This is a genomic window from Paractinoplanes globisporus DSM 43857 (assembly GCF_000379645.1).
Lineage (GTDB): Bacteria > Actinomycetota > Actinomycetes > Mycobacteriales > Micromonosporaceae > Actinoplanes > Actinoplanes globisporus.
Genome location: NZ_KB903316.1, coordinates 56,374 through 112,151 on the forward strand (window position 1 = coordinate 56,374; position 55,778 = coordinate 112,151).

A 55,778-nucleotide genomic window follows, 5' to 3' on the forward strand; every position below is an offset into this window, starting at 1 on the left:
TGCGCTCGTGCGGTGGAGCACCGAACCAGCTCGTGTTGGCTCGTTCGGCGTCCCGGTCGTGCGGCGCGAGTACCAGGGTCTCGCCCGCGATCGCGCGGATCTCCTTCAACAGCACGCGCCCAGTCTGCCCGCCCAACCCCACCACGGGCCAACCGGGCGGGCGCCCCTGTTCGGACGACCTAATCCGAACAGGGGCCCCGATGTCAGGCCGCGACCGGCTCCCGCTTGGTGCGGCGGGTGCGCCGCGCCGGCGGTTGCTGCTCGGCGACCAGGCGTTCCACCTCGAGAGCGAGGTCCTCGTCCTCCTCCGGCCCGGGCTCGTCCGGCTTGGGGGCGGGCTCGGGCTCGGTGAACGTCGGCTCCGGCTCGTTCGGCACGCCGTCGCCGTACGCGATCGGCACCTCCTCGGCGGTCAGCGCCACCGTCGCCTCGCCGGCCACCACGGCGTCGGACTCGGCGTCCTCGAGCTGGCCGTCGCCCTGGCCGCCCTTGGCCCGGTAGAAGCGCGCCACACCCCGGGTGAGGTCATGGCCGATCGCGTACGCCTCGAGCTCGTACATGAGCCGGTGGTTGCCGTTGTCGTCCTTCCAGTCCCGGCTGTAGACGCGCCCGGAGACGATCACCGGGTCGCCGACGGTGATCGACGAGGCGACGTTCTCGGCCAGCCGCCGCCAGGCGACCACCCGCAGTCGCAGGCTGCGACCGTCGATCCACTGGCCGCCCTCCTTGTCGTATCGCCGGGCGGTCGAGGCGACCCGGAAGTTGGCGACCATCGCTCCCGTGCTCGGGATCTTGCGCCATTCGGGAGCCGTCAGGACGTTGCCCACGATGGTCATGTGCGTTTCGAACAAGGTGACCTCCTCAAAACGGAACGTGCGAGGCGGCGAGCATGCTCCGATCCCGTACGGGATGAAGGTCTTGATCTTGGGTTTTGGGGACGAAAGCCGACATGTGGATTTCGCCAAGACAGCCCGTGGATCTGATATGGCGGACGCGTACCGATGGGTAGCCTGGCCTGGTGGAGATCGACGTCCTGGGACCGCCCTACGAGCGGCACACCATCGACCTGGGCAGCGACGACGAGGGACCGGTGGTGGCGACGCTGGTGCGCCGGCGCGCCGACCGGCCCTCACGCCGAGCTGTCCTCTACGTGCACGGCTTCGTGGATTACTTCTTCCAGACCCATCTGGCCGACTTCTTCGTCGAGCACGGCTGGGACTTCTACGCCCTCGACCTGCGCAAATACGGCCGCAGCCTGCTACCGCACCAGACGCCGAACTTCGCGCGCAGCCTCACCGACTACTACCCCGAGCTCGACGAGGCCGCCCGGATCATCCGCGAGGTCGACGGGCACACCCAGATGCTGGTCAGCGGCCATTCCACCGGCGGCTTGATCACCTCGCTGTGGTCGCATTCCCGGCAGGGCAGCGGCCTGGTCGACGGCCTGTTCCTGAACAGCCCGTTCTTCGACTTCAACGTGCCCTGGCTGGTGAAACGCCCACTGATGACCGCGATCGTCGGCATCAGCGGCCGCACCCCGTACCGCAAGATCCCGACGGCGTCGCTAGGCCTCTACGGCGAGAGCCTGCACACCGACCACCGTGGCGAGTGGACATACGACCTGGCCTGGAAGCCGATCGCAGGCTTCCCGGTGACCGCCGGCTGGCTGAACGCCATCCGCCGGGGCCAGCGCCGCTTGCGCGCCGGCCTGTCCATCGACGCGCCGATCCTGGTCGCTTGTTCCACGCGTACGTGGCGGGGCCGCTCTTGGTCGGAAGACATCCGCCTGGCCGACGTGGTCCTGGACGTCGACCACATCGCCCGCTGGGCGCCCGGCCTGGGCCACCGCGTGACGATCGCCCGCTTCGACGGCGGTGTCCACGACCTCACCCTCTCCGGCAAGGACGTACGAGCCGAGGTCTTCCGCGAGCTCGGCCGCTGGCTCGACGCCTTCGTCCCCCCACCCGGAACCCCCGAGATCAACGTGCCGCCCGCCCCCGAGGACAAGACGGACGACAAGTCCCAGGCGACCGCCTAGTATGTGGCTGGCCAGCGCTCGTAGCTCAGCGGATAGAGCAACGGACTTCTAATCCGTCGGTCGCAGGTTCGAATCCTGCCGGGCGCGCCCAGGTCAACGATCCTTTTGGATCTTGCCGCGATCGCGGCGTGGAGCTACGTGCGGAGCGAAGCGCCACCGTGGCTCCATGCCGACTCGTTCGAAGGCGCGCTGCCGCTCGCGCGGCGAGATCGAGACGCTACCCAGCGGGTCTCTTCGGGTGCGGGTCTATGCGGGCATCGATTCCGTGTCGAAGAAGCGCAACTACCTCGTCGAGACCGAGCCGACAGGGCCAGCCGCTGCGCAGCAGGCGGAGCAGGTGCGCACACGGTTCCTCAACGAGGTGGACGAGAAGCGCAACCCGAAGACGAAAGCAACCGTCGACGGCTTTTGGACCGGTACTTCGACCTTGTCGACATCGATGAAACGACGCGCGTCAGCTACGAGGGATAAGCCCGGAGTCACATTCGGCCGCTTCTCGGTCTGAGTTTCCCCCGCTTTGACGGAGCGGTGGTTACCTGCCTCCGGTCGGGGCACGGGTGAGGTTATCTGGCGCGGTCTGGGCGTGCCAAGTGGTCTCGTATTCGTCGGGGCTGAGGTAGCCGAGTTCGCGTTGAATACGCCGGGCGTTATACCAGGTGTCGATGTATTCGAAGATCGCGTTCTCGGCCTCGTCGCGGGTCCGCCAGCTCGTGCGGTACCCGAGTTCGATCTTCAGCGTCGACCAGAAGTTCTCCGTCAGCGCGTTGTCGAACGAGTGTTCTCGACGCCGATGCGCTGTTCCTGGTCGCCGCAGAGCAGGCGATGAGCCCTCACCGGCGTCGATCCGTTCGTCGCCGAGCAGCGTCTGCACGTGCTCTGGGAACTGCTCGACCGTCAAGGCACGGCGAGACGCCGCGCAACGCCGCCGCGGTCACCTGGTCGGTGCCCGGCGCCCGGCCGATGCCCAGGTCGATCCGCCCCGGGTACGGCGCGAACTGCTCGGCCACCACGAACGGCATGTGGTTGGGCAGCGTCACGCCGCCCGATCCGACGTGAATGCGCCGGGTGTGCGCCGCCACCGCTGCCCGCGGATCCACCGTCGGCGATCTCCGTGCTGACCCTGCCGGACCTACGCGCGGCGGGCGACATCTGGTCGCTGAAACTGATCGAGGCGACCGGGCTCGCGGCGCGGTCAGTGCCGCTGGAGGAGAGCGGACACGTCGACTACTTCGTCGGGCCGCAGCCCACCTGACCATCAGCCTGATCAGCCCCGTCGGAGCGAAGGGGCACGACCAACTCGCCGCCGCATTGGCCGCCAACGGACACCGGGTGCTGGCCCTGCGAATCCCCGCCATCGACTGGGCCGCCGAGTTGAGCGTGGCCGCGCTGGGAGCCTACGTGGCGGAGGAGGCCGCACGCGCCTGGCAGCGACCGCCATTCCGTAACCGCGAGGTGCCGATGGACGCCTGGCACATCAAAATCGCCGACTGGGTACGCGGCCCCCGAGGTCTCCGGTGCTCAGACGGAGCCGCATTCAACCTCAAACCGGTGTTCCTCCGCATTTCTGCCCGCATAGCCCGGCTACCGCAGGTTACTGGTCGACGGCAGTCGATCCGGGGCCTGTTCCCGACCGCACGACGTCGGTGATGTCGATCAAACCGGTCCGGGGCGGCGGGCGGCGTCGTTGTCGTACGACGGTCGCCCGCGCGGCGAGGATGGCGCCGAGCGCCGCAGAGACGCTCATCTGCACCGTTTCGGTGGCCCAGTCGCGGGTGGGAACCGGCACGTCGACCAGCCGCACCTCGACCCTCGTCACGGCGGGGTCGATGGTTTCCTGTGGCGGATCATGTTGCAGCGGCGCCGATCCGCCCAGCACACCGCCCGCGACGGCGGCCGCCGCCCAGCCGGCGAGGCCCGCGAAACGGATCATGACCCTTGGTCCACGTAGAAGTATGGGTCGAGGACGCGTACCTGGGTGATCGCGTCCACCGGGAGCCCGTTGCGCTCGGCCACCTGACGGATGGCCTCGGGGGAGGGACCGTCGTAGACGCAGAACGTCTTTTGCCGGTCGTCGGAAACGTAGGAGTGCACCCAGGTCACGCCGTGTTCGGCGTTGGTGGTGACCACGCCGGCGACGACCTTGGCGCCGGCGTCGTCCATCGGAATGTGGAGCCCATCGGCGAACGTACGTTCCACGAGATAGCGGGGCATCGGTTCGGCCTTTCTCTCGGCGCCGGTGAAATCCGGCCTGTCCGAAACGGTACGAATCGAGCCGCGCGCTCACATCGCGAGCAATTCCCATCTTGGCGGCGCGGGCCGCCCGGGCGGCGGGCCCGGGGATGGGCAGAACTGCCCACGTTGGGCCGGGCCCGGTCAGTTTCGATACAGCGCTATGGACGTGGCTCCGGTGCGCTGCGAGGGTGAATCGGTGACTGTTCCGGTGGGCGACCTGCTCGAACGCGCACACCACCTCGCCACGCTGGGTGCGGCGCTGGCCGCCACCCGGGAGGGCCGGGGCACACTCGTCCTGCTCGCGGGTGATGCCGGCGCCGGCAAGACGGCGATGCTGCGGCATTTCTGCGCCACCTGCGAGCCGGTTGACGAGATCCTGTGGGGCTCGTGCGACCCGCTGTACACGCCCCGTCCGCTGGGCCCCTTCCTCGACATCGCCGAGGAGACCGGCGGCGAGCTGCGGGACCTCGTGGCGGCCGGCGCCAAGCCGTACCACGTCGCCGCGGCGGTGGCCCGTGCGGCCCAGGCTGACCGGGGCACGATCATCGTCCTGGACGACCTGCACTGGGCGGACGAGGCGACCCTCGACGTGCTGAGCCTGCTCGGCCGGCGGATCGCGGCGATCCCGGCGCTGGTGATCGCGAGCTACCGCCACGACGAGTTGGGCCGGCGCCATCCGCTGCGGCAGTTGCTCGGTGAGCTGCGGAGCAGCACCTCGATCCGCAGGCTCACGGCGCCGCCGTTGTCGCGGGAAGGGGTCGCCGCCCTCGCGGCGCCGCACGGCATCGACGCGGACGCGTTGTTCCGGGCGACCGGCGGGAACCCGTTCTTCGTGACCGAGGTGATCGCGGCGCCGGGCTGCGACATCCCGTCGACGGTTCGCGACGCGGTGCTGGCTCGTGCCGCGCGGCTGACCGGCGCCGCGACGGCGGTCCTCGAAGCGGTTTCGATCACGCTCCCGCAGGCCGAGCTCGGGCTCCTCGACGCGCTCGTCACCGGCGCCGACACCGGCGCGGGCGCCGCGCTGGACGAGTGCCTGAGCTCCGGCATCCTGGAGGTCGTTCCGGGCGGCGTCGCGTTCCGGCACGACCTGGCCCGGATGGCGATCGAGGAGTCATTGTCGCCGCACCGCCGGACTGCGTTGCACCGCCGCGCGCTCCTGGCGCTCGCGGAACCGCCCGCCGGCGGTGCGGACCTCGCGAGGCTGGCCTACCACGCCGAGGCGGCCGGCGATCCCGAGGCGGTGCTCCGGTTCGCGCCGGCCGCGGCCCGGCACGCGAGCGCCACCGGGGCCCATCGCGAGTCGGCCGCCCAGTACGCCCGGGCCCTCCGGTTCGGCACGGGACTGCCGGCGGACGCGCGCGCGGCGCTACTCGAGGCACGTTCGTACGAGTGCTACCTGACCGACCAGATGGATGCCGCCATCGACGCCCTGGAACAGGCCGTCACGCACTGGCGGATGGCCGGTGACCAGGCGCGCCAGGCGGCGGCTTTGTCCCAGCTCTGCCGCCGGCTGTGGTGCGGTGGGCGGAGCGCCGAGGCCACGAAGTCGGTGCAGGAGGCGCTGTGCCTGCTCGAAGGGCGGCCGCCGGGCAGGGAACTGGCGCAGGTGTACGCGATTCTGGCCGCCGTGTACATGGACGAAGAGCGGCTCGACGAGACCCTCTCGTGGGGAACCCGGGCACTCGAGATCGCCGCGTCCTGCGGCGATCAGGCCGAGATCGTGTACAGCCTCAACACCGTCGGCACCGCACAACTGCTGGCGGGGCAGCCGGAGGGAAGGGAGAAGCTGGAACGAAGCCTCGCGCTGGCCGAATCGGCCGGACTGGACGAGCACGTGGGCCGGGCCTTCCTGCATTTCGGCTGGGCGATGACCCGCATCCGCGCGTACGAGCTCGAACCCCGGCTGAACCGTGGCGTGACGGTGTGCGCGGAGCTCGGCCTCGAAGCGTGGGAGCTCTACTGCGTGGCATACCGGGCTCGGCTGAACCTCGACCTCGGCCGGTGGAACGACGCGGCGGCCGACGCCGGTCTGGTGCTCCGGTCGGCGCGTTCCGTGCCGCTGCTGCGGCTGCTCGCCCTCACGGTCCTGGGGCTCCTCCGCGCGCGCCGGGGCGACCCGCAGCCCGATCGCCCGCTGGACGAGGCACTCGGGCTGCTGGTGGGGCACGAGGAGCTTCAGTACCGTGCGCCGGTGATCGCTGCCAGGGCGGAAGCCGCCTGGCTGGGCGGCCGCGGCGCGGAGGTCGTCGACGCCATCACCAGGGATGTCCTCGCGACCGCAGTGGACCGGCGCGCGTCCTGGGTCATCGGCGAGTTGGCCTGGTTGCGCCGGTTGTCGGGAATCCGCGAAACCGTGCCCGGGGTGATCGAGCCGTACTCGGCACAGCTGGCCGGCGCCGCGACTGCCGCCGCCGCACGGTGGACCCACCTCGGCTGTCGGTACGACGCCGGCCTCGCGCTGGTCGAGTCCGGCGACGAGCCCGGCCTCCGCCGGGCGCTGGGGGAGTTTCAGCGGCTGGGCGCGCGTCCGGCCGCCGAGATCGTGGCCCGCCGCCTCCGGCAGCACGGTGTGCAGGGACTGCCGCGCGGACCCCGGCCGGCGACCGAGCACCATCCGGCCCGCCTGACCCGCCGCGAGGCCGAAGTGCTGGCGCACGTCCAGCAGGGCGCGTCGAACGCCGAGATCGCCGCCCGGCTCCACCTGTCCGAGAAGACCGTGCACCATCACGTCTCGGCGATCCTCCGCAAGCTCGGCGTCGCACGCCGTGGCCAGGCCATCTTCGAGGCGACCCAGCGTGGGCTCGTGCCGCCCACATAGACGCTCCGCATTCGTGCCACGAGAAACGGCAGCACCTCGGCAACGGACAGGCCAAGCCCAGGAACAGCCGCGACCCGGACTGGTCCGAGCGCCGAGGCGTGAGTGATCTTCGGCGGTGTTCGGGGTGGGGGCCACACGAGCTGTTGCTGCCGTTGGCGATCGTGGCTGTGGCAGTTCTGTGCCAGCGGGGTGACGAGATGGGTGTCGTACCGCCGGGCGGCTAGAAGCGCCGCTGGCTCAACAGGGCCACCGCCCTAGCCGCGAGCGTTTCGACCAGGGCCCGCGCGGGCGCTGTACCTGCCGAAAATGTCGTCCGGGCTGGTCAGGCGGCTTGCTCGTACTCGTGAAGGATGCCGCCGAGGCGGCCATGCCGGTGGATGTTCAGGCGGGCGAGCCGGCCCGGGTCGGTGATCGGTTCGGGTAGCGGGGCCTGCGGTCGGGCGTTGGCGATGCCTTGATGCGGTCGGTGCTCGTTGTAGAAGACCTCGTACTCGCGTAGCGCGTGCAGCAGGTGTCGTTGGCTGAAGATCAAAGTACGAGGCTTGCCTTCAGGTGGCCGGCGTCGCGGTCATCGGAGCGTTCGTTGCGGTCATCACATTCAATTATCAGGAACGCCAGAAGCGGCTCGCCAAGGACCAGGAGATCGTGCTCGACAAGTTTACGAGGAGATTGAGCGGCAGTCCGATGGGCGGCGTCATAATGACGAGTTCCTGCGATCCATGCTCATGGACAAAATTGCGAGCTACAACGCGGTAAAGCGCAATCGACGGCGCCTCGCGGCTAGGGCGGAGGGGGCTTATTCTATTCATATTTCCATGGAAATATACAGCACCTTTATCGCGGAACTCAACGACCAACAGCTGGAATTCGAGCGGCTGAAGGTGCTGGCGGGCGTGGCCACCGACTCGCGCCTACCACAGGCGTGTGAGTTCAAGGGAGTCACGTACGGCGACGCGAAATCAGCCGCCATCGTCTCCGCCTTGGCGGCAATCGAGAAGAACCTCAATCATGTGATCAAGGAGCAACGTGACCAGCTCGCCGGCTTGCCGGAGAAGGAGACGCCGTTTCACATCCCAAGGATTTCCTGGTCGAACTGTTGCAGCGCGCGTTGCTCGAACCACTGCGGCGTCCGACGTTGGAGGAGTTCCGGGCAAGTCAAGCGGATCGCAACGATATCGAACCACCTGACGCACTGATCTCGGCAGATCCGGATGTTCGGTTGACCAGCATCAGGTCGTGTCCGATCAACCACCCGACCGGGATCACGTGCGCGCCGGCCCCGCTACGTCGCTTGGGTCGATCTCACCAAGTCGGGGGGCTCAATGACCAGTTGCCACCCGACTCAGTGACTGAGGTCGGTGAGGCGTCGGCCCAGCTCGGCCGCTCGTGCGACGAAAGCTGACCACCGCGGCGGAATGCGCTCCAGCAAGGGCTGGGCGGCGGGCCGGTCACAGCTTCTCTGCTCCCAGAGGCACAGGCGGCCCTTGCGGATGCGGAAGGTGACCCGTAGGCCGTCGTCCCAGCCGTACGCCTCGGCGTCGGCGGCCGGGACCAACGGGGTGACCTTCTGCTCGGCGACTATCCACGCGATGGCCTCGAGCTCCGCCTGCAGGCGCGCGGCCAGCTCGAACGCCAGATTCTCCGACGCCCGGTCACGCAGCTGCACAAGGTGCGCGTGGACGGTCTCGACATCGCTCTGGCGGCGTTGCAGCACACCGGTGACGGTGTTCAACAGGCGTTGCTGATCAGAGGTACCGATGCCGCGTACCCGGGCGAGGTCTTTCAAACCCCCGGCGAGGTGGTCGCCGGTGTAGCGCAACGGCAGCACCCGGTCGAGAGCCGACACGGCCAGACGGGCCGGCTGCCACCGAGGTAGGGCCCGAAGAGTGGGGATATGCGTGCCGGGTGGACGGTTACCGGTGCAGAGCGGCAAGGTCAACGCTGAGCGGATCCGCGTCTTCGCAGGTCACCGCTCGCGGTGGAGTCGGCCCAGTTCGTTGCCCGCGCCGTCGAGGAGTACCAGCACGGTCCCGTCGAGGCCGATGCGCCGCGCGCGGTCCATCCAGTCCCCCACGGGCACGTTGTCGCAACCGATAGCCGTGCTGGGGCCGAACGTAGCGACGAACGAGCCGGCCGGCCCGGCAGCCCATCGGCCGCCCACACCATTGCAGCCGTCGCTGCCCGTCCATTGCGCGCCGTCGCGGAACTCGACGTACGCGTACCACTGGGAGGCCGGTACGGACTCCGGTCGCCACCGTCCGAGCAGCGCCGCCGGGGTGACCGGTGTCAGACTCGCCGGCACGGGCCGGGCTGGTGCGTACGCCAGGCGCACCTCGTCGGTGACCGCCGGTACCCCGGTCCGCTCGGGCGGCAGTCCCGGCCGGTCGACCGGGCCCGTCCTGGGTTGCAGACGAACGACGACCCGGCCCTGCCCGTCCAGCAGCAGGCGATCGGGCCCCTCCGCCCGGAACGTGGTGACCCGCGCCAGCCACTCCGGCGACAAGTCGTCAGCGGTGCGCAGGGGTGCCTCGGACGCGCATCCTCGTCGGTCCGGGACCAGCACGTAACCATACGGAGCACCGACGAACAGGCCCGCCTCGTTCGCGTCCCAGGTTCCTTCGGCAATCTGGCACCGGCGGAACAGCTCGAACGAATCCGCGCCGATCCGCATCACCGCCTCGGGTTCCTCATCGGCTCCGATCGGCGTCCACAGCCCGATCAGACCGATCGGGTCCGCCCGTTGCGCCGCGGTGGACGGTGCCGCCGGTGAGCCTGCCGGGCTGGGCGATTCGGGATTCGGCTGCCCCCCACAACCGGTCAGCAGCGTCCCGGCCAGGATTACGCTGGTCACGCGTATTCGTCGCATTTGGTGCTCCGTTCGCCGACGCCTGGTCCCTTCGGGATGGTGCGGTCATAGGACGACGTTCGGTGCGTCGGCGTTCCGTACCTCTCGTCCGGCCAGGAGCGGGCGACGCGCCGTCGGCTGCGCCGGCCGTTCCCACACTCGACACCCGAACAGCCGTGGGGGTCTACACCACCGTCGTGTACCGCCCATCCCGCTGAAGCCGGTACCCTCAACGGCATGACGCGAGTAGTACGAAAGGGGGCCTGGCACCCCACGCTCGGATGAGCGGCGCCTGGGTACGGACCCGATCAGAACTGCGAGCCCAACGCCGCAGCCGTCCACATCGATGCTGGGACCACCTGCTGGCAGCGGCCCTGTGGCCCAAGTACGACGTCAATCTCGGCACCCTGCTACGCACCTGCGACGCCGTCGGCGCGTGTCTAGTGGTACCCCGCCGCCCATGGATCGACCAAGCGCTCGCGCGTGGCAACACGCTGCGCCGGCCGTCCTGCGTCCACCGCATCCACGACCCGATGCACTGGCTGGCGACGCAACGCGACCGGGGCACCGCCGTACTCGGCGTGGAACTGGCCGACAACGCGGTCCGCCTGGGGGATCTGCCAGCCGCACGGCAGCGCACCGTCATGGTGCTGGGCAACGAAGGCGAGGGCATCCCCGACGACGCGCTGCCGCTGCTGGACACCATCGTGGAGATACCCATGATGGGGACCGGACTCTCGCTCAACGTCGCCGTCGCCGGCTCACTGGTGCTCTACCGACTCAGTGGCCTGATCTGACCCAACCACCCGGACCACACCAGGCACACCGCCAGGGATCCGGCCCGCCTGCGACGCGAGCCGCCCGCGCCCAGCAGCAGACGACGCCGTGACCGACCGGCGTGCCGCATCAGGCGAGCAACTCCACCACGCGGCCACACGTACCGCCGCAGCGCAGATACCAGCCCACCGCGACACGCCGCTCGGCCAGCCCGCCCGGCGGATCCGGCCCGCATGATCCTCACGTCCTGCCTGGCCGGCCGGGCGTCACCCGTCATGACAGCCATCGCCACCGCGACCCCTTGGGACCGCGGTGCCAGGCGTCGCCGAGCCGAGAACGGTCAGCCACGGCTCAGACCAGCGACAGCAACAGAAAGGTTCCGTGACCGGCGCCAAGCCCGATCCCAGCGGGAGCAGGCAACGCGTCCACCACACCCCTCCAAACCAGGTGAACCACCCCGCTACATCATGGTCAATCCAACTGAATCGGCAGGTCAGCGACTATCGCGACGCGTCCCCGGAGGGAGCAGGTTTGGGATGTATCCGGCCGGGCGCGCCAATCGACTGCATACAAACCTCAAGCATCGGCTCCTGGCCGGGCTGCGGGATCGACGTGCTGCTGGTGACCGGCACTCGCACCTCCGATGTGAGAGACGAGTCGATCCGACGTGGCGGCGGCGCCGCAGGAGGCGGTCAGTGCCGCGGCCACCTGGGTGGCGTCAGCCTCGTCGGCGGCCCAGGCGATATAGGCGTCGGGCCGGACGAGCATGGTCGGCGTGGACGAGTCGGACGGGGTCACGACCGTTACGCGGTCGGCCCAGGGAGCGGCGGCTTCGTGGAGCGACTGCCCGGGCGCGACCAGGACGAATCCCCCGCTGCGCAGCGCCTCGTAAAGTCGGGCGGGGTCGCCGGCCAGTGCCACGTCCGGTGCCCGCTGGCCGGTCAGCTTGTGGGTGCCGGGCTGGGCCGGGTAGTCGATCCCGATGCCCGAGATGACGCCGGTGGCCTTGCGGGCGGCCGGGCGGAACTTGAGCAACGTCCCGGCGATCAGGTTTCGGGCGATCCGCGCGGGACGCCGTTCGACCATCGCCATCCGGATGATCGCGCCGCTGCTGCGCAGGACGAGGCGGCCGACCGGGTGGCGTTCGGCCTGGTAGCTGTCGAGCAGAGCGGGCGCTGCGGTGCCGCGGACCGCGGCGGCAAGCTTCCAGCTGAGGTTGGCGGCGTCCTGCAGACCGGTGTTCATGCCTTGACCGCCCGCCGGCGAATGAACGTGCGCGGCGTCGCCGGCCAGGAACACCCGGCCGACCCGGTACTGCGGCACCTGGCGCTCGTCGCTGTGGAAGCGTGACATCCAGCGCGGGTCGTGCATGCCGTAGTCGGTGCCGAGCGCCCGCTTGGCCACGGCCCGGACCTCCTCGAACTCCAGCGGTGCGCTCTCGGGCTGCTGGTTGAGCCGGTCCCACGCGAAGATGCGGAACCAGCCGTCGCCGAACGGCGCCACGAACGCGAAGCAGTCGCCGACCGCGTTGACGGCCAGCACGCCCTCGGGAGCGTGGTCGAGGCGCACGTCGGCGAGCATGATCGATTTGATGACCGAGCGGCCGGGGAACGGCTGGCCGATCGCGTCACGCACGGTGCTGTGCACACCGTCGGCTCCCACGACATAGGACGCCCGCAAGGTACTTCCGTCGGCCAGTTCGATCTGTGCGTGGTCGGCGTCCTGCCGGACACCGACCACGGCCTGGCCGGTCCGGAACGTGACCCCGGCCCGTTCGGCCCGGACCCGCAGGAGCCGCTCGACGTTGGACTGCGGCGTGATGAGCAGGTACGGGAATCGACTGGGCAGGCGGCCGAGGTCGAGGTGCACGCTGTCGAAGAGCTGCAACTGCCGCACCGGCGATCCCGTCGCGACCAGCTCGTCGGCCAGCCCGCGAGCATCGAGCTGCTCGAGTGTGCGGGCGTGGACGCCGAAAGCGCGGGTCAGGTTCGAGCCCTCGGCCCGGCGTTCCACGATCGTCGTCGCGACACCGGCCGTAGCGAGGTCGCCGGCCAGCATCAGCCCGGTAGGCCCGGCCCCGACCACGATCACGTCGGCGTCGGGGGTCTCTGCAGTGGACATGGTTCCTCCTTGGTGAGAGTTCATCGGGTCACCTGCGCAGCGGAACGCCGCGGGCTCGCGCCGACCCGCCGGACGGCGTATCCGACCCGGAAGGTCAGCAGCGGTTGGGCGCCCGACGGCAACAGCTCGGCGAAGCGAGGGGCGAAGGTCGGCGCGGACCCCGTCGTGCGCTCGCGATCGATACGTTCGGTGATCTGATTCATGTGGTGCAGGGCGACGCCCTGGCTGGTCGCGGTCAGATGGATGCGCTGCAGCAGCCGCCCGGCGTTCAGCTGGGTCGTGCGGTCGTCCGGTGTCCGCGTGGTGATCACCCCGTACGCGGCGGCCGTTGCCGTGTGCACGGTCGCCGTCTGCTTCAGCCAGAACCGATCGCCCTGCTCCCGGGACGAGGCCGGCAGCAGCTTGGACATCGCCAGGACGAACGGGCTGAACCCCTGTCCACCCAGCGTGAGCCCGTCCCGATGACGCTGGATCTCGTCGTTGTCGCTGCGGAACCAGGCGAAGTTGTCCCGCGACTGCTGCTCGTCGTCGCACAGTGCCTTCGCGGCGTCGACCAGGAGCCGGCCCAGCGCCGCCCGAGGCGTCGGGTCGGCGATCCAGTGCACGGCGAGTCCGGGTAGGCCGGCGGTGTCGACCAGGCCGGTCAGCGTCTCGGCGGGGACGGTCCGATCCTCGTACGGGCCTCGATTGGTGTGCCTTTCGCCGAGCACGTCGTAAAGCCGGCTTGGGACCGGCTGATCGGCCGTGACGACGATCTCGGCCAGGCGCTCGCCGGGCAGCAGGGTGACCGTCGGCCGCAACCCGCGCGCCCGGCAGGCCAGCACAAGGTTCTCGATCGCGCACCCGATGCCCATGTGCTGCTCGCGGGCGAGTGGATCCACCGTCCCGGTGTTACGGGTGCCGTCGAGGAACACGTCGACGGCCTGGTCGCGGATACCGAAGACCCACGGCTGGGTGTTGTGCGGGCTCGCCGCCAGTACGGCCGAGGCAACCGCCCCGAGGAGCCCCGGCGTGTCGCGCCAATGCCTCCACGGGTCGTAGGCATCACCGCGGCCCGGGCTGAGGGCCGCCGTGTCGTACACCCGGTAGCCCAGGGCTCCGGTCCCCGCGACGACGACGGTGGCGCCACCCAGCCCGAGGGCACGCAGCATGCGACGGCGCGTCCATCCGGGTTCCGGGTCGGCCGGCTGCGGCTCGGTCGCGTTCCTGGTCTCGGTCGGAATGGTGGTCATGGTCAGCTCCGTTCGCGGGCACTCGCCGACGGCGGCGTCGGCCTGATCCGCGATCAGCGTCGAGCGGAGCCGGGTGCCCGCACACCACCCGCCGGCCGATTGCACCCGGGGTGTCCGGGACCCCCCGGGTCGTACCGGCTTCGCGGCGAGGTGTACCCGATGTGCCGCGACTGGCAGAATCGCGATCGGGTTGCGGCGACGGGCCGCAGGTCGGGAGCGTCGTGACGTCGGACAGGCCCGCGCGGCCGCTGCTCACCGTGAAACAGGTGATTCCTCCGGTCCGGGCCGGCGCGGTTGCGCGCGATCACCTGCACCGCCAGTTGCGTCTCGCGCAGACGCGGCTGACCGTGGTGGTGGCACCGGCGGGTTGGGGCAAGACGAGCCTGTTGAGCGGCTGGGCGGCGGACCCGGGCGAGCACCGGCGCATCGCTTGGGTGTCTCTCGACGAGAGCGACGACGAGCCAAAGCAGTTCTGGACGTACGCGCTCAGCGCGCTGCACGGCGTCGACAGCGAGATCGGCGCGGGGCCTTTGCAGGCGCTCGACGCGGACCCGGTCGACCTGGCACTGCCGATGCTGCTGAACGAACTGGCCGCGTCGCCGGTGGAGCACGTGCTGGTGCTCGACGACTATCACCTGCTCACCTCTCCGCGCATCCACGAGGGCGTCGAATATCTGCTGAACTACCTGCCCGCCTCGCTGCGGCTGGTGATCGCCGGACGCGCCGATCCGCCGCTGCCGATCGCGCGGCTGCGCGCGCGGGGCGACCTGACCGAGCTACGGGCGGCGCAACTGCGGTTCTCCCCGGACGATGCGGCGGCCCTCGTGTCGGCGGTGGCGGGGCACAAGCTCGACGGCACGGCGGCGGCCGCCCTGTGGGAACGCACCGAAGGGTGGGCGGCGGGCCTTCAGCTGGGCGCCCTCGCGCTGCGCGCCGACCCGGCGCGGAAAAACGCCGACGACCGGCACCTGCTGGACTACTTCACGGCCGAGGTCCTCCCCGGCCTGGCCCCGCGGCAACGTGACCTGCTGGTACGCGCCGCGCCGCTCGAACGGCTCTGCGGTCCGCTGTGTGACGCCGCGCTCGAGGTGACGGGCTCGGCCGAGGTGCTGGCCGACCTGGTCAGAGCCGACCTGTTCGTGGCCGCCCTGGACGACGAACAGCAGTGGTTCCGATGCCACCGCCTGCTCCGCGACGCCCTGTCCCACCACGCCGCGACCGACCCGGGCGAGGTCCTCGGCCGCGCCGCGGCCTGGTTCGCCCAGCAGGACCGGATCGACGACGCGGTGAGCCACCTCCTGCGCGCCGGCCGCCACGAGGAGGCGGCCGCCATGCTCGAGCGCCATGCCGAGAACTGGTTCTTCCCGCGAGGGGCGGCCGCCACCTACCTCCAGCTCGGCGAGCAGGTGCCCCTTTCCGCGGTGGGCCCGGCGCTGGCCCTGTCCTTGGCCATGGCGGCGTCACTCTCCGGCGACCAGGCGCGTGTGACCCGCTGGCTGAACGCCGCCGAGGCGGCCGGCACCCCCGACACCGTCGTCCCCGGCTGGCACAGCTTCCGCGCGGCCGTGCTGTGCTGGCGCGCGGCGTTCGGCGTGTCGGACGCCGAGTCGGCGCGATCCATCGCGCTGGCGACCGAGGCCCTCGACCTGGAGACCAGGGATGGCGCACCGGGCCATCCGGTGGTCCGCCCGGCGCTCGGCGGCATGCTGGCTCGCGCCGGCCGTTTCGACGAGGCCGCGACCCTCCTGCTGGAACAGTGGGCGCGCCCCGATCGCGATTCCTGGCAGCCGTGGATCCTGCTGAACGTCGGCGGCACGCTAGCGATGTGCCTCATCGAGGTCGGCCGCGGCGACGACTGCGATCGGGTGCTGCGGGAGGCCGGCCCGATCGCCGCGGCGATCGAGCGGGACGGGCGGGAGGCGGGTGCACCCGGGCTGGCCGCGCTGCGCATCGCCGAGGGCCGGCGCCGGTTCCAGAGCGGCGACGTCGAGGGGGCCGCCGTCCGGCTGCGCCGCGCCGTCGCCCTGGCCGAGCTCCATCCGCGGCCGACGGTGCTGTTCATGGGCCTCGTGTACCTTGCCGACGCCGAACTTGCCCGCGGTGACCGGCCGGCCGCCCATGCCGCGCTGTCGCAGGCCCGCGAGGTCGTGGAGGACGAGCCGGTGAGCGCGTACGCGGCGGGCCGGCTCGACGAGGCCGAAGCGCGGCTGGGCCGCCGGGCCGCCCGCGCCGCCACGCGTTCGGGCGCGATTCCGGAGGAGCTGACCGACCGCGAGCTGTCCATCCTGCGCGCGTTGCAGGGACCGGCCACCCAGCGGGAGATCGGCTCGGCGCTGTTCCTCTCGATCAACACGGTGAAGGCGTACAACAAAAGCCTCTATCGCAAGCTCGGCGTCGCCTCCCGGCACGACGCCGTCGCCGCCGCCCGCGACCTCGGCCTGATCTGAGACCACCCCGGGTACTTCCGCGGGTGGGTGGTTCGCGGACACCCGGAGGGCGGGTTCCCTGTACGACGTGGCCACTTCCCGTTACGCGCTGAGGTTGCGCGAACCGATCGCTCGTTCCCTGCTGGATGTGCTCCGGAGCAGGTTCGACCAGGTGTCGACGCCCGCCGCCGACGGCACCGTCCTGATCGTCGACAACCTCGATCAGGCGGCGGTACGGGCGCTGCTGACCCTGCTCTGGGACACCAGCCACGAGGTGCTGTCGTTCAGCGAGGCGAACCAGGAATGACTGCCGCGGCGTGAGAATCGACCCGGCCGGGCTAGCATCGGCGCGTGGCGGGCAAGAGGCGGTACGCAAGCCTGGGCGTCGCGCTGCTGGGCGCCGGGGTGATGTTGTTCGCGCCGACGGCCGGCAAGCAGGCGGCCGCGGCGCCGGTCAACGCCCGGATCGCGTGGCCGCAGGCGAAGCGTGGCGTGATGGCGGCCAAGCTCGCCGACGGCTCGGCCTACGACCCCGCCCTTTTTCTCGACGCCGACCGGTCCGTCGGGACGGCGGTCACGGCCGACGGGCGCACGATGCGCCTCGTGCTGCGGCAGGCGGACGGCTCGGTTCGCCCGATCAGGACGCTGCCGATGAGCCGGAACCCGTCGTTCGAGAGCCCGACCGTCGACGGCCAAACCCTGGTCTGGGCCGAGAGCAGCAAGGACGGCCAGCAGCTCTGGACGGTCGACCTGCGCAACGGCAAGCCGCGGGAGCTGACCGCCGACCTGGGTGACGCGCGGTTCTACGAGTCGCAGTACGACCTGGTGATCGCCGAGGGCCGCGCGCACTGGGTGGCGGCCGGCCCGGACGACACCACCGAGGTTCGGTCGGTCGCCATCCAAAAAAGCACCGTCGCCATCCAGAGAAGCGCGGTCGCCATCCAGAAAAGCGCGGTCGACATCCGCTCCGAGGCCGGGACCTGGGCGTTGTCGGCCTGGCCCTGGCTGGTCGACGGCGTGACCGCAGCCGGCGGCGCCACCCGCCTGCGAAACCTCGCCACCGGGCAGGACCAGGTCGTCGCCGTCCACGGGCGGGGCGTGACCGCTTGCAGCCCGCAATGGTGCCAAGTGGTCGCCTTCAACCGCGACGGATACCCGCAGATCGACCTCATGCGCCCGAACGGCGCAGACCGGCGGAAGATCGCGGCCGGCACCGCCTCCACGGTGATCGCGGACACCGCGGTGCTGGACCGGTTCGAGGTGTTCTCGCAGCTGACCGGGAACTCCGACCTGACCGGGCACGTCCAGCTCCTCGCGTACGCGATCGCCACCCGCACCACCGTCGAGATCAGCCCGGATGCCACCGACGTCGCCTACAAGGCGGGCGTGCTGTGGTGGTCGACCGGAAGCCAGGACGACTTCGTGCGGCACTCACTCGACCTGCGCACCGTCTGAGATCTCGAGCCAGATGGTGTGGTCGGAGGTCAGGCCGCCGGTGCCGGTGATGCCGGCCAGCTCGCCCGTGCCGCTGCCGGGCACGATGGTCAGGAACTCGGCCTCGCGCCCCTCGCCGAGCGTGGTGGCGGAATGCACGAAGTTGAAGCTGCCCGACCGGCCGCCGACGCTTCCTTCGAAAGACTCCATCGCCACGTACGTCCCGGTGGAGGTCACCGGGTCGTACGCCGCGGTGAAGAGCGTGCTCGACCGGCCGCTGATCTCGCCGGTGAAGGTCTTGGTCATGGTGGCCACGCCGACCGGCAGGCCCGTCTTGATGTCGCCCGGAGGAACGGCGGCGGGGGTGAAGTCGGCTACCTCGAACGTTCCTGTGACTCGCATGCCCCGACCCTAGAGCCGATGGCTGACAGTTTCAGACAGGATCAGCGGACGATCAGCGTCACCATCGCCTGATGTTGGATCCCACCCGAGGTACCGGTCACCGTGAGCTTGTAGGTGCCGGGCGACACGGTCGGCACCCGCATCGTGGCCGTGCCCGGCGTCGCGACCGGGTTCGGGGAAACGGTGGCGGAGGCGCCGGTCACGGCGACGGTCACGGCCCCGCTGAAGTTGCCGATCGAACTCGTCGCGACGGTGTAGGAAGCGATCTGGCCACGAGTCACCGTGATCGACGCCGGGGACACGGCCATCGCGAATCCGGGCGGCGGCGTCACCGTCAGACGGGCGTACGCCGTGCGGCTCAATCCGCCACCGGTCGCCGTCACCGCCACGAGATAGGTGCCCGGCAGAACGGCCGAGCCGGTGGTGATCACGATCTGTGAATTGCCGGTGATCGTGGCGGAGGCCTGCGCCGGCAGACCGCTCACGGCAAGCGTCACCCCGGCCGCGAACCCATTCACCGGCGTCACCGTGACGCCGAGTGTCGCCGATCCGCCGGGCGCGACCGACGGTGACGACGGGGCGACACCGACCGTGAAGTCCGGCGCCGTCGCGAGCCACTGAAGGGCGGCGGCCGCGTTGACCCGTCCGTAGCCGTACGCGTTGTCCGGGCCGGCACTGCCCAGATCGTCGGCGGTGGTCTCGAGCGCCGACTGCAGGCGGTCCGCGCTCAGATCCGGGTACGCGCCGAGCAGCAGCGCCGCCACCCCGGTCGCGTGCGGCGCCGCGATCGACGTGCCGGAAGAGTCGACGTAACCGCCGTACAGATCGGTGGTGTGCACCCCGACGCCGGGCGCGACGACCCGAGGCTGGACCCGCTGGTCGCACGCCGACGGCCCCCGGCTGCTGGACGGATCGATCAGCCCGGCGTTGTCGACCGACCCCACCGCGAACGCCTCCGGCAGGTTGGCCGGGCTCAGCACGGTACCGGCCGCGCTGCCGTAATTGCCGGCCGAGAACACCGGAAGGATCCCCGCGGCCCGCAGATTGCGCAGGTCAGGCTGGAACTCCAGGCTGCAGCCGCCCGCCGACCCGGTCCACGAGGCGTTCACGACGTCGGGCGCGTCGGCGGTCGCCGGATTGCCGTCCGGATCGAACAGCCACTGAAATCCTTTGTGGATGGCCGAGGTCGAGGCCGTGCCACGATCGTTGAAGATCTTCACGCCGATCCACTGGGCGCCGGGTGCGACGCCGATCGCGGTGCCACCCGCCGATCCGCCGACGATCACGCCGGCCACGGCGGTGCCATGTCCGCTGAGGTCGATCGGCGAGGTGGGGTGCTGACCGTTCGGGTCATACCAGCTGTTGGTTCCGCCACGGAAGCCCGATGCCAGGTCAGGATGGGTGGCGTCGACTCCGGTGTCCATGATGGCCACGACCGCCCCGGCGCCGGTGAGTCCGAGGTCCCACAGTGCGGGAGCGCCCACGGCCGCCACGTTCGGCTCGATCGGGACGGTGGCGGCGACGACGTCGGGGTCGATCCGCGCGACTTCCGGCCGGGCAGCCATTTCGCGTACGACGGAGGGTGTGGCCGTGACCGCGACGGCGTTGACCACCCAGAGTGGCGTCACGTCGGTTACCAGACCCTGCGCCTTCCGGTGGCGGAGGAGGCCGAGCAACCCCGGCTGGTCGGCGCCGGCCCGAGCGCGCAAGGCCCGCACCAGCGAGGTCTGCCGCTCATGCCGCGTCCGGCCGTGGATGCCGCCCGGGTCGACCTGCATCCGCAGCCGCACCACCACCCGCATGAACGAGGGCGCGGCGGACGCCGGAACGACAGGAGCAAACAACAAGATCAAAAGAGCGATTGCCGCCGTACGCCTCATGGCACGTCCTTTGCGATCTTCCGATGAACCGCGGCGAGCGTCAGCACCGCGAGCACAAGTAGCCCCGCCCGGGACAGGGGGAACGGGGCCGGGGACGACCCCGGCACGGTCCAGGCGAGCGGCACGGTCAGCCGCTCCCCCGCGCGCCGCACGATCACCGTGGCGCGGACCGCCGAGCCGGCCGCGGGCAGGTCCGCGGTCCCGGCGTATCGACCGGCGGCACCCGGAAACAGCCCGACCGTCCGTCCGCCCAGATCGAGACTGACCTCGGAGATCGGCGCGGGCGGCGGCCGCCGCGCGCTGGCGGCCAGCACGGTGACCCCTCGACCGGCCTGAACCAGCGAGACGGTCAGGTCGGCGACGGTCGCGGTCCGCATCACGGGCGGCGGCGCGACCGGCGGCGGCGCGCGGAATCCCGCGGCGGCGACCACGATGAGACCGGCCGCCACCAGCGGCGCGACACGATCGGTCAGGTCCGCCGGGCGACGGGCGATCGCATACGCGGCGAGGCCGCCCAGCGGCGCGAGAATCGTCGCCGGCTCCAGCACGGCAAGCACCGCGACCAGCGCAAAGACGGTCGCCGGCAACCAACGCCGCGGCCCCTCGCGGGCCACCCCGGCCAGCACGGTGAGCGCGGCAACCAGCAGCCACGGCCGCCCCAGCGCGGCACCGAGCACAGTGGCCAGTGCCCCCGACCCGGCCGCGACGGTGAGCACAACGCGCGCGGACGAAGGCCGCGGTGTGCCCCCTCGCCGAACTGCCGGCGGCGCGGCAGACGGCGGCACGGCAGAGGGCGGAAGTGCGATCAGCGCGAACAGCAAGCAACCGACCAGCCCGGCGAGCAGACATGCGAACAGCCAGCCGAAGGCGACGCCGTGGGGCGCGAGGTCGCCGAACCGCTCCGCGGCCTGCCCGCCGGGGGCTCTGAAAGCGGCCTCACACCACCCGCACATGCTCCACCTGGGCATTTCCCAGCAGCACGGTGACCGAGGCACCACGCCTGACCCAGTTGCCCGGGTTCGTGAACACGAGGTAGTAGGTGACGCCGGGCCGGTAGTCGCCGGTGTGCTCGTGGTTCATCAGCAGGTCGTGCACCACGAGCCCGGAGCTCTCGTCGACGACCGCGGGCGGCCTCGCCGGGTCGTGCAGCGCATGCGCCCGATCGGGGTCGACCACGCGGAACCGCAGGTCGACCAGACCCCCGCCCCCGGTCACCGCGACCCGGGTGATGGTGACGCCGCTGGCCTGACCGAGGTCACCGGCGGCCACGGCCGGGCGCGCCCAGCCGACCGGCACCGGCACGGCGGATCCCGGGCCGGCCGGGGAACGGGCCGCGTGCCAGGCCCAGAGACCGGAGGCGGCCAGCGCCACCCCGGCCAGCACGCTCCCGAGCCGGACCCAAGGACGCCGCGATGCGGTCACAGGAGCCCCCTAGTGATGGATGAAGATCAACATGCCGCCACCGGAAGCGGGCGCCGGCGAGACACCGGTCTGGTCGCCGTTGGTGACGTGCTGCTGCCGGTTGTAGAGCGGGAACCCGTGCGAGCTCGGTCCCGCGCCGGCCGGCACGGTCGCGATGACGTCCTCGGTCGCGCCGGCCGGAATGGTCTCGGCGGCCACCTCGGCGTCGCCGTCCACCGGCCGGGCGTCCCGCGCCACCACCCGCGCGTGCATGCCGAGCAGCGACATCGTGGTGTTGTCGTAGCCGGCGTTGAGGTAGCGCAGCAGCAGCCGCTGCCCGCCGGCCGCCGTGATGCCGGGCGCGGTGTCCGGATAGGACTTCCCGTTGATCAGCCAGTAGGTGGCCCGGTAGGAGTGCAGGTCGAACGTCTCCGGCGCCGCGTTGAAGGCCGGGTCGATCGCGCTGAGCACGAGCGGGGCCTCGACGTCGTAGGCCGAGTCGGCCGACGGGTACGCCTGGCCGGCCGTCGCCGGTCGGACGATCAGCGCGCCGTACAGCCCCATCGCCACCTGCCGGCCCGCGTCGCCGCCGCTTTGATAGAGGTACGTCCCCGGTGCGCTCGCGGTGAAGGTACGAGTCACCGTCCCGCCGGGCGGCGCCGAGTCCGGGCCCGCGGCGAAGTCGATGCCGGGCACCTCGAACGTCACGTCATGCCCGGCGGGCAGCGCGTTGGTCACGGTCACGGTCACAGTGTCGCCGACCGTGGCCGTCAGCACCGGACCGGGCAGGCCCGGGTTGGCGCAGGTGGCCGCGAAGCCCCAGATCGGGACGCTCGCCCCGCCGGCCATGGTGGCGGTTCCCGGCACGGCGCACAGGCTGACCGCCACCGGCGCCGCCGAGGCCGACGAACTGCCGGCACCGAGCCCGGCCGCCACGAGCACCAGCACCAGGGCGCCCTTCCAAGGATGTCCGCGCATCTCCGTCTCCTAAGGGGCGTCGTAGGTGAGCGCCAGCAGGTTTCCCCAGGTGGAGAACGCTGCCGGGGAGGGGGACGTGTACCGCTCGGTGTGCACCAGCACCTTGACCTGCCCCGCGCTGATGTACTGGGCCGACGCCGGGAGTGTCCAGGTCGCGCCGACGTCGGTGGAGCCGACGCCCTGTGGCTGCGCCGGCGGGGCGGGCAGCGTGACCCACCCGGCCGAGGTCGCCGTCGAGCAGCCGGCCGCGCCGCCGACCGTCCAGTCGCAGATCTTCACGGTCTGCTGCGGCAGGTTGGTGGTGAGCGCCGTGCAGGTGGCGGCCGTGGTGGTCGCGCAGTTCGCGCCCTTGTAGGTCACCTTGAGGTGCTGTGACCCGGCCGGCACCCCGGTGAACCCGGCCGTGAAGTCCGTGGCCAGGGCGGTCACCACGGCGCCGCTCGCGTGGGTAGCGGCGGTCGTGCCGAGTTGCCCGCGCTGCACGGTCCAGGTTGTCGTGCCCGCTCCCGCGGTGACCCGCACGACCTCGTTGTCGATCCGCGCGTAGTAGCCGGGCGCGGCGGGGAAGCCGGTGGCCGAGGCCACGGTGATCGACGTCTGCGCGGTCGTGGTGGCGGTCGGTCGCGTGGTGGTACGCGGGTTGACCGCGTAATAGGTCGTGTCGTCGGCCGCGAGTCCCGCGACCGTGCCCGACTTGAGCACGCTGCCGAGCGGGGTGGCCGTGGCCGGCGCCGCGAAGCAACCGCCCGGCGGGTCGACCCGCAACAGCGTGGCCATGCCGCCGAAGCCCTGGTCGTAGTTCGTGAACTCGTTCAGCGCGTGGCTGTGCCAGGGGAAGTACCACTCGCCGCAGATGTTCTGGGTGACGACGCCGGACGGCAGGATGCCCTTGTGTCCCAGGTACGGGCTGCCGCCGTACCAGGTATTGGCGTCCTTGAAGAACACGTCCCGGTAGTTCGGCGGCGGCACCGGCAGCGGCTTGGTGGTCGGATCCCAGTTGTCCTGGTCGTCCCAGCGGAGCAGGAAGTCCACGGTCTGGCCGGAGGCGATGGTCTCGCCGAAATGCTCGGTCGGGACCGGCAGCAGGCGGCCGTCCTGGGCGATCTGCGTCGTGTGGTTGCCGTGCGGGTGGAACGGATGGTTCAGCGCGCCCACGTTGATCATGCGGATCAGGGCGGGCGCCGTGGTCGGGGTGGTCGGCTGGATCCGCACCAGCGCGCCGTACGGCTGGTTGGGCAGCAGCCCCGAGCCGTTGTCCTGGATGGTGTCGGGGAACTCGCGCCCGTTGACCGCGAAGTACCGGTCGCGCCGGGCGTTCACGTCGTACGCGGTGCCGGTCTCGACCGCGTGGTGCAGGTCGGAGTCGATCTCACTGAGCAGCAGCAGGTACTCGCGGGACGGGTCGAACGCGGTGCTCGTCCCATAGGCGAGGGCCGGTCCGGCGGCGGGCCGCACGATCAGCGCCCCGTACAGGCCCATCTCGATCTGTTTGGCGATGTCGGAGCCGCTCTCGTAGAGATAGGTGCCGGGGCTGCCGGCCACGAACGAGTACTGGACGGTCCCGCCGCTCGCCGCTGCCTCGGTGGTGAGCAGGCCGGCGGCGCCGCCCGACGCGGTGACAGGCGCGTCCTGGCCAGGGAAGACGATCGAGGCCGGCTCGGGCAGGTTGTTGGTCAGGTTGACGACGACGGTCTGCCCCTGGGTCACGCACAGCACCGGGCCCGGGCTCTGGAAGTGGCCGCCGGCCTCGCCGTAGCTCCACATGAAGACGCTGTTGCCGTCCGGGGTGTCGATGTAGCCGGTCTCCGCCACCAGGTCGAACGTGTGGGTGGCACCGGAGACGGCGCCCGGCGTGCAGACCATGCCGGTCGGCGGCGCGTCGGCCGGGATCGCGTTCGCCCGGCCCGGCGAGGCCAGGCACAGGGTGACGACGAGCAGCAATACTGCCGTGAACCTCATGGTGGCCCCCTCAGACATAGGTCTGGCTCACGACGGTCTGCGCGGGCAGGGGACGGGCCGGGGCGTACACCCGGACCTCGGTCATCATGCCGCCCGGTCCCGGCGCCGGGGAGGCGAAGTTCTGCAGCTTGCGCCAGTCCCGGTTCTTGAAGAAATAGACGTTGTACGCGCCCCACGAGTCCGAGCCGGACGGTCGCGCCGGGTCGTAGGCGGGCGCGTCGAAGAGCACGTCGCGGGCCTCGCCCGGCCCGAGGTAAAGGGTGTTCGTCCAGAACGCCGCGGCCCGCAGCAGCGACGCGTCCGCCCCGATCACGTGCAGCGGGATGCCCGGCAGCTGCATGCTGTGCTGCTCGTAGCCGAGGTTGGCCAGCCGCAGCAGCACCCGGTCACCGGGGTTCACCTGGATCAGCGCCGAGTTCGGCTGGCTGTAGTCGACCGTGTCGCCGTAGTTGGGGTTCGGCGTACCCACCCGCTGAGACGACGGCAGGGCCGGGTCGTCGTTGGGCAGAACCGACTGCGGATAGGTACGCCCGTTGAGCGTGAACCATTGCGGGTCGTAATCGGTGGCGATGCTCTCCTGGATGTCCCGATCGCCGTCGTGGAAGTTCCGCCACAGCTCGTTCAGCAGGATCGCGAAGTGCCGGTGGTACCCGGTCGAGCCGTCCCCGTCGTTGTACGCGAACCGCGTGAAGCCGCCGATCGAGGTGCCGTCCTGCCGCGGCCGCACGAAGACGATCCCGGTCATGCCCATCTGCACGTGCTCGACGTCCTCGAAGTGGCAGTGGTACATGTACGTGCCCTCGCGGTGCGGACGGTAGAAGTAGGTGAACTGCTTGCCGATCGGCACCGCGACCGACACCTCGGGCACGCCGTCGTTGAGCGGGGTCGGCAGGTCGAACCCGTGCCAGTGGACGGTGTGCGAGTCGGTGAGGTCGGGCCGCTGCACGAGACCCAGGTTGGTCAGCGTGATCTTGATGTCGTCGTCCTGCTTGACGTCAAGGGTCGGCGCGGTGTGCTTCGCGTGCCCCTTGTACGTGCTGACCAGCTGGGCCACCGTCAGCGCCGGGCTGACCGGCACGAACCCGAAGATGTACAGCGGATTCCCCTCCCGGCCGGGCACCGAGATGTAGCCGTCGGTGGCGACCAGGGAGATCCCGGTCGTGGCCGCCCCGGCCGATCGGGCGTCGCCGACGAGTACACCGGCGGCGAGCGTGCCGGCCACGCCGTAGAGGAAGTCCCGGCGGGTGCTCACTATGGCCTCCTCGGTCCGATGATCATCGTCAACAGCGGGAACGGGACACCCGGGCGCTCGTCGGCGCCCAGGTCCCACGGGGTGGTCAGGCGCGCCGTGGCGATGTTCGGCCGGTTGCCGCCGTCGATGTCGACGGTGGGTGCCGCCACCGCGGTGGCCGAGCAGGCGATGAGGTTGGCCGGCACCGGAGTGTTCGAGCAGCGCACGCCCCGGTCCACCACGGCCGAGCCGCCCGCGAGGTGGTAGTCGCCGGTGAGCCCGACCGGCGGGTCCTGCCCGGTGATGGTGACCGCCGCGGTCTGCGGGTCGAGCCGCGAGCCGGAGACGGTCAGCTCGTCCACGAACGGCGTCACGAACCCGGGGTTGGTCCCGATCAGGTTGCCCTGCCCGCCCGGCACCGGGCGGAGCACGCCGTCCGGACCGAGGTTCTGCCCGTTGGTCAGGTCGGAGTACCGCGGCGTGAACGTGTCGGTGTTCGTCTGCGTCCCGTGCACCTCGAAGTCGATGAAGCCGCGGTCGACCAGCGTCGCGCCCGGGCCGGGCTGGCTGAGCGTGAACGCGTCGTTGTTCCAGAAGATGTTGTTGAACAGTGCCGCCGGCCGGGAGAAGTCCGGCGAGCCGGCCGGCAACGTGGCCTGGAACAGCGGGTCGTTGGCCTCGGAGGCGAGCCCGGCCGAGTGCGGGTTGCCGTCCGAGTCCTCGGACGACCCGGTCGAGACGTTGTTGGCCATGGTGTTGTTGACCAGGCGCACGTTCGACGCGTCGTCGACGGTGACCGCGCCGCCGAGGTCGGCCGCGCCGTTGTTGTTGATGAAGTTGTTCCGGATGTTGATCGCGGCGGTGAGCGCGTCCAGCACGAAGATGCCGCCGCCGTCGTCGCCCGTGTAGTTGCTCTGGATCAGGTTGCGGTCCACGTCGACGGTTCCGGTTCCGGTTCCCAGCGTCTGGGGCGAGCCGACCGGGAGCTCGGACTCGATGGCCAGGCCTGCGCCCGAGTCGACCGCGTCGTTGTAGTAGATCTGGTTGTCGTGGATCCGCCCGCCGGGGCTGGCGCCGATGTGCGAGATGCCGGCGCCGTAGTTGACGCTGAAGTTGGAGCAGACGATGCTGCCGGCCACCTCGTACCCGTTCGAGCCGTTGAAGATCCCGATGCCGCCGGCCTGGGTGAGACCGCCGTTGCCGATCACCCGGTCGTTGGCGATCCGCACGCTGTAGTTGTGGTTCACCCGGGCGCCGTCGCCGCGCGGCCCGCCGTCGTACGGCTGCCCGAGGCCGATGCCACCGGCGACCACGCCGCCGTTGTTCTCCAGCACGTTGTTGGTCAGCTGGATGTTGTTGATCGACGCCTGGAGCTGGACGCCGCCGGCGCCCTCGCCCTGCCCGGTGCTCAGCCCGATGCCGTCGATGCGGGCCTGGCCGAACGACGCGGTCAGCCCGGTGCCGATGTCGTACGCCGTGGTGGTCTTGGCCAGCACCGTGATGTCGGCGCCGCGCAGCACGGGATGGTCGGCGTTCACTCCCGCGTACGGCGCGTGCGCGGCGATCGCGGCGTCGTAGGCGTCCGCGTTCTGCTGGAAGTAGCGGCCGTCGACGACCGTGCCCGGAATGTTGAAGCGCGGGTCCTCGGGGTCACGGGCCTGCAGCTCGTGCGCCGCCACGATCCCGCCGGGGCCGCGGCCCTGGAGCTTGAGCGGCTTCCAGAGCAGGATGTTCTCGTTGTAGACGCCGGGCGAGAGCACCAGCAGGCTGCCGGCCGCCGCGGCGTCGATCGCGTTCTGCAGGGCGTGCGCGTTGGTCGCGGGCGCCGCCACGTTCACGATCGCCGGGTTGTAGGCGACCGTGTTGCCGCCCGTGCCGTTGCTGCCGAGCACGTGCACGGTGAGCCCGTTGACGCTGGACACGCCGCCGTTGGCGTTGGCCGTGGTGATGGTGAGCTGCTTCGGCCCGGGCCGGAACGTGAGGTCGGGCAGCAGGTTGGCGGCCACGTTGCTCGCCAGCGCCGGCACGTTCAGCACGATGGTGTCCGGTGTGCTGCCGCTGCCCGGCGTCCAGCTCACGATGCCGCCGTTGGCCCGGGTGAGGGTCTGCACCTGCCCGTTGCGGTCGTCGGTCAGCGTGGCGCGTACGCCGGTCGGCCCGGTCACCGTGCCGGCCGCGCCGATGAAGTCGGCCTGCACGGTGATCTGGCGGCTGCCGGTGGCCGGCACGACCGGGGTGGAGACCTGAAGCAGTTCGGGCCGGGCCGGGACGGCCGGGTCCTCGCAGGCCGTCCCGGAGATCGGGTCGAGCGGCAGGTCGAGCTGGGTGGTCAGGCCCGGCCACGACTCCGCCGGCGTGGTGGCGGTCAGCAGGTTCGGGTTGTACCGCGCGTTCGGGTGCGCCTTGCTGCCCGGGTCGTCCACCTTGACCAGGTACATGCCGGGGCACGGCCCCTGCGGTATCGGGCAGTTGAACGTCTCGGTGGACGGCAGCAGCGCCTCGAAGGAGCCGTCCGCGCTGGTCGTCACCGTGGTGATCAGCCGCCAGTTGTTCTCGTCGCTGTCCACCCGGGCGTAGATGCCGACCGGGATGCCGGCGATCGGCCGCGGCTCGCCGTACCACGGCGACAGCGGGTTCCGCTCGAAGTAGATGTCGTTGAAGACCTGCCCGACGAAGCGGCCCGGGATCGCCACGTCACCCACGCGCTGGTCGGTGGCGTCGGTGCCGTTCGGGTCGGTCCGATAGTTGGTCATCATGTGGAAGTCGGCGTTGGCGTTCTGCCCGTTGGTGAGCACCACGAGCCGCTTGTCGCACAGCGGCGCGTGCGCGCCGGCCACGCCGTAGTAGACGCTGCGCGGGGTCAGGGTCGACTGGTCGATGACGTGGTCGTCGCCGGTGCACGGCGGTGGCGGGATGGCCGGGGTGAAGACGTTGCCGAGGTCGACGTTGACGTCCTCCTCGCGCACCGGCCGGTAGAGGCACCCGGCGCCGCCGCCGGGCACGCCGCCCTTGGCCGAGCTGACCAATGAGCCGCACGTACGGGAGTCGGTGGTGTCGGTGGGCATCACGGCGTGCGTGACGTAAGTGCCGGCGACCAGTGGCTGCGGGTCACCGCCCCCGACGCAGGTGCCGTCGTCGGCGGCCAGGTCGTAGCCGCCCGGGCAGTAGTCGGCGAACGCGTACCCGCCGTCGAAGGCGCCGTCCCTCGTGGGCTGGCCGGCCAGCGGCACCTCGAGGCAGTTCGGCCCGATCCGCGGGCTGAACTGCGCGGTGATGTCGGCGCCCGAGAAGTCCCGGATCGGGTTGCAGTTCTGGGTGAACGTGTTGCCGGCGGGCTGCTGCGGGTCCTGGCTCGCGTCCGGCTGCTGCCACTTGTCGGTCACGTACTTGTTGAGCACGACGTCGTCGGCGGTGTTCGCCACGCCGTCCGGGCCCGGTCCCTCGAGGTAGACGGTCACGCCGGGAATCGCCGGCTCGTAGTCCTCGTGGTTCTGGAAGCGGGCGTCGAACTCGTTGCGGGTGGTCGCGAAGTAGGTGATGCCGACGATCTGCCCGGGCGTGCCGGCCGGGTAGTCGCGCTTGCCCCAGTCGACGGTGGCCCGATGACCCTCGAGCAGCTTCTGGTTGGCGAGCAGGCCGCCGCCCTGGTCGGTGGGGATGCACGGGTTCGCGGGCGGGGTCGCCGCGCAGGACGGGGTGACCGCGCCGCTCTGCTCGTCGTGCACGGACGGTCCGGGGTACGCCGAGAAGCGCGCGAAGCCCTGCTCGTTGATGATCCACCGGCCCAGTGGCCCGCCCTCGGCCGTCGGGTACTGGTAGTACCCGTGCGCGTCGGTGAAGGTGGCCTCCTTGATCGAGCCGTCCCGCCAGCGCTGGTCGACGTCGGTGTTGGGGAGCAGCGGCTCGCCGGGATCGAGCTTGCCGTTGCCGTTCGTGTCCTTGTAGACGTGCCCGTCCAGCCACCCGAACCAGCGGGACACCCCGATGCCCACCTGCCCGTCGTCGCCGGTGTCGTTGACGTCGACGGTCTGCCCCGCGGTCACGGTCACCGGTTTGAACCGCATGATGTAGCTCAGCTGCTCGTCCCAGATCGCCAGGTTGTACGTGCCGGCCGGGACGTTCTGGATGTCGAAGTTCCCGGCGCCGTCGCCCTGCCCGACGTAGACGGTCTGGTCGGTGGTGGAGTCGGAGAGCGCCACGAACGGGTTCTCGACCGGGTCGTTGTAGGTGCCGGTGGTGTACGGCGCCCACTCGACCCAGTTCCGCGCCTGCCCGGTGATCTCGCCGGTCCCGCTCTGCGCGAACGGCTGCGGCGAGCAGGCAAATCCGAACCAATACGCCGTACGCACATTCGGCGGCTCCCAGAGCTGCTCGCCGGGCGCGCCGGTGCCGTCGCTGCCCTCCTCGACCGGAGCCAGCAGCTGCAGGCCGCCGTCGATGGTCGTGGTCTGGTGCCAGCGGCTGTCCGGGTCGGCGTTGCACGGCTGGTCCGGCGGGTGCACCTCGATGTAGTACGTGGCCGGTCCGAGGTTGTCGATCTGGGAGAAGCCGTCGCCGTCGGTGAGGCACTGCCCGCCGCACAGCGGCTGGTTGTGGTAGTCCACGGTGACGTCGCTCTGCGTCTGCTCCTTGAGTTCGACCGTGAAGCCGTCGATGCCGCCTTCCTCGGTGTCCGGCGCCCCGTTGGTCCACGCGTTGTCATCGAAGACGAAGACCCGGATCTTGCCGAGCGGCAGCGGGTGCGCGTCGCTCGCCTCGGTGAGGTCGACGCGCGCCGTGGCCGAGCCGTCCGCGGTGGCCGGGTTCGGCAGCGTGAGGTACGCGCCCCACATCTTGTGATCCAGCGCTCGCGCCGAGATCAGGTAGCGGCCGGCCGGCAGGTGCACCGTGGCCCGGTCCTGGTCGCCCTCGGCCACCACCGGGCTGTTGCTCTCGGTGCTGAGCGCGAGCGGGTCACTGGCGAGCTTGGTGTTGTCCAGGTTGATCAGGTAGTTGAAGTTCGCCAGCGGCTGGGCGGTCGCGAAGTCGCGCACGTCGACCGTCACGGCGCAGCCGCCGTTGGGACACGCGGTCGCGGCCTCGGCGGCGCTGGTCACCGCCACCGGGGGTAGGAGGGCCACCACGATCGCAACGACCGACATCCCGGCAATTCCGCGCCACCGTCGATCCCGCATCGGACCCCACCTCCCACGCGTGACGCGCCGGCGGTGTGCCGCGCGTCAGGCCGATGATGGGTCCGCGGGTACGTGGAGTGAGCGACTCATGACAGGACTGTCATGCGGCCGTCATGGAGGGGCGCGTGGCGCGGGAACTCCATCCGCACGACGGTGCCGCCGCCGGGTGGCGTGCCGAACTCCAGCTTCCCGTTCCAGGACCGGACCACGGCGCCCACCGTGGCCAGGCCGAGCCCGGTGCCCGAGGCGGTAACACCCCACTCCTCGTTGCCCAGTCCGGCCAGCCGGCTGAGGCACTCCGGCGACATGCCCGGGCCCGAATCGGTGACCGTCACTGTCCACGTGTCCTTGGTGCCGTCGCCCTCCACCGAGATGTCATCGCCGAGGTCGGTGAACTTCACGGCGTTCTCCACCAGGCTGTCCACGGCCGCCTTGAGCCGCTCGGGGTTGAACGAGGCGCAGCCGATGGACGAGCACACCGTCCACTGCCGGTCGGCGGTCGGCTTCCAGCGCTCCACGATGGCGATCAGCGCCGCGTCGACGTCCGCCACCTGCCGCACGTCGGCGCCCTCCAGCTGCACCAGCGTCACCAGCCGATGGGTGATCGCGGCGAGCCGGTCGAGCTCCTCGAGCACGATCGAGCTGTCGGCGATCACGGCGGGGTCCTCGGCGGCCGATCGCATCAGCTCGGCGTAGCCGCGAGCCACCGTGATCGGGGTGCGCAGCTCGTGCGAGGCGAGCCTGACGAAGCGGTCCCGCGCCTCGGCCCGCCGTCGCTCGGCCTCGGCCAGCCGGGCGATCTCGACATTCGCCTGCTGGCGGCGGCGGACGTGCCACACCATGACGACGAAGACGGCCGTCATCAGCGGCACCTCGGTGGTCTCCTCCCAGCCGATCACCCCGGCCTGGGCGTGGTGGACCAGCACGTAGCCGGTGGTCACGGCGACCAGGCCGAGCACCCAGAGCATCGCCCGCAGCGGCCACATGACCAGGCCGTACACCACGGAGAGCCCGATCCAGACCAGGTGGAACGGGATGGTCTCGGCGCCGGGCAGCACGTACATGAGCATGAGGTTGATCAGCCCGGAGAAAACCAGCAGCGGTATCAGCAGAGGCCTAACCCGGGACGAAGCGGTAACCGACATTGCGCACCGTTTCCACGCGATCGGGGTCGTCGAGCTTGGTACGCAGGCGGCGCACGTAGACGTCGACGACGTTGCTGCCCGGGTCGAACATCATGCCCCACACGTCGGCCAGCAGCTCCGACCGTGTGCATGCCTGGCCGACCCGCTCCATGAGGTGCCGGAGCAGGAGGTACTCCCGCTGGGAGAGGTCGATCTGGCGGCCGTCGATCAGCACCCGGTGCAGCCGCAGGTCCAGCTGGATCAGGCCGACCGCGAGCCAGCGCCGGTGGGCGCCGGGGGCGGGCGCCCGCATTCGGGTGCGGACCCGGGCCACCAGTTCGGCGACGGCGAACGGCTTGCCGAGGAAGTCGGTGGCGCCGGCCTCGAGACAGGCGACCCGGGCGCCGATCTCGGGCACCGCGGAGAGGACGAACACGCGCTGCCCGGGGCGGGCCCGGACGACCTCGTCGAGGACGGCAGTGCCGTCGAGGTCGGGCAGCATGAGGTCGAGCATGATCAGGTCGAAGTCGATGGCGAAGGCCGCCTCGAGCGCGTCGAAGCCGGTCGCGGCCCGGTCGACCGCGTGCCCCTCGGCTCGCAGGGCCCGCGCCACCAGCCCAGCGATCCGGTCATCGTCTTCCACCACGAGCACCCGCCCCACGGGTCACCTCCGTTGGTGATAACGATGAAAATACGATCCCCATCGATACCGTCGATTCGACCGTTCGGCCCCAGCGAGCGGCCGAACGGTCGAAGTCCACAGTGGGCGGCGTCCCGCCGGTCAGGCCGCGGCCAGCGCCTCCGTCGGTGCCAGCCGGGCCGCCCGGATGGCCGGGTAGAGGCCGGCGATCGCGCCGATCACGACCGTCGCGCCGACGCCGCCGGCCAGCGCCCAGAGCGGCACCACCGTCGGCCAGTCCTGCGACGTCGCGTACGCCCCGGTCACCAGATATCCGAGCAGGACGCCCCCGGCCCCGCCGAGCAGCGACAGGAGCAGCGACTCGGCGACGAACTGCGTCCTGACCTGGCCCTTCGTGGCGCCGAGCGACCGGCGCAGGCCGATCTCGGCCCGCCGCTCCAGCACCGAGATGACCATCGTGTTGGCCACCCCGATCCCGCCGACGAGCAGCGCGACGGCACCGAGCCCGAGCAGCAACGCGGTGAATGTCGCATTCGCGGCGCGGTGGGCGGCCAGGGCGTCGGACGGCCGGGAGACCTTCACCTCGTTCGGGTTCTCCGGGTTCGCCGTGGGCGCCAGCACGGCCCGGACCGCCTCCACCTGAGCCTCGACGGCCCGGGCGTAGACCGTCGTCGGATGGCCGTCGAACCCGAGGTACGTGGCGGCGGCCGCCCAGCCGACGAGGGCCGACGAGTTCAGCTCGGGCGCGAGCGGCACCGGCGCCAGCACCCCGACCACCGTCCACCACCGGCCCTGCATGTAGACGGCCGGCACGTTCCCCAGCCGTCGCGCCGTGTCGGAACCCAGCACGACCGCCGGGTACCGCGCGGTGGCCGCGTTGAGCCACGTCCCACTGGCCAGCGAGGCGCCCACCGTCTTGAGCAGGTCGAGCTGCGCGGCGACCACGCCGATGCCGCCCGTCTGGCCGGCGGGCACCTTGTCGGTGCGGTAGACGTGCGCATCGTCCACCGACGCCGTGGCCGTCGCCGACTGCACCGGGCCGATCCGGCGGATCATCGCGACCGACTCGTCCGGCAGCTTCGCCTCCTTGCCGAACATGGTCTGGCCGGGCGCGACCGTCAGCATGTTGGTGCCAAGCGCCGCCAGCGCGCGATCCAGATCCGCCTGGCTCGACGAGGAGATCCCGACCACCGCGGTCATCGCCGCGATGCCGATCGCGATGCCGAGGGCCGACAGCACCGCGCGCAGCGGCCGGGCGCGCAGGCCGGTGCCGCCGAGGCGGAGCAGGTCCGACGGCCGCAGCCGGGCCGGTCGCAGCGAGACCGCGGTCCGTTCCGGCGGCGGCAGGACCGTCACGTCGGACATCTCAGACCACCTCCCCGTCCCGCATCGGCACCTGCCGCGGCAATCCGTCGGCGATCTCGTGGTCGTGGGTGATGACCAGCACCGTCGTGCCGCTCGCGTTCAGCTCGCGCAGCAGCTCGACCACCCCGGCGCCGGAGACCGAGTCGAGGTTCCCGGTCGGCTCGTCGGCGAGCAGCACGGCCGGGTCCCCGGCGACCGCGCGGGCGATCGCGACCCGCTGACGTTCGCCGCCGGAGAGCTCGTGCGGACGGTGGGTGAGCCGATCACCCAGGCCGACCCGGACGAGGGCGGCCTCGGCGCGCCACTCACGCTCCTTCTTCGGTACGCCGGCATAGAGCAGCCCGTCCGCCACGTTGGCGACCGCGTTCCGGCCCGGCGCCAGGTGGAACTGCTGGAACACGAAGCCGATCCGCCGCGCCCGCAGCGCCGACAGCTGCCGGTCGGAAAGCGTCGCGACGTCGTGCCCGTCGATCTTCACGGTGCCCTGGGACGGGCGGTCCAGCGTGCCGATGAGGTGCAGCATCGTGGACTTGCCCGACCCCGACGGGCCGACGATCGCGACCAGCTCGCCGTACTCGACGGCCAGGTCGACCGAGCGCACGGCGGTGACCCCGCCGGGGTAGGACTTGGTGACGCCGGAGAGCTCGATCACCTGGCTCATACCGGCATCCCGACCTTCATGCCGGCGGTCAGGCCGTCCCCCGATATCTCGACCTTGCCGTCGGCGAAAAGGCCGGTCTCCACCGCGACGATCTTGGTGGTGCTGCCGTCGACCACCTGGACGCCGTAGCCGCCCTCGGCCAGCGCGAGCAGCGCCGAGACCGGCACGGTCAGCACGTCCTTGCGCTCGGAGGCGGTGAAGCCGACGGAGACCGCCGCGTCGTCCAGGCCCTTGGGCGCGCCGGAGAACGCGATCGTCACCTCGATCAGCGTGGTGTCCTCCTGGTCGCCCTGGCCCTCCTGCACGGTCGTGCCGACCTTGACGATCCTGCCGGGGACCTGCTTGCCGTCGGGCATCCCGACCTGGACGGTCGCGCCCTGCTTGGCGAGGCGCTGCGAGTCCATGGTCAGGTCGACGGTGGCAACCAGAGCTGTGCCGGTGTACTTGAGGATCTCGCCGCCGGCCGAGGCGCCGTTCTCCGAGCTGATCGAGTCGACCCGGATGGACGTCGGCGCGTACCAGATCTGGCTTGTCTCCACCGCGCCGGTCTCGGTCAGGCCGAGGTCGTCCTGCCAGTCCTTGACCGCGTCGGCGGTGGCCGACGTGTACTTGTTGTCGACCGTGAAGCCGCGATAGCCGAGTGCCCAGAGGTTCTTCTCGAGCTGCCGTACGTCGTCACCCTTGACCCCGGTCCGCAAGGTCCGGTAGGCGGGCAGTGTCCCGTACAACAGCACGATGGGTTTGTTGTCGATCTTGTAGAGGGCCTTGCCGCGACCGATCGTGGCGCCGGTGGCCGGCAGCCAGGTGACCGTGCCGCTGCCGCGGGACGAGAGCGTGGTGGTGCTGCCGTGACCGAGGGTGCCGTCGTGGCTCTCCCGGTCGATCAGGGTCTCCTTGACGATGTCGGCCGTGTTCGCCACCGTGCTCCCGCTCGACGAGCCGCTGCTGCTGCTCTCGGCGTCCGGAAGGTTGAAGATGGTGACCGCGGCGGCCACCGCACCGACCGTCACGACTCCGGCGACCACGCCGGCGGTACGTCGCTTGTTCATGCCACCCGCCCCTGGTTCGTGGTGCCACCGTTGCCGCTGCTGCCGCCGCCGTCCGAGTGCTGCTCGGTGTGCTTCTCGCCCTTCGGCGCGTACTTCGAGCAGGCCTTCTCGGCCTTGTCGAAGGTCGGGTCGCCCGGGCCGGTGCCCAGCTTCTGCGAGTCGATCGCGATCCCGCCGTCCGGGTTCGGGTCGGGGAAGTTCGGGACGCCGTTCTCCCGCATGCACTTGGCCATGGCGCGGGCCTGCTCGAGCTCCTCGGCGCTCGGCTTGCGCATCGCGCCGCCGTTGGGCAGGTACTTCTTGCACGCCTCCTGGGCCGCCTCCATCTTCTTCGGGTCGGTGCCCTTCGGGATCGCGACCGACATCTTCCCGTTGCTCGGGTCGGGGAACCACGGCAGACCGTGCTCCCGCATGCACTGCGAGAACTTCAACGGGGCGTCCGGGTCGTCCGACGGGGTCGCGCTCGCACTCGGGCTCGCCTTGGGCCCGCCGGACTGCGCGCTGGCCACCTGCGGATCGTTGGTCCCGGTACGCGCGCACGCGGCCGGCCCGAGGGCCAGCATCAGGGCGAGCACCGCGACCGTTCGGGTTCGCATGGTCGTCTCCTTCGTGATCAGCGGCGGCTTGACCACCGCCGCGGAACTCGGCGGCGGCCCGGCGGCCGCCACGGGACGAAGTACAGCGATCGACCGGTTTCCCCGCCGTCACGGAAAAACGTGACGGCGAGGTGACACGCGCGCGGGGCACCATGGAGGGCATGCGGATCCTGGTGGTCGAGGACGAGCCACTGCTCGCCGACGCGGTGGCGCAGGGCCTGCGGCACGAGGCGCACGCGGTCGACGTGGCGTACGACGGCGGGGCCGCCCTCGAGCGCATCGACGTCAACGACTACGACGTGGTGGTGCTCGACCGCGATCTGCCCACCGTGCACGGCGATGACGTTTGCCGCTATCTCGGCGAAAACGGGCACGAGGCACGCGTCCTGATGCTGACGGCCGCCGCCGGCATCGACGACCGGGTCGCCGGGCTCGCCCTCGGCGCCGACGACTACCTGCCGAAACCGTTCGCCTTCCGCGAGCTGTCGGCCCGGGTCGCCGCCCTCGGCCGCCGCGCCCGCCCCGCGGCGCCCCCGATCCTGCGCCGGGCCGGCATCAGCCTCGATCCGCACCGCCGCGAGGTGCACCGCGACGGCCGCTACGTCCCGCTCTCCCGCAAGGAGTTCGCCGTGCTCACCGAGCTGCTGCGCGCCGACGGCACCGCGGTCTCCGCCGAGACGCTGCTGGAGAAGGCCTGGGACGAGAACGCCGACCCGTTCACCCACGCCGTCCGCATGACGATCCTCAAGCTGCGCCGCAAGCTGGGCGACCCGCCCGTGGTGCTCACCGAGCCGGGAGTGGGGTACCGGATCCCATGAGACTCACCGTTCGCACCCGGCTCACGCTCGTCTACGGCGGCCTGTTCGTGCTGGCCGGCATGGTGCTGCTCGGCGCCACGTACATCCTGGTGCAGCAGCGCCTCCCGATGGCGACCGCCGGCGAGTCGTTCGCCGGCGCCGGCCCCGAGAACAACACGTTCGGCACCGGCGGCGTGGCGGCCGAGCCCAAGTTCGTGCAAAGGGTGGTCGACGGCACCCAGAACACCGCGCTGCACACCCTGCTCACCCAGGGCCTCATCGCGCTGGCCGTGGTCAGCGCGGCCGCGATCGCGCTGGGCTGGCTGGTCGCCGGCCGCATGCTCCAGCCGCTGCACCAGATCACCGCGACCGCCCGCCGCATCGCCGCGGCCCCGCCCGACGCCGACCGCGGCCTGCACGAGCGGATCGCCCTGACCGGCCCGAAAGACGAGATCACGGAGCTGGCCGACACCTTCGACGTCATGCTCGACCGCCTCGACCATTCCTTTGACGGCCAGCGCCGCTTCATCGCGAGCGCCTCCCACGAGCTGCGCACGCCGCTGACGCTCAACCGCACGCTGCTGGAGGTCGCGCTGGCCGCGGAGTCGCCCTCGGACGAGGTACGCCAGCTCGGCACCACGCTGCTGGCGATCAACGACCGGCACGGCCGCCTCATCGACGGCCTCCTGCTGCTGGCCCAGTCCGACCGCCCGGTGACCGAGCGTTCGTACGTCGACCTGGCCGACATCGTCGACCACGTGGCCGTCTCCGACACGGTCAAGGTGATCGCCGAGCCGTACGAGGCGACCGTGGCCGGCAATCCCGTGCTCCTTGAGCGCCTGGTGCAAAACCTGGTGGAGAACGGCGAGCGGCACAACATTCCGGTCAACGGCTGGATCCGCGTCCACACGTTCTCCCGCCCCGACGGCTGGGTCGTGCTCGAGGTGAGCAACTCGGGCCCGGCGATCCCCCGCTACGAGGTGCCCGGCCTGTTCGAGCCGTTCCGCCGGCACAACGCCGAGCGCACTCACTCCCCCGGCGCCGGCCTGGGCCTGTCCATCGTCCGGGCCATCGCCCGCGCCCACGGCGGCGACGTCCGGGCCGAGGCCCGCGACGAGGGCGGCCTGACGGTGACCGTGACGCTGCCCCGGGCCGTGTGAGTCAGTGCTCGGTGAGCTCCGGCAGCCGGGTGCCGAAATCAGGGTCCGGGTCCGCGATTGCCGCGGGAACGGGAGCGGCGGTACGGCGGGAGAGGCCGATCACGCCCAGGGTCATCACAACCGCGGCCAGGGCGACCACGGTCAGCCCGGTGGCGCCGAACCGGAAGCTCTCGTCGAAGAGCAGGACACCGGCGATGGCGGCCACGATCGGGTTGGTCACGCTCACCGTGGCCAGCGGGGTGGCCAGGCCGGCGCCGCGGTAGGAGAACTGGCTCAGCAGGTAACCGCCCAGCGACAGCAGCACCACCATGCCGGTGAGGAACAGCGAGACGGCGCCGGCCCCGTCGTCGAGGAACGCCGCCAGCAGACCCTTGGAGAGGACCGAGCCGATGCCGAAGGCCACCCCCGCCGCCGCGGCCAGCATCGCGGCCCGCCAGCGGGCGGAATGCGCGACCGCGGCGACCGTGGTGAGGGCGGCGACGACGGCCAGGGTCAGGAACGAGACGTAGCGGCCGGCGGTCTCGCTGAGCAGGACCGGCTCGGTGGACTCGACCGAGAGCGACATGATCAGGGCCAGGCCGGCGACCGTGAGGCCCGCGTCGATCCAGGCCGGGATGCTGATCCGCTCGCGGTAGCGCAGCGCGGAGATCGGCAGGGCGAACAGCAGGGTCAGCGTGCCGAGGGCCTGCACCACGGCGACCGTGCCGAAATTGAGCGCGATGACGTGCAGAACGACGCCGCCCGCGGTCAGCAGCAGCGCGACGGCCCAGCGGGTCAGGCCGCGATGACGGTGCTCGGCCAGCCGCTCCTGAGCGACGGCCGCACCGGCATAGCTCGCCGCCGACAGGATCGACAGAGCAACAGCCCAACCAAGCGACCCCATGGACACCCCCGCTTTCGAGCTTGCCTCACCGACCCACCGGTCAGCCTCGCGAAATCTCAGTATTTAGGCGTCATCCCGGAGACGTAAAAGATCCGTACGTCAGGTGTAGTACCTCCGGCCGAACAGCGCGAGTGCTGGGGATCTTCCCGGCAGTCCGGAATGTGACTCACCGGCCGGGGGAAATCTCGAGTGCCGACGGCCGGGCGCTCTGCCACGATCGAGCGCATGACTGAGGCGGCGAGGGTCCGGATCGGCTGGCGCGACCTGCCCGAGGCCGTCCGATCCCGGGCCGAGGAGATCATCGGCGACGGCCGCGTAGTGACGGCCGACTCGCAGGCCGGCGGCTTCTCCCCCGGCACCGCCGACCGGGTCGTGACCGATTCCGGTCGCCGCGCCTTCGTCAAGGCCGTCACCCCTGCGATCAACGAGCGCTCGGCCGAGCTCGCCCGGCAGGAGATGCACATCACCGCGGCGATCCCCGGGCACGCGCCCGTCCCCCGCATGCTGGGCGGCTTCGACGACGGCGAGTGGGTGGTGCTGGTCCTCGAGGACATCGACGGCACCCACCCGCGTACGCCCTGGGTGGAGAGCGAGATCGACGCGGCCGTGACGGCTCTCGCCGAGCTTGCCGCCGCGGTCACCCCCTCACCCGTGCCCGGCGTGCCCTCCGCGTTCGACGCGATCTCCGGCGATTTCGCCGGCTGGAGCAACCTGGCCGCCGACCCTCCGGCCGACCTCGACCCCTGGATCGCCGGGCACCTGCCCGGCCTGCGGGCCGCCGCCGAGCGGGGCCTCGCCGCGCTGGCGACCGGCGAGACGCTCGTGCACTGCGACATCCGCGCCGACAACCTGCTGATCCGGCCGGACGGGCGGGTCGTGGTGATCGACTGGCCGTGGGGCTGCGTCGGCCCTGCCTGGCTCGACCGGCTGCTGCTCGGGATCGACGTGCTGACCAAGGGCGGCGACCCGGCCCGGGTGTTCGAGGGCATCGATCCGGGCGTGGTCACCGACGTCATCGCCGGGGTGGCCGGCATGTTCGAGCACGTGTGCCGCCTGCCCCCGCCGCCCGGTATCCCCACCGTGCGCGCCTTCCAGCGGTCCGGGGCCGAGGCCCTGCGCCCGTGGCTGCGCGAGCACCTCTGATCTGAGAACGGCGCATAGCCGTACTCACCACCGGGCGGTTACGGCCGTCGCACCAGATGGGAGGTCCGGCACACTCGGCCGGGCCGCGCCCGGCCCCGCACTAGGCTGGGACTTCTGGGCTTCGGCGTGGCGGCCCGGACCGGCCAAGACACACACACGGAACGGAACAAGATGATCGACCAGGCCAAGGTGCGAGTCCTCCTGTTGGAGAGCATTCACCGCGATGCGGTGTCCCGGCTCGAGGCCGAGGGATACCACGTCGAGTCCGTCCGCAATGCCCTGGACGAGTCCGAGCTCCTCGAGCGCATCCCGGGCGTGCACCTGCTGGGGATCCGCTCCAAGACCAAGGTGACGGCGAAGGTGCTCGAGGCCGCCGACAGCCTCGTGGCGATCGGCGCGTTCTGCATCGGCACCGACCAGATCGACCTGCCCGCGGCGTCCGCGGCCGGTGTCGCGGTCTTCAACGCGCCCTTCTCGAACACCCGCTCGGTGGTCGAGCTCGCGATCGCCGAGATCATTTCGATGACCCGCCGCCTCACCGAGAAGAACGCGCTCATGCACGAGGGCGTCTGGGACAAGTCGGCCGACGGCGCGCACGAGATCCGCGGCCGCCGGCTGGGCATCGTCGGCTACGGCAACATCGGCACCCAGCTCTCGGTGCTCGCCGAGAACCTCGGCCTGCACGTCTCCTTCTACGACACGGCCGACAAGCTGGCGCTGAGCAACGCGCATCGCTGCGCCTCGCTGGAGGAGCTGCTCGAGACGTCCGACATCGTGACGCTGCACGTCGACGGCCGGCCGGGCAACGCCGGGTTCTTCGGCGCCGAGCAGTTCAAGCGGATGCGCCCGGGCGCGCTGTTCCTCAACCTGTCGCGCGGCATCGTGGTCGACCACGTGGCGCTGCGCGACGCGCTGAGCAGCGGTCACATCGCCGGTGCCGCGGTGGACGTGTTCCCCAAGGAGCCCAAGGGCCGCGGCGACGAGTTCGTCTCCGAGCTGCGCGGCCTGCCCAACGTCATCCTCACGCCGCACATCGGCGGCTCGACCGAGGAAGCGCAGTCCGACATCGGCGATTTCGTGGCCAACAAGCTGGCCCACTTCGTCGCGGACGGCAACACGACGCTGAGCGTGAACCTGCCGGGGGTGGCCCTGCCCGAGCAGTCCGGCATGAGCCGGATAGTGCACGTCCACATCAACACGCCCGGCGTTCTCGCGAACGTCAACAGCATCCTGGCCAAGCACCACGTGAACGTGGAGGGCCAGTTGCTGAGCACCCGCGGCGAGTACGGCTACCTGATCACCGACATCAGCGGCGGCTACAGCGACGAGGTGCTCGACCAGCTGCGCGGCATGGAGCAGACGGTCCGCCTGCGGGTGCTGTCCTGACCTGAGCCGGCAACCGCCCGGGTCACGCGTTCTCCACGGTGAGCGACGTGATTCGGGCGCCGGCCGTCACGTCGTAGCGGTTGGTGGTGTCCCAGCCCTTCGGGGTCAGCGTCGAGCCGGCCGCCACGTTCTTGAGCGTCCGCGACCCGGCGATCACCGTCTGCGCCCCGCCGCCCACCTTGATCCGGATCGGGTTGTCGGCCGGGGACTTCAGGATCAGCGAGTCCACGGCGCCATTGATCTTCAGCGGTACGGTGCCGATCGGGCGGGCGAGGGTCAGCTGAGCCTGCTTCATGCCGGCGACCATCTCGATGCCGCTGACCTGGCCCCCGCTGACGTCGATCACCTGCTTCTCGGCGTACCCGGAGAAGCGCAGCTGCCAGCGCACCTTGGCCGCCAGCACGACCTCGATCTCCCCGCCGGTGCCGTCGCCGTCCTTGGTCACCTGCAGGGTCACCGCGTCGTTGCGGATGGTCGGGTTGGGCAGGATGCCGGCATCGTCCGGAGTGGAGATCCGGTACAGGTCGTCGCCGAGCTCACCGATCGTCACGTGCACGGTGTTGGCGCCGGCGAGCAGCTCGAAGCTGGCCGTGCTGCGGTTGTCCAGCGGCGCGCTGACCGTCCGGCCGTTCGCGGTCTGGCCGGCGCCGAGCTGCAGCACCGAGTCGATGTCGTCGTCGGAGCCGGAGAAGTAGGCGACACCGGCGATCGAGCCGAGCACGAGAACGATCACGCTGAGCAGGACGATACCGACGGTGACGCCGCGGGACTGCCGCGGCGGGAGGGTGGCGGGGGGACGCTCGGCGATCCGATTCTCGCCGGACGGCCCGCGCAGGGAGTCGATCGGACCGCGCGGGGATTCGGCGGCAATACGATGCGAGCCGGACGGCCCGCGCAGGGAGTCGACCGAACCGCGCGGCGATTCGACGGCGGTCCGATGCGACCCCGACGGGCCGCGCAGCGAATCGACCGCGACGCGATGCGATCCCGACGGCCCGCGCAGCGAATCGACGCCCCCGGAAACCCGCTCCGACGGGCCGGGATCGAGCCGGGCGGGCGGCGGCCAACTGGGCGATACAGGCTCCGGCGGCCCATCTCGGCGCGGGGAGATCGGCCCCGCGGTGAATCCGAACGAGGCCCGTCCGGTCCCCTGCGGTGTCCCCGGCCCGTACTCCGGAGCCGGCGATTCGTCGGGTGAGGACGCGGGTGTGAAAGCCGGTGGCATCTCCGTACCCTCCGTGAACCACGACCCACCGGTCGTAGCCTCGGCCGGCGGATGAGCGACCGGCCGGCGATAAAGCGTGTCCCCACGCGAGTCGGTCACCGCCACATCGGACGGCGCGGCGTCAGCTGCTACCCGGTCCACGGTTCTCCCCTGTCGCAATGCCGGCCACCCGGCTACCCCGCCAGAGGTACGTATTTGAAGTTCTTCCGGATGAGTGCTGCCGAGAACTACTTAGCGTCACTGCCGGCCGGGCCGGATCAGCCCCCGCCGGGTGGCGATCGCGACCGCCTCGAGCTGGCTGTGCGCCCCGAGTTTGGCCAGCACAGCCTTCACGTAGCCGCGGCATGTGTGCAGGCTGATGCCCAGTCGCCGGGCGATCGCGCGAGCGTCCAAACCGGCCGCCATCAGATGCAGCACCTCGTCCTCCCGCACGGTGAGTCCACTGCTACGTGGAGCGACCGCGGGGGACGTGCTGCGCAGCAGCCGGGCGAGGATGTCGGTCGAGACCGTCATGCCGCCGCCGTGCGCGGTGCGTAGTGCGTTCAGAACGTCACCGAGCGCGCCGTTCTTGGAAAGGAAGCCCGCGGCGCCGGCCGCGGTGGCCCGCCCGACGAGCGCGCCCTCATCGCTGGCCGTGAGGATCACCACACGGGTGTCGGGCTGCCGCACCCGGATCAGCTCGGCGATGGCGATACCGTCCGCATCGGACAGATCGGGATCAAGCAGGATCACGTCGGGGCGTAGCTGGGCCGAGAGCTGAAGCGCCTCCGCGCCGGTGCGCGCATGCCCCACGTACTCGAGGTCGGGCTGGCCCGCCAGAGCGTGCCCGAGCAGCTCGGCGAACGTCTGGTGGTCGTCGACGACGAGGACGCTGATCGCTTCGCCGTGTTTCATGCGCCACCTTTCAAACCGAACGGACCTCGGAAGTCTAAGGAGTACCTGCCCTGAACTTTGCCCTACCAACAGGCTGCCGCGGCGACGGGCCGGATCCGTTGCGCCGGTACACCCGACAGAAGGATGAGGCCAAGCGGTCGCGATCACCAGTCTTTCGGTTGAGTTGACCCCTAGCATTGGGCCTTGCCGGTCAACTTTGCCAGACGCAGAGTTTCCATTCATGTTCGACATCCAGCTCTTCGGCCGCATCGAGGTTCGTACCCGGGGCGTGCGCCTCTCGGGCGCCGACTTCGGTGGCGACCGGCCACGCCACGTGCTCGCGCTGCTCGCGCTGCGTGGCGAGGTGTCCATCTCGGAGCTGGCCGACGTGCTCGGCACGACCAAGAAGTCCGTCGAAGCCGACTTGTCGGTTCTTCGGGATCGCCTCGAGCCCGGCATCAATCCCCGCGAATCGGTCATCACCGCGCATCGCGGCCGCCTGCGGCTCGACCCCGAGCGGGTCCGGGTCGACGTGGCCCGCTTCGATGAGCTGATCGCCGCCGCCGCGGGCCGCCCGGCCGATCGGGCCGTGAAACCGCTCACGGCCGCCGCCTTCCTCGCCACCCGCCCGCTGCTGGCCGACGAGGACGAGCCGTGGGCCGCCGAGCTGCGCAACGAGTACCGCGCGAAGCTCGTGATCGCCCGGCGTCCGGCGGTGGAAGTAGCGGCCACGGCCGCGGAGGTCACGGTTATTTAGCGCGCGCCGCTCCGGTCGCAAGCGCAGAATCGCCGGGTGCTGACCACGCTGCTCCCGGTGCCGCTCGCCCCCGAGATCTCGCTGCATCTGGTCGATGGCCCGGTCGGCCTCTTCGACCTGACCGGCGGCGAGTTCCGCAGCGACCGGCCCCCGCCGTTCTGGGCGTTCGTCTGGGCCGGCGGCCAGGCTCTGGCCCGATACGTGCTGGACCATCCGGGCGAGGTGCGGGGAAAGACCGTCCTGGATCTCGCCACCGGCTCGGGAGTAGCCGCGATTGCCGCGGCCAAGGCAGGCGCGGCCGCGGTCGGGATCACCGACATCGACCCCGACGCGATCGCCGCCGCCCACCGCAACGCGACGGCCAACAACGTCACGCTGAGCGACCACGTGGAGGACCCCGACGTGATCCTGGCCGGCGACGTCTTCTACTCCCCGACCGTGGCCGAGCAGATGACCGCGCGCCTGCGGGCGGAAAAAGGGCGATCGGTCCTGGTTGGCGACCCCGGCCGGGGGTATTTCCCAGAGCGGCTGTTCGAGCCCGTGGCGGAGTACACGGTGCCGGTCCCCGTCGCGCTCGAGGAGGCTGAGACACTCACGACCACCGTGTGGCGCATGCGATGAGCGTCACGTTCTGTGGCCCGAACCGGTGAATGCTTTCACCACACAACAAGTTGTACGCTGCATGCATCCAACGAGCCTGCAGGGGCAAGAAGTGCACATACCGGACGCCGTCACCACGAGCGCGAAACCCGAGGCGCGGCTGGCCGACGAGATCATGCGGTTCTTCCGGCTGGGCGCGCGGGCCAAGGGCATGCTCAACAGCGGAGACCTGGGTGCTGAATTCTCCGCGTTGATGCTGCTGTTCCCGCTGTGCTTCCTCGGCCCGATGCGCGTGACCGATCTCGCCGAGGCCAAGCAGGCCGACCCGTCCACGGTCAGCCGCCAGGCCGCCCAGCTGGTCAAGGCCGGGCTGGTCCGCCGCGAGGCCGACCCCGAGGACGGGCGTGCCTCTCGCCTGGCGATCACCGAGGCCGGCCTGTCCGCCTGCCGGCGGCTGCACGAAGCCCGCGAGGCGTTCCTCGCCGAGGTGCTCGGCAGCTGGCCGGCCGAACGCGTCGAGGCGTTCGTCGAGCTCTTCATCGAATTCAACACCGCGGTCGAGGCGCGCCTGCGCATTCCGGCCGAGACACCTCAACGGGAGAACGCGTGAGCAACCCCTCTACCACCGCGCCGCCTGCCGCCGGCTCCGCGGACTTCACCCACCGCCAGATCCTCGCGGTTCTCGGCGGCCTGATGATGGGCATGTTCCTGGCCGCGCTGGATCAGACGATCATGGCGACCGCGACCCGGACCATCGCCGACGACCTGCGCGGCTTCGACCTGCAGGCCTGGGCCACCACGGCGTTCCTCATCACGTCGACGATCTCCACGCCGCTGTACGGCAAGCTGTCCGACATCTACGGCCGGCGGCCCTTCTTCCTGTTCGCGATCGGCATCTTCGTCGTCGGCTCGATGCTCTGCGGCCTGTCGCAGAACATGTACGAGCTGGCCGCCTTCCGCGCGATCCAGGGCATCGGCGCCGGCGGCCTGATGTCGATGGCGCTGGCGATCATCGGCGACATCGTGCCGCCCCGCGAGCGAGCCCGTTACCAGGGCTTCTTCCTCGCCGTGTTCGGCACCGCCAGCGTCATCGGCCCGCTGCTCGGCGGCTTCTTCGCCGGCCAGGACTCGATCCTCGGCATCACCGGCTGGCGCTGGATCTTCTACCTGAACGTGCCGGTCGGCATCGCCGCGATGGCCGTGGTGGCCCGCGTGCTGCACCTCCCGCACCACCGCACCGACCACCGGATCGACTGGCCCGGCGCGGTCGCCCTGATCGTCGGCCTCGTGCCGTTGCTGACCGTGGCCGAGCAGGGCCGCGACTGGGGCTGGGACTCGCCGCGCGCGTTCGCGTGCTACATCATCGGCGCGCTGGGCATCGCCGCGTTCCTGTGGGCCGAGCGGGCGTACGGCGACGAGGCACTGCTGCCGCTGCGCCTGTTCCGGAACAGGACGGTCGCGGTCGGCTCGATCTCCAGCACGATCATCGGTATGGCCATGTTCGGCGGCCTGCTGACCGTCCCGCTGTACCTGCAGATCGTGAAGGGCTCCACGGCCACCGAGGCCGGCCTGCAGATGATCCCGTTCGTGATCGGCATCATGGCCGGCTCGATCGCCGCCGGCCAGCTCATCGCCCGTACCGGCCGCTATCGGATCTTCCCGATCATCGGCAGCACCCTCATGGTGGCGGCGCTGGCCCTGTTCGCCATGATCGGCGCCGACACCCCGCTCTGGAAGACCATGCTGATCATGGTGCTGATGGGCCTCGGCCTGGGCGGCAACATGCAGCCGATGATCACGGCGGTGCAGAACGCGGTCAACCCGCGCGAGATCGGCGTCGCCACCAGCTCGGTCACGTTCTTCCGCTCGATGGGCGGCACGCTCGGCACGGCAGTCTTCCTGTCCGTGCTGTTCAACGTCGTCGGCGACAAGATCGCGTCGGCCTACCGGGCGGCTCAGGGAACGGCGGCCTTCCAGCAGTCGGTGGCGGCCGACCCGAGCCAGCTGCGGACGCTCCAGCAGGCGCAGGGCGGCAACGCCCTGAATGACACGTCCTTCCTCGAGAAGCTCTCGTCGGTCGTCTCGCACCCGTTCAAGGTCGGCTTCTCGGACGGCATCCAGGTCGTCTTCATCCTGGCCGCCGCGGTCATGGTGATCGGCCTGATCGTGGTCTTCTTCCTGCCCGAGGTCCCGCTCTCCAAGCGCTCGGCCCAGCAGCAGCGAGCCGACGACATCCTGGCCGCCGAGAACAGCAACGGCGTCCCCGGCGAGGTCGGCGCCGGCCCCCTGCGCGACCAGGCCGACCCGGTCCCGGCCGGCAAGGACGGCTCCACCCACTAAAGACCAAGATCAAGCCCCTGCTCCCGTACGCCGGGAGCACCGTCCCCACCGAGCCGGGCCGCACCCGCGGCCCGGCTCGACCGCGCTCGGGACGTTCGGTCGCGTTCGGCGGCCCAGTCAGGCCCAAGCGATACGGGCGGCCGCGTTCGGACGCCCGGTGAGGTCTAAGCGCTGCCGACGGCCACGGGCGAAGGCGCCCGGTCAGACCCAAGCGATGCGGGCGGCCGCGTTCGGACGCCCGGTGAGGTCTAAGCGTTGCCGACGGCCACGGGCGGAGGCGCCCGGTCAGGCCCAAGCGATACGGGCGGCCGCGTTTGGACGCCCGGTGAGGTCTAGACGTTGCCGGCGGCCACGGGCGGAGGCGCCCGGTCAGGCCTAGGCGTTGCGGGCGGCTGCGGCGATCAGGCGGTCGGCCACGGCGCGGCGGTCGAGGCCTAGGCGCTGGGCGGTCTCGCTGAGCACGTCGTAGGCCTCGCGGACGCCGCACCCGCGCTGGGCGATGATCACGCCGACCGCGCGGTCCACGACCGCGTCGGTGCTGGTCTCGTCGCGCCGGCGGAGCTCGCCGAGGAGCACCTCGGCCTGGTTGACCAGGGCCATGGCGGTCAGCAGCAGGTCGGGCACGAGGCCGCCCGAGCCGTCCCGATAGAGGCTGACCGCGCCCACCTCGGCCCTCGGCACGTCCAGCGGCACGGCCACCACCGAGCGGACTCCCTCGGCGCGGGCCGGCTCGGCCAGCGCGGGCCAGCGGTCGTCGGTGGCCAGGTCGGTGACGGTGATCAGCGCACGGGTGCGGGCCGCGTCCAGGCCGGGACCGGTGCTCAACGCGTACTGGAGCTCGTCGACGCCCTCGCCGCACGGCCCGGAGGCGGTGCAGGTGAGCGGCCCGCCCTCGCCGATGAGCGCGACCGAACAACGCACCGTGCCCGGCACCGCCGCCACGACGAACGACGCCAGGCGCTCGAGCGCCGCGTCGAAGCCCTCGGCGCCGAGCAGACGCACCGACAACTCGTGCAGCAGCCCGGCGAGTTCGATCGCGTGCGGCCCGCTGAGGGCGGCCGGACGCGCACCACGAGTCCGCGCGGGACGGCTCAGCACGCGGCCGGGGCCACGCTTGGGTGCAGAAATCCGGCGATTCTGGGCAGGCACGCCGGGCATCCTGCCATGACCATCGACAAACACGGAAGTTCGATGCCCCTACCGTGTGGTGTCGCCGGAAACAGTTCGCCGCCCCCGGGATGACCCGGGGGCGGCGTACGAGATGTCGGTGTGCATGTCGCCTCGCGGCGAAAGGCACGACACGGCTCCAGCCGAACGGTATTCCGTGAAGGCAAAGTGGTGAGGCCCGGGGACACTGAACACACCGACATCTGCTCTCAACTGTCGGCCCCCGACCATGATTCCGTTAGCCGATGTGACCCCCGCCACAGCCGCCGGGACGCCCGGCCGCGCCGACGGTTGCCTAACGTGCGCCGGTACTCTCGTGGGCATGAAGGGGCTGTGGACGCCGGCGTGGATAACGCGGCACGTCCTGGCGCTCGTCGCGATCGCGGGCTGCCTCGCGCTGGGCTGGTGGCAGTTCAGCCGCGCCAGCGGGGGTAACACGCTGAGCTGGGGCTACACCTTCGAGTGGCCGGTCTTCGCGGGGTTCTTCGCGTTCCTCTGGTTCCGCGAGGTGCAACTGGCCCGGCACCCACCCCGGCCGCCCTCCGACGACGCCGAGCCCGACGATGCCGCCGGCCCCGGCGCCAGGCCGCAACGGCTCCCAGGCGCGCCTGTTACGGTCGGCCGGCCGGTGCGGATAGCCGTCGCGCCGCCGCCCGACGAGGACGACCCCGAGCTGGACGCGTACAACGACTATCTCGCCTGGCTGGCGGCCCACCCCGGCGCCGGGCCGGCCGACTACCGTCGCCATCAGAGCAAGCAGAGTTCGACGAAATAGGACGTGCATCGTGCAGGGAGCGCTCACCCGTTATCGGATCATCGCGTGGATCGTCGGCGTCTGCCTGCTCACGCTGGTCCTGGTCGGCATGCCGCTGAAGTACCTCGGCGACAACGACACCGTGGTCGCGATCGTCGGCCCGCTGCACGGCTTCCTCTTCATGGTCTACCTGGTGCTGACCTTCGATCTCTCGCGCCGGGCCGGCTGGCCGTTCCTGCGGATGATCCTGGTCATGGCGGCCGGCACGATCCCCTTCCTCTCGTTCTGGGCGGAGCGTAAGGTCACCAACGCGTGGGTTCCCGCGGAGCTGGCGAAAAGTCCAGTTTGAGCGTCGAAATAACCCGCGGTCTTCGTCGAATGACAATGCGTTATCGGGATCAAAGACGCATATCTGGCCTTTTCCTTAAATCCCGTGCAGAGACCTTGATTTTGTTTTCCGCGCCGATAGGTTAATGCGGTTGGTCCGGTCCGCAGCCACAACCCTCGGTGGCGCCGGCCAACGCCGCCGAATCGGCGCGGCGTTCCCGCTGCCCTCCCCCGGGGTGGCGCGTGGCGTCGCGGCAGAGCCGGGGAACCGCGTTTCTGGGGTGAATCCGCGTCAGCGGTAAGGCCTTCTTCCCGCCTGAACCCGTCAGCTAACCCGGTAGGCGGCCTAGCGGAAGAAAGGCCAGCACACCCGTGCCAACCCCCCGCACGAGGCTTCGGGCTCTCGTGGTCGCGGCCATGGCGTTCGCGATCACTGGATCCGTGGCGACCGCGGCACACGCGGCGCCGTCCGAGAGCGAGCTCAAGAAGCAGATCGAGACCGCGTCGAACCAGCTCGAGGACATCACCGAGTCGTACAACAAGCTCAACATCGACCTGAAGAAGACGGCCGGCGACCAGAAGGCGCTGCAGGCCTCGCTCGGGCCGGCCAAGGCGAAGCTCGTGGTCGCCGAGGCCCAGGTGAACTCCATCGCCGCCCAGGCGTACATGCAGGGCCGCGTCGGGCCGATGAGCGCGCTGCTGGGCAACCAGCAGGGCGGCCTGGTCGAGAAGATGAGCTACCTCGAGATGATCAACCGCTCCAACCAGCGGGACATCGACGACTACACGGCGACCACGCAGAACTTCAACGACCGTCAGGCCGCCCTGAAGACCACTCAGGCCAAGCAGGCGGCGCAGCTGAAGGCGATGGACACTCGCAAGAAGACCATCGAGGCGAACATCAAGAAGCTGCGCGCCATGCGTGAGCAGGCGTTCGGCAGTGCGACCGAGACCGGTGTCGCGGGCGCTGCCGGCCCGGCGCCGGCCATCTCCGGCAAGGCCGGCATCGCCGTCGACTTCGCGTACGAGCAGGCGAACAAGCCGGCCTACTACGGGTACGGCGACGCCGGACCGAACACCTTCGACTGCTCCGGCCTGACCATGGCGGCCTGGGCGAAAGCCGGGAAGTCACTGCCGCACAACGCGGCCGCGCAGTACAGCGCCACGGCCCGCATCAGCAAGTCACAGCTTCAGCCGGGCGACCTGGTGTTCTATCGAAGTCTCGGGCACGTCGGCCTGTACGTCGGCGGCGGCATGATCATCGACGCGTCCCGCGAGGGCGAGCCGATCAAGAAGAGGTCGATGAACATCATGACCCCGTACGGCTACGGACGCGTCAAGTAGCTCCGGACGCAGTGAAGGCCGGTACCCGATCGGGTACCGGCCTTTCTCGTCTCGGCGGGGAGATGTTGTTTGTCAGGCGGCCTGTTTGTCAGGCGGCTTTGCCTAGGCGGCGGCGAGACCCTCGGCCCGGGCCAGCTCACGCAGCCGGCCGAGCGCCTGGATCTCGAGCTGGCGGATCCGCTCGCGGCTGAGCGAGAAGCGGGACGCCACCTCGGTCAGCGAGTGCTCGCGACCGTCCTCGAGGCCGTACCGCGCCCGCATGATGCCGGCCGACCGGTCGTCGAGGTGGTTGAGCAGGCCCTCGATCCGCTGGCGCTCCAGCGCGGTGAGCACGATCTCCTCCGGGGAGGGAGCGTCGCTGTCGGCCACCAGGTCGCCGAGGTTGGTGTCGCCGTCGTCGCCGACCGGAGTGTCCAGGGAGACCGTGTCCTGAGCCCAGCGGGTGAGCTCGTTGACGCGCTCCACGGTCACGCCGAGCGCCGCCGCGATCTGGTCGGGCTCGGGGTCGGCGCCGAGCTCGCGAACGAGCTGGCGAGTGACGTTGCGCATGCGGTTGACGTCCTCGACCAGGTGCACGGGGAGGCGCACGGTGCGCTCCTGCTGGGCGATGGCCCGGCTGATCGCCTGCCGCACCCACCACGTCGCGTACGTCGAGAACTTGTAACCGCGCTCATAGTCGAACTTCTCGACCGCGCGCACCAGGCCGGTGTTGCCTTCCTGGATGAGATCGAGCATCGGCATGCCGGACCGCACGTAACGACGCGCGATCGACACGACCAGTCGCAGGTTCGCCCGGATGAACAGATCCTTCGCCCGCTGGCCCTCGTGCATGATCCGCTCGAGCTCCTCGCGGCTCACACCGCGCGGCGTCTCACCCTCGTCGAGCAGGAACTCCGCGTAGAGGCCCGCCTCGATCTGCTTGGAGAGATCGACCTCCTCGGCCGCGCTCAGCAGTGGCGTCCGGGAGATCTCGTGCAGGTAGACGCCGACAAGGTCGCGCTCCTCGGCGACCTGATCGGTCCGCATCACGGTGTTCTTCTCCACGTTGCCCACGGTCCCCTCATTGCCATCACTACTTACCCCGCTACGGGCAAACCCTGTGTTCATCAGTTCCTCCCCGTAACGTCCGCAGTTCGCACATTGCGGTTACTGGCATCTACACAACAAATGACTGGTCGCACTGATTCCGGCTGGTGGGTCGAAAGTGTCACGAATGCCTGAGTGATAGCTGAGAGCCGCATGCGATGTTGCTGAGGAGGGCCCCCGTCACGGCATTCACGCGCCGCAGCCGCCGTCGGTCGCGCAGCAGAACGCATACCCGCGTTGGTCTCAATGACACCATCGGCCCCTCATCCGTCGCAGCGACGGGCATCACCACCGGCCTTGGGACACTCGTCACTACCCAGTACGCGTGTCCGGCTTCCCGGGTTCACGTGCAGCATCGACAGCTTCGCGACCGGCCTGAAACAAAAACCTCATCAAAAAGATCCCGAGGTGCTCCACCGAACGGGACCACCTGCCACAATGCGGCACACGGCGCCATAGTTCACTCGCCCGCACGGGTGACGCCCGTGCAGGTGAAGGCTCCTTTGGTAACTGTTCGCAAGCACCAGGCCATCGTCCGGTGAGCGTGACGAAAACCACACCGTCCGGCGCGGATGAACGGGCAGAGTGATCTCCATGCGGAGCGGACGGACGGTCTTCGTCTCGGGCGGTGCGGGCGGGCTCGGGGCGGCCACGGTGGCGGCTTTCGTGGACGAGGGATGGCGGGTGGTGGCCCCGGTGCGGCCCGGCCGGACGGCGCCGGAGGGCACGGAGCCGGTCGAGGCCGACCTTTCGAGTGAGACGGACATCACTGCCGCGATGGCCGTCGCGGCGGGCGATTCCGCGGCGCCGCTGCGCGCGGTGGTCAATCTCGCCGGGGCGTACGGCGGGGGCGGGCTGGTCGCGGAGACGCCGGTCGCCGAGTTCGAGCGGCTGATCGCCGTCAATCTGCGCCCCACCTATCTGGTGACGGCCGCGGCGCTGCCGCACCTGGTGGCGGCCGGTGGCGGCGGGATCGTCTGCGTGTCGTCGCGGGCCGCGCTGTCGCCGTGGCCGGGCGCGGCCGGCTACATCACGGCGAAGGCGGCGGTGCTGGCCTTCGCCAACGCGGTCGCCGTCGAGTACCGCAAGCAACACGTCCGGTGCAACACCATCGTGCCCAGCGTCATCGACACCCCGGCGAACCGGCGGGACATGCCGGACGCCGACTTCGCCCGCTGGGTCAAGCCCGAGGAGATCGCGCCGACGATCCTCTTCCTGGCCTCGGACGCGTCGGCGCCGACGACCGGCGCGACGATCCCGGTCTACGGCCAGGCCTAGCGGGCCGCGCTCGGCGGCCCGGCCTCAGAGGGACGCGGCCCGCCCTCATAGGGACTCGGCCAGTTGGTAGCCCAGGGCGGTCGCGCCGGCCAGCAGCGGGCCGCCGGCCAGGATCATCGTGCGGACCCGGGAACGGGCCGGGGTGACCGGCGCCGGGATCGGCAGGTGGGCACGGATCTCGGCGGCCACCTTATCGGGGGTGGCGTTGGCGTCGATGACGACGAAGCCGGCGTACTCGGGGAGCGAGCGGTAGGCGACGGCGGCGGCTGCGAGATAGTCGGTGCTCTCGTGGTCGTAGCCGCGGGCCTCGATGCGGTCGTGGGCGACCTGCGGGTCGACGTCCAGGTAGAACGTCACGTCCGGACGCGGGAACAGGCGGTAGGCCAGGCGGGCGCGGCGCTCGGCGGCCGGGCGGGCGGCCCGGGCGCGCAGACTCGCGTACTGGCAGACGGCGTACCGGTCCATGACCGTGATCTCGCCGGTGAACGCCCGCCGGAGAAGCGTGCGCAGGATGGCCAGCCACCGCAGGACCGACTCGACGAACAGCATCGCCCGCCGGCCGAGCAGGTCTTCCGCGTCGTCGCCCTTGCCGAGCCGGGCCGCGAGACGCCCGAACCAGCGGCGGCCGCCCGCGTTACGGCGGTAGGAAGCCTTCAACCCCTCGGCCGCCAGGGCGTCCGCGAGCCGGTGGGCCTGGGTCGTCTTTCCCGATCCGTCGATGCCAACCAAGGCGATAGTTCGGGTCATGTCTACCAACGGTAACCGGAGCTGCCCACACCGTTTCACAGCAACGGTGCTCACTTCGTACGAAAATGGGGTCAAGCCTTTGATTTGGTGTGAGATTCAAGGCGTTGCGGGTCGGGTACGGGTTACCGACACGGACCGGAGCGAAACAGGGAGACGCCCATGCCGCACCACGTGGACGCCGGGCTGGCCATCACACTCAAGCGGGTGGCCTCCACGCTGAAGACGGCCGATATCCCTTTCGCGCTCGGCGGCAGCTTCGCCGTCTACGCGCACGGCGGCCACTCGAGCGACCACGACGTCGACTTCCTGCTGCGTGAGCAGGACAAGGAGCAGGCGCTCAAGGCGCTCGCGGCGGTCGGCTTCCGCACCGAGCAGCCGCCCGAGGACTGGCTGGTCAAGGTCTACGACGAGGATCGGATGGTGGACCTCATCCACCGGCCGGTCGAGACGCCGGTCACCGACGAGACCCTGGCCGACACCGAGGTGATCTCGGTCGAGGCGATCAGCATGCCGGTGATCTCGGCGACCCAGCTGATGATCCACAAGCTGCTCAGTTACAGCCAGCACTACTGCGACTTCGCCACCGGCTTCCCGGTGGCGCGCTCGCTGCGAGAGCAGATCGATTGGGTACGCGTCCGGCGCGAGACGGCCACGTCGCCGTACGCCGAGGCGTTCCTGATCCTGCTCGACCGGCTGGACGTCGTCCCCCTCGAGGGGGACGAACCGATGAGGGTAGGGGGATGAGATGAGTACCCAGCTCGACGAATACCTGGAAGCCGAGATCCAGAGCCTGCTCACCGACGGCCGGATCGCCGAGCTCGGCATCACCGTCCACCGTCGCGAGCATCAGCTGGTGCTCGGCGGCGAGGTGGAGAGCCCGCTGCGGCGGGACGAGATCTGCCGGCAGATCAACTCTCGCTTCCCCGATGTCGAGATCGTCTGCGACATCGGCATCACCCGGGCCGACGCGCCCAGCGAGGTGGAGGAAATTTCATGATCCGGATCGCCGCCGTGGGCGACGTGCACGTGGACAAGGATGTCCTGGGCCGCTTCCGGCCGGCCCTCGAGGAGCTGCCCGACCGGGCCGACGTGCTGCTGGTGGCCGGCGACCTGACCCGGCACGGCACGGTCGAGGAGGCGCGCTGTTTCGCCACCGAGTTCGGCGGCCTCGGCGTGCCGGTCGTGACGGTCCTCGGCAACCACGACCACCAGAGTGACCTGCAGTCGCGGGTCACCGAGGTGCTCACCGAGTCGGGCATCACCGTGCTCGAGGGCGACGCGACCGTCCTCGAGCTGCACGGCCACCGGCTCGGCGTGGCCGGGGTGAAGGGTTTCGGCGGTGGCTTCGCGGGTGCCTGCGCCAGCAACTTCGGCGAGCGCGAGATGAAGGACTTCGTGGGCACGACCGAGGTGGTCGCCCGGAAGCTGCAGGACGCCCTGCTGTCGGTGCAGGCGGATGCCCTGGTGGCGCTCACGCATTACGCCCCCGTGCCGGACACGCTGCTCGGCGAGCCGCTGGAGATCT

General features: G+C 70.7%; 54 protein-coding genes, 1 tRNA gene, 1 pseudogene and 1 riboswitch (2 of these 57 only partly in view). Of the genes and pseudogenes, 25 read left to right on the forward strand and 31 right to left on the reverse strand.

The window, feature by feature from the left end; translation table 11 throughout:
- Both A3CQ_RS0129585 and ssb read right to left on the reverse strand, forming a co-directional pair.
- On the reverse strand, positions 1-115 hold the start of the coding sequence (locus tag A3CQ_RS0129585) for a hypothetical protein (protein WP_020514572.1). The gene continues 335 nt to the left of window position 1, outside the view; only the first 115 of its 450 coding nucleotides appear in the window; it begins with the start codon at positions 113-115; its stop codon lies off the left edge, out of view.
- A gap of 88 nt (positions 116-203) precedes the next feature.
- Positions 204-851, reverse strand: a complete 648-nt coding sequence (gene ssb / locus A3CQ_RS57780) for a single-stranded DNA-binding protein (protein ID WP_020514573.1) — start codon at positions 849-851, stop codon at positions 204-206.
- A gap of 167 nt (positions 852-1,018) precedes the next feature.
- Between ssb and A3CQ_RS54485 the strand changes: the two genes are divergently transcribed.
- From A3CQ_RS54485 to A3CQ_RS54490, 3 genes are all read left to right on the forward strand, one after another.
- Positions 1,019-2,038 carry an alpha/beta hydrolase gene (locus A3CQ_RS54485; RefSeq protein ID WP_020514574.1) on the forward strand — a complete coding sequence of 340 codons (1,020 nt, stop codon included), beginning with the start codon at positions 1,019-1,021 and terminating at the stop codon, positions 2,036-2,038.
- 14 nt (positions 2,039-2,052) lie between these two features.
- Positions 2,053-2,125, forward strand: a tRNA-Arg gene (locus A3CQ_RS0129600).
- 79 nt (positions 2,126-2,204) lie between these two features.
- Positions 2,205-2,543 carry a BRCT domain-containing protein gene (locus tag A3CQ_RS54490; RefSeq protein ID WP_157296498.1) on the forward strand — a complete coding sequence of 113 codons (339 nt, stop codon included), beginning with the start codon at positions 2,205-2,207 and terminating at the stop codon, positions 2,541-2,543.
- Positions 2,544-2,570: 27 nt separating this feature from the next.
- Here A3CQ_RS54490 and A3CQ_RS63085 read toward each other — a convergent pair whose 3' ends face one another.
- Positions 2,571-2,882, reverse strand: a complete 312-nt coding sequence (locus tag A3CQ_RS63085; protein WP_370657628.1) for an IS3 family transposase — start codon at positions 2,880-2,882, stop codon at positions 2,571-2,573.
- Positions 2,862-3,120: pseudogene (locus A3CQ_RS63090) on the reverse strand (LLM class flavin-dependent oxidoreductase); the annotation flags it as partial. The pseudogene A3CQ_RS63090 and the gene A3CQ_RS63085, both read right to left, overlap by 21 nt.
- Positions 3,121-3,149: 29 nt before the next feature.
- Here A3CQ_RS63090 and A3CQ_RS63095 point away from each other — a divergent pair.
- The gene (locus A3CQ_RS63095) at positions 3,150-3,290 is read left to right on the forward strand and encodes a hypothetical protein (protein WP_020514576.1); all 141 of its coding nucleotides are present in this window, start codon (positions 3,150-3,152) and stop codon (positions 3,288-3,290) included.
- Positions 3,291-3,629: 339 nt separating this feature from the next.
- Here A3CQ_RS63095 and A3CQ_RS0129615 read toward each other — a convergent pair whose 3' ends face one another.
- Together A3CQ_RS0129615 and A3CQ_RS0129620 are read right to left on the reverse strand one after the other, a co-directional pair.
- Positions 3,630-3,968: a hypothetical protein gene (locus tag A3CQ_RS0129615; protein WP_020514577.1), complete on the reverse strand. Its 339-nt coding sequence runs from the start codon at positions 3,966-3,968 to the stop codon at positions 3,630-3,632.
- Positions 3,965-4,249, reverse strand: coding sequence for a DUF4242 domain-containing protein (locus A3CQ_RS0129620; protein WP_020514578.1), 285 nt, complete (start codon positions 4,247-4,249; stop codon positions 3,965-3,967). Before A3CQ_RS0129620 ends, A3CQ_RS0129615 begins: the two co-directional genes overlap by 4 nt.
- Positions 4,250-4,466: 217 nt before the next feature.
- Between A3CQ_RS0129620 and A3CQ_RS63755 the strand changes: the two genes are divergently transcribed.
- Positions 4,467-7,091: an ATP-binding protein gene (locus A3CQ_RS63755; protein ID WP_281171519.1), complete on the forward strand. Its 2,625-nt coding sequence runs from the start codon at positions 4,467-4,469 to the stop codon at positions 7,089-7,091.
- Between the two features lie 322 nt (positions 7,092-7,413).
- Here the strand turns inward: A3CQ_RS63755 and A3CQ_RS54495 are convergent, their stop codons facing one another.
- Entirely contained in the window at positions 7,414-7,623 is a 210-nt protein-coding gene (locus A3CQ_RS54495; protein WP_020514580.1) for a hypothetical protein, read from the reverse strand.
- A gap of 193 nt (positions 7,624-7,816) precedes the next feature.
- Here A3CQ_RS54495 and A3CQ_RS54500 point away from each other — a divergent pair, with 193 nt between their 5' ends.
- Complete coding sequence (locus tag A3CQ_RS54500; RefSeq protein ID WP_157296502.1) at positions 7,817-8,287, forward strand: hypothetical protein; 471 nt, start codon at positions 7,817-7,819, stop codon at positions 8,285-8,287.
- A gap of 146 nt (positions 8,288-8,433) precedes the next feature.
- On the opposite strand, the gene A3CQ_RS0129640 is transcribed toward A3CQ_RS54500, so the two are convergent.
- Positions 8,434-8,937: a hypothetical protein gene (locus A3CQ_RS0129640; RefSeq protein ID WP_020514582.1), complete on the reverse strand. Its 504-nt coding sequence runs from the start codon at positions 8,935-8,937 to the stop codon at positions 8,434-8,436.
- Between the two features lie 120 nt (positions 8,938-9,057).
- Positions 9,058-9,942, reverse strand: coding sequence for a hypothetical protein (locus A3CQ_RS0129645; RefSeq protein ID WP_020514583.1), 885 nt, complete (start codon positions 9,940-9,942; stop codon positions 9,058-9,060).
- A gap of 275 nt (positions 9,943-10,217) precedes the next feature.
- Here A3CQ_RS0129645 and A3CQ_RS0129650 point away from each other — a divergent pair, with 275 nt between their 5' ends.
- Positions 10,218-10,733 (forward strand): TrmH family RNA methyltransferase, encoded by a 516-nt coding sequence (locus A3CQ_RS0129650; protein ID WP_084699276.1) that lies wholly within the window; start codon positions 10,218-10,220, stop codon positions 10,731-10,733.
- Positions 10,734-11,289: 556 nt separating this feature from the next.
- On the opposite strand, the gene A3CQ_RS0129655 is transcribed toward A3CQ_RS0129650, so the two are convergent.
- Positions 11,290-12,834, reverse strand: coding sequence for an FAD-dependent monooxygenase (locus A3CQ_RS0129655; RefSeq protein WP_020514585.1), 1,545 nt, complete (start codon positions 12,832-12,834; stop codon positions 11,290-11,292).
- A 20-nt stretch (positions 12,835-12,854) separates the two neighbouring features.
- The gene (locus tag A3CQ_RS0129660; RefSeq protein WP_040433212.1) at positions 12,855-14,066 is read right to left on the reverse strand and encodes an Acg family FMN-binding oxidoreductase; all 1,212 of its coding nucleotides are present in this window, start codon (positions 14,064-14,066) and stop codon (positions 12,855-12,857) included.
- Between the two features lie 266 nt (positions 14,067-14,332).
- Between A3CQ_RS0129660 and A3CQ_RS0129665 the strand changes: the two genes are divergently transcribed.
- The 3 genes from A3CQ_RS0129665 (at position 14,333) to A3CQ_RS0129675 (ending at position 17,947) form a co-directional block, all read left to right on the forward strand.
- The gene (locus A3CQ_RS0129665; protein WP_211216710.1) at positions 14,333-16,513 is read left to right on the forward strand and encodes a winged helix-turn-helix domain-containing protein; all 2,181 of its coding nucleotides are present in this window, start codon (positions 14,333-14,335) and stop codon (positions 16,511-16,513) included.
- A 67-nt stretch (positions 16,514-16,580) separates the two neighbouring features.
- Complete coding sequence (locus tag A3CQ_RS0129670) at positions 16,581-16,799, forward strand: hypothetical protein (protein ID WP_040433185.1); 219 nt, start codon at positions 16,581-16,583, stop codon at positions 16,797-16,799.
- Between the two features lie 44 nt (positions 16,800-16,843).
- Positions 16,844-17,947 (forward strand): TolB-like translocation protein, encoded by a 1,104-nt coding sequence (locus A3CQ_RS0129675; protein ID WP_020514589.1) that lies wholly within the window; start codon positions 16,844-16,846, stop codon positions 17,945-17,947.
- On the opposite strand, the gene A3CQ_RS0129680 is transcribed toward A3CQ_RS0129675, so the two are convergent.
- The 14 genes from A3CQ_RS0129680 to A3CQ_RS54515 form a co-directional block, all read right to left on the reverse strand.
- Positions 17,924-18,328 (reverse strand): DUF3224 domain-containing protein, encoded by a 405-nt coding sequence (locus A3CQ_RS0129680; RefSeq protein WP_020514590.1) that lies wholly within the window; start codon positions 18,326-18,328, stop codon positions 17,924-17,926. The genes A3CQ_RS0129675 and A3CQ_RS0129680 overlap by 24 nt on opposite strands.
- 41 nt (positions 18,329-18,369) lie before the next feature.
- On the reverse strand, positions 18,370-20,208 hold the full coding sequence (locus A3CQ_RS0129685; protein ID WP_157296504.1) for a S8 family serine peptidase: 1,839 nt from the start codon (positions 20,206-20,208) through the stop codon (positions 18,370-18,372).
- Complete coding sequence (locus A3CQ_RS61135) at positions 20,205-20,924, reverse strand: hypothetical protein (protein WP_020514592.1); 720 nt, start codon at positions 20,922-20,924, stop codon at positions 20,205-20,207. The genes A3CQ_RS0129685 and A3CQ_RS61135 overlap by 4 nt, the downstream gene beginning before the upstream one ends.
- A gap of 220 nt (positions 20,925-21,144) precedes the next feature.
- Positions 21,145-21,630 (reverse strand): hypothetical protein, encoded by a 486-nt coding sequence (locus A3CQ_RS0129695; RefSeq protein WP_157296506.1) that lies wholly within the window; start codon positions 21,628-21,630, stop codon positions 21,145-21,147.
- A 9-nt stretch (positions 21,631-21,639) separates the two neighbouring features.
- Positions 21,640-22,587: a multicopper oxidase domain-containing protein gene (locus A3CQ_RS0129700; protein WP_084699278.1), complete on the reverse strand. Its 948-nt coding sequence runs from the start codon at positions 22,585-22,587 to the stop codon at positions 21,640-21,642.
- 9 nt (positions 22,588-22,596) lie between these two features.
- Entirely contained in the window at positions 22,597-24,546 is a 1,950-nt protein-coding gene (locus tag A3CQ_RS57785) for a multicopper oxidase domain-containing protein (RefSeq protein ID WP_169516320.1), read from the reverse strand.
- A gap of 10 nt (positions 24,547-24,556) precedes the next feature.
- Positions 24,557-25,798, reverse strand: a complete 1,242-nt coding sequence (locus tag A3CQ_RS54510; RefSeq protein ID WP_020514596.1) for a multicopper oxidase domain-containing protein — start codon at positions 25,796-25,798, stop codon at positions 24,557-24,559.
- Positions 25,798-30,951 carry a hypothetical protein gene (locus A3CQ_RS0129715; protein ID WP_084699281.1) on the reverse strand — a complete coding sequence of 1,718 codons (5,154 nt, stop codon included), beginning with the start codon at positions 30,949-30,951 and terminating at the stop codon, positions 25,798-25,800. The genes A3CQ_RS54510 and A3CQ_RS0129715 overlap by 1 nt, the downstream gene beginning before the upstream one ends.
- A gap of 86 nt (positions 30,952-31,037) precedes the next feature.
- On the reverse strand, positions 31,038-32,096 hold the full coding sequence (locus A3CQ_RS0129720) for a sensor histidine kinase (protein ID WP_084699282.1): 1,059 nt from the start codon (positions 32,094-32,096) through the stop codon (positions 31,038-31,040).
- A complete protein-coding gene (locus A3CQ_RS0129725; RefSeq protein WP_020514599.1) occupies positions 32,068-32,736 on the reverse strand; it encodes a response regulator transcription factor in 669 nt (222 codons plus the stop codon). Before A3CQ_RS0129725 ends, A3CQ_RS0129720 begins: the two co-directional genes overlap by 29 nt.
- Before the next feature lie 120 nt (positions 32,737-32,856).
- The gene (locus A3CQ_RS0129730) at positions 32,857-34,080 is read right to left on the reverse strand and encodes an ABC transporter permease (RefSeq protein ID WP_020514600.1); all 1,224 of its coding nucleotides are present in this window, start codon (positions 34,078-34,080) and stop codon (positions 32,857-32,859) included.
- A gap of 1 nt (position 34,081) precedes the next feature.
- Positions 34,082-34,732 carry an ABC transporter ATP-binding protein gene (locus A3CQ_RS0129735; protein WP_026206339.1) on the reverse strand — a complete coding sequence of 217 codons (651 nt, stop codon included), beginning with the start codon at positions 34,730-34,732 and terminating at the stop codon, positions 34,082-34,084.
- 5 nt (positions 34,733-34,737) lie between these two features.
- A complete protein-coding gene (locus A3CQ_RS0129740; protein WP_020514602.1) occupies positions 34,738-35,790 on the reverse strand; it encodes a peptidoglycan-binding protein in 1,053 nt (350 codons plus the stop codon).
- The gene (locus A3CQ_RS54515) at positions 35,787-36,386 is read right to left on the reverse strand and encodes a hypothetical protein (RefSeq protein ID WP_063713624.1); all 600 of its coding nucleotides are present in this window, start codon (positions 36,384-36,386) and stop codon (positions 35,787-35,789) included. Before A3CQ_RS54515 ends, A3CQ_RS0129740 begins: the two co-directional genes overlap by 4 nt.
- 161 nt (positions 36,387-36,547) lie before the next feature.
- Between A3CQ_RS54515 and A3CQ_RS0129750 the strand changes: the two genes are divergently transcribed.
- Both A3CQ_RS0129750 and A3CQ_RS0129755 read left to right on the forward strand, forming a co-directional pair.
- Positions 36,548-37,204 carry a response regulator transcription factor gene (locus A3CQ_RS0129750; RefSeq protein WP_020514604.1) on the forward strand — a complete coding sequence of 219 codons (657 nt, stop codon included), beginning with the start codon at positions 36,548-36,550 and terminating at the stop codon, positions 37,202-37,204.
- Positions 37,201-38,343: a sensor histidine kinase gene (locus tag A3CQ_RS0129755; RefSeq protein ID WP_020514605.1), complete on the forward strand. Its 1,143-nt coding sequence runs from the start codon at positions 37,201-37,203 to the stop codon at positions 38,341-38,343. The genes A3CQ_RS0129750 and A3CQ_RS0129755 overlap by 4 nt, the downstream gene beginning before the upstream one ends.
- Before the next feature lies 1 nt (position 38,344).
- Here A3CQ_RS0129755 and A3CQ_RS0129760 read toward each other — a convergent pair whose 3' ends face one another.
- Positions 38,345-39,226: a DMT family transporter gene (locus A3CQ_RS0129760; RefSeq protein ID WP_020514606.1), complete on the reverse strand. Its 882-nt coding sequence runs from the start codon at positions 39,224-39,226 to the stop codon at positions 38,345-38,347.
- A gap of 225 nt (positions 39,227-39,451) precedes the next feature.
- On the opposite strand from A3CQ_RS0129760, the gene A3CQ_RS0129765 reads away from it, so the two are divergent.
- Together A3CQ_RS0129765 and serA are read left to right on the forward strand one after the other, a co-directional pair.
- The gene (locus tag A3CQ_RS0129765) at positions 39,452-40,369 is read left to right on the forward strand and encodes an aminoglycoside phosphotransferase family protein (RefSeq protein ID WP_020514607.1); all 918 of its coding nucleotides are present in this window, start codon (positions 39,452-39,454) and stop codon (positions 40,367-40,369) included.
- Positions 40,370-40,540: 171 nt separating this feature from the next.
- Positions 40,541-41,755 (forward strand): phosphoglycerate dehydrogenase, encoded by a 1,215-nt coding sequence (serA, locus tag A3CQ_RS0129770; protein ID WP_020514608.1) that lies wholly within the window; start codon positions 40,541-40,543, stop codon positions 41,753-41,755.
- Between the two features lie 22 nt (positions 41,756-41,777).
- On the opposite strand, the gene A3CQ_RS61140 is transcribed toward serA, so the two are convergent.
- Together A3CQ_RS61140 and A3CQ_RS0129780 are read right to left on the reverse strand one after the other, a co-directional pair.
- Positions 41,778-42,488: a hypothetical protein gene (locus A3CQ_RS61140; protein ID WP_157296508.1), complete on the reverse strand. Its 711-nt coding sequence runs from the start codon at positions 42,486-42,488 to the stop codon at positions 41,778-41,780.
- Between the two features lie 729 nt (positions 42,489-43,217).
- Positions 43,218-43,874, reverse strand: coding sequence for a response regulator (locus tag A3CQ_RS0129780; protein ID WP_020514610.1), 657 nt, complete (start codon positions 43,872-43,874; stop codon positions 43,218-43,220).
- A gap of 220 nt (positions 43,875-44,094) precedes the next feature.
- Here A3CQ_RS0129780 and A3CQ_RS0129785 point away from each other — a divergent pair, with 220 nt between their 5' ends.
- The 4 genes from A3CQ_RS0129785 (at position 44,095) to A3CQ_RS54520 (ending at position 47,550) form a co-directional block, all read left to right on the forward strand.
- Positions 44,095-44,610, forward strand: a complete 516-nt coding sequence (locus A3CQ_RS0129785; RefSeq protein WP_020514611.1) for an AfsR/SARP family transcriptional regulator — start codon at positions 44,095-44,097, stop codon at positions 44,608-44,610.
- Positions 44,611-44,646: 36 nt separating this feature from the next.
- The gene (locus A3CQ_RS0129790; protein ID WP_020514612.1) at positions 44,647-45,231 is read left to right on the forward strand and encodes a class I SAM-dependent methyltransferase; all 585 of its coding nucleotides are present in this window, start codon (positions 44,647-44,649) and stop codon (positions 45,229-45,231) included.
- 61 nt (positions 45,232-45,292) lie between these two features.
- Positions 45,293-45,820, forward strand: a complete 528-nt coding sequence (locus A3CQ_RS0129795) for a MarR family winged helix-turn-helix transcriptional regulator (RefSeq protein ID WP_157296510.1) — start codon at positions 45,293-45,295, stop codon at positions 45,818-45,820.
- Entirely contained in the window at positions 45,817-47,550 is a 1,734-nt protein-coding gene (locus tag A3CQ_RS54520; protein WP_020514614.1) for an MDR family MFS transporter, read from the forward strand. The genes A3CQ_RS0129795 and A3CQ_RS54520 overlap by 4 nt, the downstream gene beginning before the upstream one ends.
- Positions 47,551-47,925: 375 nt before the next feature.
- On the opposite strand, the gene A3CQ_RS0129805 is transcribed toward A3CQ_RS54520, so the two are convergent.
- Positions 47,926-48,699, reverse strand: coding sequence for a GAF and ANTAR domain-containing protein (locus A3CQ_RS0129805; RefSeq protein ID WP_245577370.1), 774 nt, complete (start codon positions 48,697-48,699; stop codon positions 47,926-47,928).
- A 340-nt stretch (positions 48,700-49,039) separates the two neighbouring features.
- Here A3CQ_RS0129805 and A3CQ_RS54525 point away from each other — a divergent pair, with 340 nt between their 5' ends.
- The 3 genes from A3CQ_RS54525 (at position 49,040) to A3CQ_RS0129820 (ending at position 51,142) form a co-directional block, all read left to right on the forward strand.
- A complete protein-coding gene (locus tag A3CQ_RS54525; protein ID WP_020514616.1) occupies positions 49,040-49,492 on the forward strand; it encodes a hypothetical protein in 453 nt (150 codons plus the stop codon).
- A 10-nt stretch (positions 49,493-49,502) separates the two neighbouring features.
- Complete coding sequence (locus A3CQ_RS0129815; RefSeq protein WP_020514617.1) at positions 49,503-49,820, forward strand: DUF3817 domain-containing protein; 318 nt, start codon at positions 49,503-49,505, stop codon at positions 49,818-49,820.
- A gap of 215 nt (positions 49,821-50,035) precedes the next feature.
- Positions 50,036-50,157: riboswitch (cyclic di-AMP (ydaO/yuaA leader) on the forward strand.
- A gap of 58 nt (positions 50,158-50,215) precedes the next feature.
- Positions 50,216-51,142, forward strand: a complete 927-nt coding sequence (locus A3CQ_RS0129820; protein WP_020514618.1) for a C40 family peptidase — start codon at positions 50,216-50,218, stop codon at positions 51,140-51,142.
- A gap of 102 nt (positions 51,143-51,244) precedes the next feature.
- Here the strand turns inward: A3CQ_RS0129820 and A3CQ_RS0129825 are convergent, their stop codons facing one another.
- Positions 51,245-52,249 (reverse strand): sigma-70 family RNA polymerase sigma factor, encoded by a 1,005-nt coding sequence (locus A3CQ_RS0129825; protein WP_040433189.1) that lies wholly within the window; start codon positions 52,247-52,249, stop codon positions 51,245-51,247.
- A 573-nt stretch (positions 52,250-52,822) separates the two neighbouring features.
- Here A3CQ_RS0129825 and A3CQ_RS0129830 point away from each other — a divergent pair.
- The gene (locus A3CQ_RS0129830) at positions 52,823-53,506 is read left to right on the forward strand and encodes an SDR family NAD(P)-dependent oxidoreductase (protein ID WP_026206341.1); all 684 of its coding nucleotides are present in this window, start codon (positions 52,823-52,825) and stop codon (positions 53,504-53,506) included.
- Positions 53,507-53,551: 45 nt separating this feature from the next.
- On the opposite strand, the gene A3CQ_RS0129835 is transcribed toward A3CQ_RS0129830, so the two are convergent.
- Positions 53,552-54,253, reverse strand: coding sequence for a dTMP kinase (locus A3CQ_RS0129835; RefSeq protein WP_040433191.1), 702 nt, complete (start codon positions 54,251-54,253; stop codon positions 53,552-53,554).
- Positions 54,254-54,412: 159 nt separating this feature from the next.
- On the opposite strand from A3CQ_RS0129835, the gene A3CQ_RS0129840 reads away from it, so the two are divergent.
- The 3 genes in view from A3CQ_RS0129840 to A3CQ_RS0129850 are tightly spaced (at most 1 nt apart) and all read left to right on the forward strand, a layout consistent with a single transcriptional unit that may run on beyond the window.
- Entirely contained in the window at positions 54,413-54,997 is a 585-nt protein-coding gene (locus A3CQ_RS0129840; RefSeq protein ID WP_020514622.1) for a nucleotidyltransferase, read from the forward strand.
- A gap of 1 nt (position 54,998) precedes the next feature.
- Positions 54,999-55,250 carry a hypothetical protein gene (locus A3CQ_RS0129845; protein ID WP_020514623.1) on the forward strand — a complete coding sequence of 84 codons (252 nt, stop codon included), beginning with the start codon at positions 54,999-55,001 and terminating at the stop codon, positions 55,248-55,250.
- Positions 55,247-55,778 carry the 5' portion of a metallophosphoesterase family protein gene (locus A3CQ_RS0129850; RefSeq protein WP_020514624.1) on the forward strand. The gene runs 212 nt beyond the window's last position, so only the first 532 of its 744 coding nucleotides appear in the window; it begins with the start codon at positions 55,247-55,249; its stop codon lies off the right edge, out of view. Before A3CQ_RS0129845 ends, A3CQ_RS0129850 begins: the two co-directional genes overlap by 4 nt.

Excerpts from the sequence above, each read along its gene's own strand:
- A3CQ_RS54490 (WP_157296498.1), top strand. The coding sequence starts at position 2,205 with ATGCCGACTCGTTCGAAGGCGCGCTGCCGCTCGCGCGGCGAGATCGAG.
- A3CQ_RS0129615 (WP_020514577.1), bottom strand. The coding sequence starts at position 3,968 with ATGATCCGTTTCGCGGGCCTCGCCGGCTGGGCGGCGGCCGCCGTCGCG.
- A3CQ_RS0129620 (WP_020514578.1), bottom strand. The coding sequence starts at position 4,249 with ATGCCCCGCTATCTCGTGGAACGTACGTTCGCCGATGGGCTCCACATT.
- A3CQ_RS54500 (WP_157296502.1), top strand. The coding sequence starts at position 7,817 with ATGGACAAAATTGCGAGCTACAACGCGGTAAAGCGCAATCGACGGCGC.
- A3CQ_RS0129650 (WP_084699276.1), top strand. The coding sequence starts at position 10,218 with ATGAGCGGCGCCTGGGTACGGACCCGATCAGAACTGCGAGCCCAACGC.
- A3CQ_RS0129655 (WP_020514585.1), bottom strand. The coding sequence starts at position 12,834 with ATGTCCACTGCAGAGACCCCCGACGCCGACGTGATCGTGGTCGGGGCC.
- A3CQ_RS0129660 (WP_040433212.1), bottom strand. The coding sequence starts at position 14,066 with ATGACCACCATTCCGACCGAGACCAGGAACGCGACCGAGCCGCAGCCG.
- A3CQ_RS0129680 (WP_020514590.1), bottom strand. The coding sequence starts at position 18,328 with ATGCGAGTCACAGGAACGTTCGAGGTAGCCGACTTCACCCCCGCCGCC.
- A3CQ_RS0129685 (WP_157296504.1), bottom strand. The coding sequence starts at position 20,208 with ATGAGGCGTACGGCGGCAATCGCTCTTTTGATCTTGTTGTTTGCTCCT.
- A3CQ_RS0129700 (WP_084699278.1), bottom strand. The coding sequence starts at position 22,587 with ATGCGCGGACATCCTTGGAAGGGCGCCCTGGTGCTGGTGCTCGTGGCG.
- A3CQ_RS57785 (WP_169516320.1), bottom strand. The coding sequence starts at position 24,546 with ATGAGGTTCACGGCAGTATTGCTGCTCGTCGTCACCCTGTGCCTGGCC.
- A3CQ_RS0129715 (WP_084699281.1), bottom strand. The coding sequence starts at position 30,951 with ATGCGGGATCGACGGTGGCGCGGAATTGCCGGGATGTCGGTCGTTGCG.
- A3CQ_RS0129720 (WP_084699282.1), bottom strand. The coding sequence starts at position 32,096 with ATGTCGGTTACCGCTTCGTCCCGGGTTAGGCCTCTGCTGATACCGCTG.
- A3CQ_RS0129730 (WP_020514600.1), bottom strand. The coding sequence starts at position 34,080 with ATGTCCGACGTGACGGTCCTGCCGCCGCCGGAACGGACCGCGGTCTCG.
- A3CQ_RS0129740 (WP_020514602.1), bottom strand. The coding sequence starts at position 35,790 with ATGAACAAGCGACGTACCGCCGGCGTGGTCGCCGGAGTCGTGACGGTC.
- A3CQ_RS54515 (WP_063713624.1), bottom strand. The coding sequence starts at position 36,386 with ATGCGAACCCGAACGGTCGCGGTGCTCGCCCTGATGCTGGCCCTCGGG.
- A3CQ_RS0129750 (WP_020514604.1), top strand. The coding sequence starts at position 36,548 with ATGCGGATCCTGGTGGTCGAGGACGAGCCACTGCTCGCCGACGCGGTG.
- A3CQ_RS0129755 (WP_020514605.1), top strand. The coding sequence starts at position 37,201 with ATGAGACTCACCGTTCGCACCCGGCTCACGCTCGTCTACGGCGGCCTG.
- A3CQ_RS0129760 (WP_020514606.1), bottom strand. The coding sequence starts at position 39,226 with ATGGGGTCGCTTGGTTGGGCTGTTGCTCTGTCGATCCTGTCGGCGGCG.
- A3CQ_RS0129765 (WP_020514607.1), top strand. The coding sequence starts at position 39,452 with ATGACTGAGGCGGCGAGGGTCCGGATCGGCTGGCGCGACCTGCCCGAG.
- serA (WP_020514608.1), top strand. The coding sequence starts at position 40,541 with ATGATCGACCAGGCCAAGGTGCGAGTCCTCCTGTTGGAGAGCATTCAC.
- A3CQ_RS0129780 (WP_020514610.1), bottom strand. The coding sequence starts at position 43,874 with ATGAAACACGGCGAAGCGATCAGCGTCCTCGTCGTCGACGACCACCAG.
- A3CQ_RS0129785 (WP_020514611.1), top strand. The coding sequence starts at position 44,095 with ATGTTCGACATCCAGCTCTTCGGCCGCATCGAGGTTCGTACCCGGGGC.
- A3CQ_RS0129795 (WP_157296510.1), top strand. The coding sequence starts at position 45,293 with ATGCATCCAACGAGCCTGCAGGGGCAAGAAGTGCACATACCGGACGCC.
- A3CQ_RS54525 (WP_020514616.1), top strand. The coding sequence starts at position 49,040 with ATGAAGGGGCTGTGGACGCCGGCGTGGATAACGCGGCACGTCCTGGCG.
- A3CQ_RS0129820 (WP_020514618.1), top strand. The coding sequence starts at position 50,216 with ATGGCGTTCGCGATCACTGGATCCGTGGCGACCGCGGCACACGCGGCG.
- A3CQ_RS0129825 (WP_040433189.1), bottom strand. The coding sequence starts at position 52,249 with ATGAACACAGGGTTTGCCCGTAGCGGGGTAAGTAGTGATGGCAATGAG.
- A3CQ_RS0129830 (WP_026206341.1), top strand. The coding sequence starts at position 52,823 with ATGCGGAGCGGACGGACGGTCTTCGTCTCGGGCGGTGCGGGCGGGCTC.
- A3CQ_RS0129835 (WP_040433191.1), bottom strand. The coding sequence starts at position 54,253 with ATGACCCGAACTATCGCCTTGGTTGGCATCGACGGATCGGGAAAGACG.
- A3CQ_RS0129840 (WP_020514622.1), top strand. The coding sequence starts at position 54,413 with ATGCCGCACCACGTGGACGCCGGGCTGGCCATCACACTCAAGCGGGTG.
- A3CQ_RS0129845 (WP_020514623.1), top strand. The coding sequence starts at position 54,999 with ATGAGTACCCAGCTCGACGAATACCTGGAAGCCGAGATCCAGAGCCTG.